The organism is Myroides sp. DW712, assembly GCF_046557355.1.
GTDB lineage: Bacteria > Bacteroidota > Bacteroidia > Flavobacteriales > Flavobacteriaceae > Flavobacterium.
The window spans coordinates 1-57,671 of sequence record NZ_JBKFDO010000005.1 but is presented as its reverse complement, the minus strand read 5'-3'; the positions used below and the strand labels follow the sequence as shown (position 1 = coordinate 57,671).

Sequence of the window (57,671 nt, the reverse complement as noted above, 5' to 3'; positions counted from 1 at the left end):
CTACTTGTACAAGTAGCTTTTTTTTTGGCTTAATTTTTGAATTAGAGGCGTTATACTGGTGTGCATCAAGAATTAGTTGTGATTTTAAAGAGGTTAATTGGCTTGTAATTAGTGTTTTGTGTAAAAAATGTTTTTTTTAAAAAAATAGTTGCATATTAAAATTTTTATTAGAAAACTTTGTACCAGCCCTTAGGGTATATCAAATAAATGAAGAAAACAGTACTACATACTACTACTACTAAAATGAACAGCATAGCTTCTGCTACTGCTGCTGTTTTCTTGTTATCTACATCGCGGGCATTGCGGTCGCGGGCTTAATTTTTAAGCATTCTTTTTCTTTGGGACGATTTTGATCTCCCAAACCCATCAATCAATTTAATTTTTAATGTATTTCAACGAGATTGAAAGCGTAACTCTTGCATGTTAGCAGGTGTCTTTTTGGCTTTGTTGAATCCTAACTTTCTGTTTTTGAGATGAATTCAAATCAGTTTATCGTTATACCAGCGAATGAAACACATCGTGGTTATGCGGAACAAATCTGCAAAGAAATGGCGCTTTCTGCCCAAGCACGTGGTACGGGAATTGCAAGAAGACAGCCTGAATATGTAGCAAACAAAATGGTGGAAGGCAAAGCTGTTATTGCTTTACATCATGACGGTACTTGGGCGGGATTTTGTTATATCGAAACGTGGAGTCATGGCGAATATGTGGCGAACTCTGGCTTGATTGTCAATCCTATCTACCGAAAAGAAGGTTTAGCGAAGGCGATTAAGAAACGCATTTTCGAATTGTCTCGATTCAAATACCCACAAGCGAAAATTTTCGGATTAACCACGGGCTTAGCGGTGATGAAAATTAATTCTGAACTGGGATATGAACCTGTTCCTTATTCTGAACTTACCCAGGATGAATCCTTTTGGAAAGGCTGTGAGAGTTGTATCAACTTCTCTATTTTACAGAGTAAAGAGCGCAAAAATTGCTTGTGTACGTCTATGCTGTGGGATCCGATTGAAAAAGAAAAAGAACTGAGAATCAAAATAGATCAAAAGACAAAAGCCAAAGCGCGATTAAAAGAAATGCAGAAGAAGTATTCTTTACTCAAGCGTTTGCAAATGAAAATTAAACAAACAGTAAAGAAAACACCTCTATTTTTAAATTTTTAAACTGTAACACAATGAATAAAAAAATAGTTTTAGCCTTTAGTGGTGGATTGGATACGAGTTTTTGTGTCATTTACCTTAAAGAAGAATTGGGATATGAAGTACATGCTGTCGCCGTGAATACTGGTGGGTTTTGTGCGGAAGAATTAGCAGAAATTGAAGCAAGGGCCTTTCAGTTAGGAGTTGCTTCTTATACCACCATTGATGAGACACAAGCGTATTATAACGACTGTGTAAAATATCTAATTTTTGGCAATGTATTAAAAAATGCAACATATCCTTTGTCTGTGAGTGCAGAACGCGTGTGCCAAGCAACCGCAATTGCAAATTACGCCAAGAAAATAGGAGCCACAGCGGTTGCTCATGGAAGCACCGGAGCAGGAAATGATCAGGTGCGTTTTGATATGATTTTCAATATCTTACTTCCTGATGTAGCCATTATAACCCCTATTCGCGATTTAAAACTAAGCAGAGAAGAGGAGATTGATTACTTAGCGAAACACGGCGTAGCAATTAATGCAGAAAAAGCAAAATATTCTATTAACAAAGGGTTGTGGGGAACTTCAGTAGGAGGACAAGAAACCTTAACGTCTACTCTATATTTACCCGAAGAAGCTTGGCCAACTCCCATAAGTAAGACTACCCCAGAGGTTGTGGAATTGGTGTTTGAACACGGAGAACCAGTAGCTTTAAATGGTATTTCCATGACTCCTACTGAAGTTATTCAGCGCCTACAAGACCTCGCTCAACCTTTTGGAATAGGAAGAGATATTCACGTGGGAGATACTATTATCGGTATTAAAGGAAGAGTTGGATTTGAAGCGGCTGCTTCCTTGATTTTAGTGAAAGCCCATCATACGCTCGAAAAACATACGTTGACCAAATGGCAGTTGAATTGGAAGGAACAATTGGGCTCTTTTTATGGAAACTATTTGCACGAAGGTCAATTTCACGACCCCGTAATGCGCGATTTAGAAGCTTTTTTAACGAGTACACAGCAAACAGTCAATGGAAAAGTGTGGGTTGAACTTCATCCCTACCGTTTTGTTGTACAAGGGATTGAATCTAAAAATGATTTGATGTCTACTGCATTCGGTAGTTATGGAGAGATGAATACAGCTTGGACAGGAGAAGATGTCAAAGGGTTTTCAAAAATTTTTGGTAATCAAGTGATGATTTGGCACAAAGTAAATCAACAAGAAGATGAGACAAAGTAAAATTAGAGTAGGCATTGTCGGTGGGGCTGGATATACTGGAGGAGAATTACTTCGTCTATTGTTGAATCACCCTGCAGTGGAGTTGGTTTTTGTTCATTCGAAAAGTCAGGCAAATAAACCGATTTATTCGGTACACACGGATTTATTCGGTGATACGGATAAGGTTTTTACTGCTGTATTGACCCCGGATATTGATGTTGTTTTTCTGTGTTTAGGACATGGAGAATCTCAAGTTTTTTTGCAGGCAAATTCGTTTGGAAAAGCGGTAAAAATCATTGATTTAAGTCAGGATTTTAGATTGAAAAAAGAAGAAAATGTATTCGTTTATGGGCTTCCAGAATTAAATAAACCCCAGATTCAAAGGGCCCAATATATTGCGAATCCAGGTTGTTTTGCCACGGCAATTCAGCTGGCTTTATTGCCTTTAGCAGCGCAACAAGTATTGCCTAAATCAATTTATATACAAGCTATTACAGGCTCTACGGGTGCAGGACAAGGATTAGCAACTACCTCTCATTTTAGTTGGAGAGCTAATAATTTGTCTGTTTATAAAGCGTTTACGCATCAGCATCTAGGAGAAATAAGAGAGAGTCTAAATCAATTACAACCTCAAGGACAACTGGCAATAAAGTTCATACCAGAGCGAGGAGATTTTACAAGAGGAATTTTTGTACACGCGATAATGGAATCAACTGCGAGTTTAACCGATTTGCAAATGATGTATGCTTCGTATTATGCTACGCATCCCTTTACTCATTTTAGTAAAGAAGCCATTCATTTAAAACAAGTGGTAAATACCAATAAATGCTTGATTTCAATTGAAAAACATCAAAATGATGTATTGATTACCAGTGCGATTGACAATTTGTTGAAAGGTGCTGCTGGTCAAGCAGTCCAAAATATGAATCTCGTATTCGGTTTAGACGAAAAAATGGGATTAAACCTGAAAGCCTCTGCTTTTTAAACAAGATAAATTATGATGAAATTATATGATGTATATCCTTTAAACCCAATTGAAATAGTTAAAGGACAGGGAAGTTATGTTTGGGATAAAAAGGAGCAAGTTTATTTAGATTTATATGGAGGACACGCAGTGATCTCGATTGGACATACCCATCCTCACTATGTAAGTCGTTTAAAAGCACAGCTCGATCAGATAGGGTTTTACTCCAATTCAATCGAAAATCCTTTGCAACAGCAAGTAGCAACGTTGTTAGGAGAAGTAACAGGCTTAGCAGATTATCAATTGTTTTTGTGCAATTCTGGAGCAGAAGCGAATGAAAATGCATTAAAAATAGCTTCTTTTCACACGGGAAGAAAAAAGGTAATCGCCTTTGAAAAGGCTTTTCACGGCAGAACTTCGTTGGCAGTCGCAGCAACAGCCAATACTAAAATTATCGCACCTATTAATGTGACAGACAACGTTGTTTTCCTGCCTTTTAACGATGAACAGGCACTAGAACAAGCGTTTGTGTCGTATGGAGGGGAAGTGGCGGCTGTGATTATTGAGGGTATTCAAGGAGTTGGCGGAATTCAGGTGGCAACGCCTTCTTTTTTGAAAAAGATTAGTGTGTTAACTAAACAATATGGCGCTATTTTCATTGCAGATGAGATTCAATGTGGATATGGAAGAACGGGATCTTTTTATGCGGTTGATGATGCAGGCATTCAAGCAGATATTTATACGATGGCTAAGGGCATGGGGAATGGATTTCCGATTGGAGCAATTGCATTAGCTCCTGCATTCCAACCTTGGCATGGTCAATTGGGAACAACATTTGGGGGGAATCATCTCGCTTGTGCTGCAGCATTAGCAGTTTTAGAGGTCATACAGCAAGATCAATTGTTACTTCACGCCAAAAGAATAGGAAATTATCTATTGGCAGAATTGAAAAAACTAGATAAAATACAAGAAGTAAGAGGAAAAGGATTGATGATTGGCATTGATCTTGCTCCCGAACTAAAAGATTTACGTCAAGACCTTTTGTTTAAAGATTACATCTTTACTGGACAGGCGAGCCCAAATGTTATTCGTTTGTTACCTGCGTTGACATTGAGTGAAACAGATGCGGATCTATTTTTAGAAAAGTTCAGTAAAAGATTACAACACTATTAAAAACACAAACTCATGAAACAATTTTTTTCTGTACACGATATTCCTTCTTTGTCTGAAGCCATAAAAACGGCTTTGGAGTGTAAGGCAGATCCCTTTAAAAATGAACACTTAGGTAAGCATAAAGTATTGGGCTTGGTTTTTTTAAATCCGAGTTTACGAACGCGAATGAGTACGCAAAAGGCAGCTATGCAATTGGGAATGCAGGTCATGATTATGAATATGACGTCAGAAGGTTGGGCATTGGAGACCAAAGACGGTATCGTGATGGATGGACAGACGGCAGAACACATTCGCGAAGCAGCTGCTGTGATGGGAGAATACTGTGATATTTTAGGGTTGCGTTCTTTTCCAGGGCTACAAGATGCAAAGCAGGATTATAGTGAAGAGCTGTTTCACAAGTTTGCTGAATATTGTGGTAAACCTGTGGTGAGTTTAGAAAGCGCTACAAGACATCCCTTACAAAGCTTTACAGACCTTTTGACTATTATTGAAAAGGGAGATTATCAATTTGATGAGGTAAAAAAACAGTATATCCCCCAGGAAAAGAAACCCAAAGTGGTGTTGACTTGGGCGCCGCATGTGAAGGCATTGCCACAAGCTGTGCCCAATTCTTTTGCAGAATGGATGATTCAAGCAGAAAAAGAAGGATTGCTCGATTTTGTGATTGCGCATCCTGAGGGATATGCTTTGAAAGAAGAGTTTACGCAAGGGGCAACCATAACGACTAATCAACAAGAAGCTTTGGATGGTGCTGATTTTGTATATGTAAAGAATTGGTCTAGTTATGAAAATTACGGACAAATTACATGTACAGACAGTAGTTGGATGTTAACGCTAGAGCACCTAAAAAAAACGAATCAAGCGAAAGTCATGCATTGTTTACCCGTGAGACGCAACTTGGTTCTTGCTGCTGAAGTCTTGGATAGTCCTCATTCGATTGTCATTGAAGAAGCAGGAAATAGAGTGTGGGCCGCCCAAGCGGTTTTACAAGAAATGTTGAAAAATAAATAAACATGCAAAAAGTAACAGTAGTTAAAATTGGAGGAAATATTGTCGATGATGAAAAGGCATTGCACCAATTTTTGGATGATTTCACGCAGATTCCTTCCCCTAAAATTTTGGTTCATGGGGGAGGAAAGGTGGCAACAAAATTGGCGCAGGACTTGGCAATTCCAACTACCCTGGTAGAAGGGAGAAGAATCACCTCTGCAGCAATGCTACCTGTAACTGTTATGGTTTATGCGGGTTTACTCAACAAGCAAATCGTGGGGCAATTGCAAGGAAGAGGTTGTGATGCCTTAGGGGTTTGCGGAGCAGATGCACAGCTAATTACAAGTCATAAACGACCTGTAGAACTCCTAGACTATGGTTTTGTTGGAGATTTTGCTCCTCAAGATGTACACCATACTCGATTGCAACAACTATTAGGTCTCGGACTTTGCCCCGTTTTTTCTGCTATTACTGCAGATCAAGAGGGACAACTGCTAAATACAAATGCAGATACCATTGCTTCTCATCTAGCCGTAGCGTTAGCCCCCTATTATCAGGTATCCTTGGTGTATTGTTTTGAACATTCCGGAGTACTCCGTGATATACAGGATAAAAATTCAGTTATTCCTGCTATTAATTCCTCGAATTTTAATCAATTGAAAGAAGAGGGGGTGATTTCGGATGGGATGCTACCTAAATTAGCGAATGCTTTAGCATCCGTGGAACAACAGGTACATTGCGTTTGCATTAAATCCGCACAGAATCTTTTAAACCCTTTAGCAGGAACGATTATTAGTTAGTAGAACAAGAGAAAAATGAAAAAAGAATTAACCTTAGAAGCGATTAACCTATTAAAAGACTTAATTGCAACTCCTTCTTTTAGTAAAGAAGAAGACCAAACGGCAGAATTAATTGCACAATTTCTCTTGCAACAGGAGGTTTCTATTCACCGTGATTTGCATAATGTATGGGCATTTAATCAATACTATGATCCTAATAAGCCAACGATATTGTTGAATTCACATCATGATACTGTGCGCCCAAATAAAGATTATACGAAAAATCCGTTTATGCCTGAGGTATTTGATGGCAAGCTGTATGGATTAGGTAGTAATGATGCAGGGGGATGTTTAGTGTCTCTACTTGCCACGTTTTTGTACTTCCACAAGCAGGAAAATTTAAACTACAATTTTTGTATGGCTGCAACAGCAGAAGAGGAGATATCGGGAATGGATGGGCTGGAGCGTGTGATTCCACAATTGGGAAAATTGGCTTTCGCTATTGTTGGCGAGCCTACACAGATGCAATTAGCTGTAGCAGAACGCGGTTTGATGGTGTTGGATTGTGTGGCACATGGACGCTCAGGACATGCGGCTCGTAATGAAGGAGAAAATGCAATCGTAAAAGCCATGCAGGATATAGAGTGGTTCACCACTTACCAATTTCCAAAAGTATCAGCAGCATTTGGACCAATTAAAATGAGCGTGACAATGATTCAAGCAGGAACACAACATAATGTAGTACCCGCAACGTGTGAGTTCGTTGTAGATGTTCGCGTGACAGACGCTTATACTAACGAGGAAGTTTTAGCTATTGTTCAAAATCACGTCAATAGTGAAGTGCATGCACGTTCGACACGCTTAAAACCTTCGTCTATTGCGATAGATCATCCCATCGTGCAAGCGGGAATCCAATTAGGACGTAGGACGTATGGGTCACCAACAACAAGTGACCAAGCGCTATTGGATATTCCTTCGTTAAAATGCGGTCCTGGTGATTCCGCTCGATCTCATACAGCAGATGAGTTTATCTACCTCAGCGAAATTGAGGAGGGAATCTCCCTTTATATTGATATGTTGAATGTAATAGTGAAGTAAATGAAGTTATGGCAAAAAAATACGACAGTAGATCAGACCGTTGATACCTTTACTGTCGGACAAGATAGGGTATTGGATATGAACCTTGCACCTTTTGACGTACTGGGCTCTTTAGCACATACGCAAATGTTAGCACACATTGGCCTGTTGACAAATGCAGAATTGAAACTGATTCAGAAGGAGTTGAAAGTAATTTATAAGGAAATCCAACAAGGTGACTTTCAAATTGAAGAGGAAGTAGAAGATATTCACTCTCAAATTGAATTATTGCTCACAAGAAGAATTGGGGAAGCTGGTAAGAAAATTCACGCAGGACGTTCGAGAAATGATCAGGTATTGGTTGACTTAAAATTGTATTTTCGTCATGAAATTGAAGAAATTGTAGCGCAAACAAAAATTGTATTTGAAACCTTTCAACGTTTGAGTAATCAACATAAAGAGGTACTAATGCCTGGGTATACGCATTTGCAAATTGCCATGCCTTCTTCTTTTGGACTTTGGTTTGGCGCTTATGCGGAAAGTTTAGTGGATGATTTGGAGCTGATGCTCGCTGCCTGGAAAATTGTCAACAAAAACCCGCTCGGATCTGCAGCGGGGTATGGGTCATCTTTTCCTTTGGATCGCCAAATGACAACCGATTTACTGGGATTTGAAAGCATGAATTACAATGTGGTGTACGCTCAAATGGGAAGAGGAAAGAGTGAGCGTATTTTAGCACAGGGAATGAGTAGTATTGCCGCAACGTTGAGCAAATGGGCGATGGATTGCTGTTTGTATATGGGGCAAAACTATAACTTCATCTCCTTTCCGGATCATCTTACGACAGGTTCAAGCATTATGCCGCACAAAAAAAATCCAGATGTGTTGGAATTGATTCGAGCGAGAGGAAATAGAATACAAGCACTCCCTAATGAGATTGCTTTGATGACTGCTAATTTACCTGCAGGTTATCACCGAGATTTACAATTGTTGAAAGAGAATCTCTTTCCAGCATTTACTTCTTTGAAAGAATGCCTCGCTATGACGCAGTTAATGCTCGATAATATACAAGTGAATGAGAACATTTTAGCAGATCCAAAATATGATTATTTATTTAGTGTTGAGGTAGTGAATCAATTGGTTTTAAGCGGAAAACCTTTTAGAGAGGCCTATAAAGAAATTGGCTTAGCGATTGAAGCAGAGACCTATCAACCTAAAAAAGAAGTTCAACATACACATCAAGGGAGTATCGGCAATTTGATGAATGATGAAATAAAACAGGCATTTAATGCTGTATATGAAACCTTTGGGTTTGATCAAGTTAAGAATAAACGAGTACGTTTAGTGTTGTGATCGATTGTAAAAAGCTTGAAATTTATTTTTCAAGTTTTTTTGTATTTTTGTGTAAAATTTTAAGATAAGTTAGATGAAAAAAGTATGTTGTATTGTTGTTTTATGTCTAGGGAGCATATTAACTTCATGCTCTAAAAATGATGACAATAAAGATACGGATCCTATTTTTTCTTTGCCGTATATCCCTTTAAAAAGCCTTTCTGAATTTTCAGACAATGAAACGTATTATTATGCTGGTTTTAAAGCAGGTGAAAGAAATGCTAGTATGTTGTCACCTACTTCGACGGCATGTAATAGAGATGAAACATTGCAGTTTTTCTATGATGATTTTGAGGAGATAAAATATATAAAATACTACCGAACAAATAGAAATTGTAGCGGAAAAGAAACGGTCGTATTAAGTAAAAATAAGTTAATTTCCGAAGGCATTCTGTTGACAAAAATAGAGGAACTGATGGGAGATTTTGAACCTTTACCGGGAGATGATGATAAGGGAAATATTGAATTAGAAATCGGATTTCAAGGAGAGTATTTGAGAATAGAAGATCAGATGTCTCATTATAATCGCACAAACCCCACAGATAAAGTATATTTGTATTTTAAAAAGAAGTATTAAATAAAAAAACGGCTAACTTACTTAGCCGTTTTTTTATTAAATATCATCGTAGTTAATGTGAATCTCATCCGAGGTAACAATCGCTTGACACGATAAAATCAGCCCTTCTTCGACTTCATCCTCTGTCAATATGCTGTTGCGTTTCATCGTAGCAGATCCTTTGGTTACTCTACACATACAAGAACTGCAAATTCCCCCTTGGCACGAGTATGGTGCATCAATTCCTGCTTCTAATACACCGTGTAAAAGCGCTTGGTTTTTTGGCATTTCAAAGCTAGATTCTTCATCGTCAACAATCACCGTTACTTTAGTAGTTCCTCCTTGTGTCTCTACTGGATCATTTGCATCCGTATTTGGTGTGAAAATCTCAAATAAGATGTTTTCTTGTGCTATTCCTTCGGCTTGTATGGTTTCACGTACCACATCAATCATGGCCTCAGGACCACATAAGAAATACGTAGCAAAGTGCTTATCTTGATGCGTATTATTCACAACAAAGTTAATCGCTGCTTTATCAATACGCCCAAATAGCGCATCGTTTTCTTTCATTCTTGAATAAACAAAATGAACATAGAATCGCTCTGGATATTGTTCTTGTAGCAAGTGTAATTGCGTATGGAAAATAGTCTCCTCTGCTGTCTTATTGCCATAAACCAACACAAAGGTACTGTTTGGTTCTTCCGTCAAAACGGTTTGTAAGATGGACATCACCGGTGTAATACCGCTACCTGCAGCAAAAGCCGCATAGTTATTTGATGCTTCAACATTAGGTGTAAAAGTGAAACGTCCTTCAGGAACATCTACAGCCAGCTGATCGCCTACTTTCAATGTCTCATTAGCATATTTTGAGAATAGTCCCTGCTCTACTTTTTTTACTACAATTCGAACTTCTCCGCTTTCTGGCGTGGAACAAATCGAATAAGCACGTCTTATTTCTTTGCCGTTATGTTCATGGCTAATAGTAAGATACTGTCCTGCAACAAAGCGATACTCTTGTTGTAAGGCAGCAGGAACGTCCAATACGATTGAGACTGCATTTGGCGTCTCTCTTCGAATCTCTTGCACCGTTAATTTGTTGAATCTTGACATGGTTTACTTTTGTTTAAGTTCGCAAAAATACAAAACCCGTGGAGGAAAAGGAAGTTTTGCTCCCCAGTTTAACTAAAAATATCATACCTAAAATTTATAGGTATTGAAAAAGTATTATATTTGTATACCTAAGAATCTTATATATGGCAAAGCAACAACAATTATATAAAGGAAGCCTAAATACCATTATCATGAAACTATTGGCTGAAAACGGACGAATGTACGGCTATGAAATAACCCAAAAAGTCAAGGAGATAACGGCAGGAGAGATGAGTTTAACAGAAGGAGCTCTTTATCCAGCACTACATAAACTCGAAGCAGATGGTTTCTTAGATGTCGATATGGAGCGTGTAGACGGTCGAGTGCGCAAATATTATAAATTGACAGAAAGTGGTGTAAAAGAAACAGACAGTAAGTTGGAGGAGTTAGAAAATTTCATTCGAAATATGCAACATATTGTCAACCTCAAATTGACCTAAGTAGAAGAATCAATACAAAAAATATGAATATACTATCAACAGAACAACTTCATGCTATTGAAGCGCGATTGTGCTTGAAATATAATTTGAAATACGAAGAAATTCGCAATGAATTGGTCGATCATATCGCTTGTGAGATTGAAGACAAAATGGAACAAGGAGAACAATATGAGGAAGGCTTTACTTTAGTGTTTAGAAAGTGGAATGTGCGATTAATCGCTGATAAAAAAGGAGTATATCAGGGAATTCCTCATTTTATTGTCAATCAACTCAACAAAGAGTATAGAAAGGTGGCACTACAGTCGGGTGTATTAACGGTTGTTTTTACTCTTCTTTTGTTTTTATCGACCCATTATTTTCAGTTGAATAATTTACTGTTGTTGAACTCTCTTTTTTTTGTAAATGCGATTGGAGTGCTGATTATTCAACGCAGTTTACCTAGTTTAGGTGATTATCGCTATGATTTTTTAAAAGCAAAATCAAAAGTTGTTCTACTGAAAAGTAGCTTAGCTTTAGCGGGAATATACTTATTTTATACCGTATGGGATGTAGTTAACTTTACTTTTGGAGTACTATTGATTTTCTACTTTGTTTTTTCCACCTTCCTATTACTTCGATTTAGAGTCTATTGTAACAATCGACAATTTAAAATTGCAAAATAAGTAAGATAAATGAAGACATTAACCCAAAAAAAACTTCAACATATCGACGAGTTTTTAATTGAACATTATCGTTTGTATTACATTGATATTCGTGCAGAGGTAGTTGATCATATAGCTACAGATATTGAGGTAGAACTCCATAAAGGAAAGTGCTATGAGGAGGCTTTTGTTTTGGTTATTGCTAAATGGGATGCACTGCTGAAACCTTCTTCTTTTTTCTTTAGAGGGATTCCGAAGTTTATTGCTCAACGGTGGACTAAAGAACGGTTAAGACGTGGAGCGAAAGCGAGCGGATTAGGTGCTTTAGCCACAGTAGGAATTGGCAGTTTCTTTTATCGTTTTATAGATTTAGATGCCGATATCCTATGGGTGTTGGGAACATTACTGGCTCTTTATATCGGTATTGGAATTTTATATATATGCAATCGTGGTTTAATGAGAGATATTCCGTTGCACACCGCAACAGGTACTTTCTTGAGAGTAGAGTTTAAACAACTTGGATGGGTGCAAAGTATATTCGTTATTATGCCGTTACTCAATCAAATGAAGTTTATTCCGAGAGCGGACGGTGTTTTTGCTTTCTATTTTTTCATTGGATCGGTCATGTTATTTTATATGATACATTGGCGAATCGATTATCAAAAAGAACAACTGTATCAAGTAAAATGGAAGTCTATCTAAACTGTATGAGTATGGAAAAGAAATTGACGTTAGAACAGATTGATGCTTTACATGCCTTTGTACGTAAGCATTATGTGGAATTTTATGATGTAGAGCTAGAACTCGTGGATCATTTAGCGAATGATATCGAAACGCAATGGCAAGAGGCAACTCAACTGTCTTTTGAACAGGTACTGCATATTGCTTTTAAAAAATTTGGCGTTTTTGGGTTTAGTGATGTTGTTGAATTGAAAGTAAACCAGCTTTACATGACCTATATGAAAATGATATTTAGAGAAGTGGGTTCGTTTTTTACGATTCCCAAGATTATTTTCTCCTTAGCCCTCTATTCGTTGTTATTTACCATCGGATATGTTTATCAGGAAACTGGAATTAGAATACTCTATGTTCTGTTTTTTTTTCTAATAGGATTTTATCTCGTAGTGGGCACACTTTGGCAAAAAAAGTTGAGACGTAGACAACGAGAAATGAAAATGAAGTTTTTATTAGAAGATACGGCTACTCAAATTTACGCTGGAGGCGCTGTTTTCTCTATTATTTCTATTTTCATCCAATTGTCAAATTTTACGAGTACTATGACAAACGTAATATTGGTAACAAGTGTCGTGGCGTTACTGCTCCTATTTATGGGATTGTGGTGTTACGTGGCAATATTTATCCTAAAACCTCAATTGGAGCAAGAAATACATCGATTGCCCCAAAAATACCAGATTCATTAGCTTCAGCGACTCCTAACGGTCGCTTTTTTTATGTCCTAAAAAACTGATTAGTAAGGAACTTGTCAAAAAGGTGTAACACAAAAGGAAGAGTGACGTCTTATGGGATATCAACCAAAATAATAGCCTATGAAACAGTTATTCACCTTGTTTTTATGCTTTTTGTCGCTAGCTTCTGTTGCTCAGGTTACAGGGACGATAGTCGATCAAGAAGGAAAAGTCATTAGTTATGCTACGGTCATTCTCGATCAAACACAACAAGGAGCCATCAGTAACGACAAAGGAGCCTATGAAATAAAACCCAAAACACAAGGGGATTTTACCCTTGTTTTTCAATTTTTAGGATATAAAACAGAACGAAAAAAAATAAACTATCAAGGAAAACCGATAGCTGTGGATGTTGTACTACAAGAAGAGGAATTCCAATTGGATGATATTGTCATCAAAGTAGGAAAGAATCCTGCAGACGATATTATTCGCAGAGCCATTGCAAATAAAGCGCAAAATACAAAGGGAATGGCTACGTTTGCTGCCGATTTTTACTCCAAAGGGATGATCAAAAGTTTGAAGATTCCCAAATTTGCAAAAGATAAAGTCTTAATCAACGGCGATAAAGCTGCTGGACTTGATTCGCTTGGACAGGGAATTCTCTATTTATCCGAGACAGTTTCCGAATTAAAATACCAAAAACCCAACCAACTGAAAGAGCACATTATAGCCTCTAAAATTAGCGGAAATAACAATGGTTATAGCTTTAACACGGCCGATGAGTCCTTCTATGATTTTTATGACAATCAACTGAAGGTGGCGGATTTTGATGCGCAATTAATATCTCCAATCGCGAAACAGGCGTTTTCTTTTTATACCTATAGCTTAGAAGCTATCTTTAAGGATAATGGCGTATTGATTAATAAGATTAAAGTTACCCCTAAGGTAAAAAATCAGCCGGTGTTTGCTGGAGATATTTATATTGTAGATACTTCTGCAGCTTTATACGGGGTAGACTTAACGGTAACAGGTGTGAGCTTACAACAACCGTTTATTGATCAAATTACAATCAGTCAGAATTTCTTTTTTAACGAAGGGAATCAAACTTGGGTGAAGCGCTCGCAAACCTTAGATATGTTGATTGCATTGTTAGGGTTTAAAGGGCAAGGAATTTTTTTGAGTGTATTCAATAATTACAATTTTACGCCCCACTTTACCCGAGCAGATTTCGGTAGAGAGGTTTTATCTTTTGCCAAAGATGCCAATAAAAAAGAAGAGGACTTCTGGACGAATCACCGCTTGTATCCGTTAACAACAGAAGAAGTTCACGATTATCAATTCAAAGATAGCATACGAGAACGCAAAGAGTCACCAGCATACAAAGACAGTCTTCGTATAGCCTACAATAAATTTACGCTGACTTCTCCTCTTTTGGGATATAGCTACAAAAGTAAAGAAGAGCGCTTTCGCTTTACTTACGATGGATTGATTAATCTAGAAACCATTGGTTTTAATACCGTTCAAGGGTTTTATATGGGTTCTGGTTTATCTGCCCAATTCTACGGGAAGGACAAGATATCCTATACGAGTGCTAAAGCCTCTTTTGATTATGGATTTGCCTCTGAACGATTCCGTGCTTATGGAAGTCTAAGTCATCGATTGAATGATGTACACCAATCGCGGTTTTATGTAAGAGGAGGAACAAAAATAAAACAGTTTCATCCAGATAATATCAGTGAGCAGTTTAATAGTTTATTCTCCTTACTATTTAGGAAGAATTTCGCTAAGTATTACAACAATGAGGAAGCTTATGTAGGGTATAAAGGGAAATTTATTGATGAGGCGATTTCAATTGGGACAGAAATAGGGTATGAGCAACGAAAACCGTTGTTTAACAATGCCAATGGGGCTTTCTATACTGGAAGTAGAGCGTATACCTCAAACGATCCTACGGCGCCTTTAGATGCCTTGAGTGCTCCTATTGAATTGCATCACCTCTATAAGTTTAGATTAGGAGCAACCCTTAATTTGGGAATGAAATACGTATCTTATCCAAACAGACGTTGGTATATTCCCAATACGGATTATCCAAAAATTAATGTTGGATATGAAAAAGCATTTAGTGGTAATCTAAAGGGGTATAATTATGACTTAGTTACTGCAGGAGTGAAACAAGATATTTCGTTGAGCAATAAAGGAGAGTTTTCGTATCATATCAAAGGAGGGCACTTCTTTCATGGGGATGATATTTCTTATGTGGATCGCAAACACTTTTCTGGAAATCAAACCCATTTGAATATTGAAAATGATCGCATGAGTTCATTTAATTTATTGCCGTATTATAGTTTGAGTACTAATAAATCGTATATGGAGACCCATGTAGAATACAATTTTAAAGGATTTATCATGAATCGTTTGCCTTTGCTAAAATGGACGGGGTGGAATGTTGTAGCGGGGTATCACAATGCGATGGTCTCGGATGCGAAAGCCTACCAAGAGTTTACCGTAGGGTTATCTAATATCGGCTTTGGTAGTATGAAAGGATTCCGCGTAGATTATGTGCGAGCTTATCAAGGAAGTCACTTCTTTAAGGATGGTTTTATGTTTGGCTTTAAAAAAGACTTCTAATCCCACAACACGATGTTGTTTTGATTGGAAGGGCTTCATGTAGCTGCTAATACAGCATAGAAGTTACAGTGAGTTGAATAGTTTGGATTGGAAAGAATTTAGTTTATAACGTGTACAATCCAATAAAAAAAGCCCGGTACATGGTATCGGGCTTTTGTATGTTTAGAAGTTTGATTTAAATTGCTCTAAGAAGCGAACATCGTTCTCGTAGAACATGCGAATATCGCTGATTTGGTATAATAACATGGCAATACGCTCAATTCCCATACCAAAAGCAAATCCACTGTACTCATTTGCATCGATATTACAATTGGTCAATACATTTGGATCAACCATTCCACATCCCATAATTTCTAACCAACCGGTTCCTTTAGTGATGCGGTAATCAATTTCCGTTTTCAATCCCCAGTAAATATCTACTTCAGCACTTGGCTCTGTAAATGGGAAATACGAAGGGCGTAAGCGGATTTTAGACTTGCCAAACATCTCTTTGGTAAAGTACAACAAGGTTTGTTTTAAGTCAGCAAAAGATACGTCTTTATCGATGTATAATCCTTCTACTTGGTGGAAGATACAGTGTGAACGAGAGGAAATGTCTTCATTTCGGAATACACGACCTGGAGAAATCGTACGCAATGGCGGTTTGTGATCCTCCATATAACGTGCCTGTACAGAAGAAGTATGGGTACGCAATAAGTGCTGTGGATTCGACTGCACGAAGAACGAATCTTGCATATCACGTGCTGGGTGATAATCAGGAAAGTTCAAAGCAGAGAAATTATGCCAATCATCTTCAATTTCTGGGCCTTCAGAAATAGTAAAACCAATACTGTTAAAAATATCAACAATTTGATTCTTCACCAACGAAATAGGGTGTCTAGATCCAATAGACATCGGATAACCTGGACGCGTTAAATCGCCATATAATCCTTGTACATTCTTAGACTCTAGTTCTTCTTGGATGGTTTTTACTTTAGTTTCAATGGTGCTTTTTAGCGTATTAATCGCTTGACCAAATTCCTTCTTTTGATCGTTAGGAACGGTTTTAAAATAAGCGAATAATTCGTTTAAAATTCCCTTCTTAGAAAGAAATTTAATCCTAAAAGCTTCTAATTGTTCTTTGTTATCGGTTTGGAAATATTCTGCCTCACCAATGTATTCTTTTATTTTATCTATCATTTTAAGTAAAGTAAAAGGCAAATTTACTGCTTTTCATTTAGACATAAAATTTAAAGCATGCTAAATTTTTATTTATGCGCATTTTAATCAATATATTTTAGTTCTAAGAAATACTGCACGATGGCTTCTTTCATTAAAACACTTTGTTCCCCTGCTCGTAAAGCGGGTAAATGTTCTTTGACAGTATAATGGGGCCAGCCATCGTTGTCATAGTGATCAAATTCATAATATCCGTAGGGTTCAAGGAGGCGGCATATCGCAATATGCATTAAATTAACTTTATCGTCTTTTTTATATCGCTTTTTAATCTTACCTAATTCTTGAACACCAATAAGATAGATGATTGCTTCTAAATCGAGGGTCTCCCCATCACCAAAGCGAGTAGATATTTTTTGAACGACATCTTCCCATCTTTGTTTTAATTGTTCATCTCTTGCCATTTTGTTGTTTGTTTGAAAGAAACAAAGATACAATTTACTTATGACGCAGATTTATAGAAAAAATAATAATTTAGTGGATTATAAAACAAGGATACTATGGTACTCGATATTTTGGTTCTATTGGCTTTGGCTTTTGGTGTATTTAAAGGATTTAAAGATGGTTTTTTTGTCTCTGTTGTAGCGTTTTTATCGCTGCTGATTGGGACGATGGGAGCACTGAAATTCTCTACGGTAGTCAAAGATTTTCTTCAACATAAATGGGGATGGGAATCGAGTTTTTTACCTGTGTTATCCTTTGTAATTGCCTTTATATTGGCCATTTTAGCTGTTCGATTGGCTGCGCAAGTCACAACGAAAATTTTTGAAGCTTCTTTTTTGGGATTCTTTAACCGCATGCTCGGAGCACTTTTTCAAATACTAGTTGTAATACTCATGATGAGTTTGGTGTATGCCGTAGTAGATCAGGTCAATAGTCGCTTTCCGATGATCGGACCAGACACACTAGCCGCTTCTACAAGTTATCAGGTTTATCTCTTTGTTTCAGAACATATCTTTCCAAGCTTGTTTGATATGGTCAAGTATCTATTTGAAAAAAGCGTGGATGTTCTGCAAACACCCACGCCTGAATCTATTTAAATTTCGCGAATCACTTCTTTGCTGATCCAACCGATTTCTTGATTTTCTAAGCGAACCTTGATCCACAGTCCTTTTTCTTCTAAGAGGAATACTTTGGTTCCTTGGTGCAGCTCTCTGAGAGTAGCAGAGGTTGTTCTCGCTTCTTCTTTAAAGGCTGTTTTTGGTGCAAAAATAAGAGCAGAAGCCTTGTCTTTGGCGTAGTTACTTTCAAAAGAAGCTGCATATAAACTACCTAATCCAACAACAAGACTGAGTATCATTCCAACAAATAAAAGTCGTTTAATTGTACTGTGGTGGTTGATAAAATATACGATAAAGCACAATAATAAAGCCACGCTAGCTAGTGTTGCTAGAATCGCCCAACCATCAACCGAAAACGTACCTAAGGATTGATGCAAGATATCTGTTTTGTCATATTCGTGAATGATGGTAATATCGTCTTCCAAATGCTCCTTGGTAAAATTCAAATTGGTTTTTGCCTCTTGCATTTCAGGGGCTAGTTTAAGCGTCTTTTCATAGTAGTAAGCCGCATGAAGATAATCTCCCGTTTTGAAATAGGCATTAGCCAGATTGAAATACAATTCAGGTGAATTGTCATGTGTCTGTGTTAATGTTAAATAGCCGTCAATTGCCTCTTTGAAATGTTCCTTCTGAAACGTTTCGTTCACTTTGTCAAAAGACTTCTGCCAATCAGAATCTTGAGCATAGCTACCTACATTGAATAAGGCAAAAACAAGATAAAAGATTAATTTTTTCATTAGAATTTAAATTGTTTTTCCAATTGATCAATCACATCAATGGCTGTTTCGTAATCGTTGACAATATTCACTTGGTCTGTAGGGGTATAACGCGCCCATTCACAAGCGTTTTTAAGGTTCATAAATGAATCAATCGCGGTTGAATCAATTGCTTTTTCTTGCAAAATTTCCGTGATATTATCATTGCTCATCTCACTGGTTTCTATATTCAGTTTCGCTTTTAAGAAATTGTGCAAACAACGTTCCAACGCTTCGTAGAATCGATCTTTGTCTTTCATGTGTTTCTTTGCCTCACTCAAGTATTTCTTCGCTAATCGATTGTTTCTCTTCAATCGATTTCCTTCTACATCGCTGACTCTTGCTGCTTTTAGACGCATTGCAAGGGCAAATAGAGGCATAGCTCCAATGGGTACAAGCAAGAAGAAATAGAATAAAGGGGTCTTCCAGTAGGTGGATTGTCTTCCCTCTACAAAGGTCAATGTTGTTTTGTTCTTTTGGAAAAACTCCTGGTCGTCCACTTGGTCTGTACCCGCAACTTCCTTATTTGTTGGTAACATCGGTCCGTCTAGTACCTGAATCTTAATGGTATCAGTGGTAATAGTTTTGTATTGCTTTGAAGTCAAATCAAAATAGGAAAATTCCATCGGATCAATATTGTATTCTCCTTGATATTGGGGAATAATGGTATATTTATTGGATCGATTTCCTTGCAGACCTCCTGCAGTTGGGGTCAACTTCTCTGTGTACTGCGGGTCGTAAACCTCTAGAGCAGAATGAGCTACTGGAGTGGGAAGTGTAACCAAGTTGAGGTTTCCTTTTCCAGCAACATTAACGGTTAAATAAAAGGGTTCACCTGCTTTTAAAGCAGTTGTAGAAGGTGTTGCCTTCATGGTAAATTCTCCTACCCCGCCAGAGAAATTGACTGGTCTATCTTTTTGCGGTAACGCTTGTGCATCAATGGTAATGGTCTGGGTACTGAATTCTTTTTCAATTACGCCATATTCAGGGAATCCAAAGAAATCTCGACGCCCAGTGGGAACTTCCACCTGAACGGTCAGCGACAAGGGTTTAATTTGATGTTTTCCTACTTCTTGAGCCATGATTACATCTTGCTTCAATACAATATAATTGTACATTTCCCCTTTGTATTTCCCTTGCTTTAGCTCTGGTCGCTGTGGCATTTCCACATTATAGGTCCAGAACTTATCATAGGTTGGAATTTCGTTCCCTCGATATCCACCCACAGGAGCATTAAAATACAACTTGTATACTAGGGTAACGGGTTCATTGATATAGGGTTTCGCTTTGGATACTTCAGCCACTAAATGAACCTTGTCTAGAGTTCCTTGTTGCATTTGATTAATCTGTTGACGAGGATCTTGTCGCTCAATAGCATCGGTAACGGTAATAGTAATAGGATTGGTGGTATAGGTTTCGCCATCCATAACGATACTCGCTTTTCCAATGGTTATCTTCCCCTTTCTCTTGGGTCTCAATAAGTAAGAAAACGACTTTTTGAAGGATTTTTTTCCATTCATCCAGGCGTAGCTCACTGCACTATTGGGCCCGCCAACAACTGTAAATCCCTCAAAAGTAGGAGAACGAAACTCATCTCCATCGCTATTCATTGTAAATTCGATCTGAATAACGTCATTTAAAGGCACTTGATCCTTGTTTACACTCGCTTCAAAAGTTGCTTGTGCAGCTAAAGATTGTGTAAATAGAACACAAAACAATACAATATACAGGTGTAGTATTTTCATAATTTAAAGCTTACCAATCTTTTTTGCGTTGGGTGGATACCCCTTGTGCTTCGGCTTTTTTATCTCCTTTTTTGTTTTTGTCTATCAATCGCTGTTGTACGGCTTGTTCATCGCGATTTACGGCATCCAAGATACGCTCCATCTGCTCTTTGCTTTGCTGCTGTTGCGGATTTGGTTGCTGTTTTGGATCTTTATTGTCTTTGTCGTTTTTGTCGTCTTTGTTATTCCCTTGATCTTTGTTGTCCTCCTTCTTATCATCTCCCTTGTTATCTTGGTTGTCTTTATTTTGATCCTGATTGTCTTTGTTTTGATCTTGGTTCTGGTCCTGATCCTTGTTTTGATCTTGATTTTGATTATCCTGGTCTTGATTTTGATTATCCTGATCTTGATCGTTTTGTGGGTTTTCTTCGTTTAATTTCTTTGCTACTGCATAGTTGTAACGCGTTTCATCATCTTTTGGATTATTTCGCAAGGCGTTTTTATAGGCCTGTTCTGCGGCTTTGTAATTTTTTTCTGCCATATAAGCATTGCCTAAGTTGTGATAGGCTTGATGCTTGGCTTGCTTTGTTGTAGCTTCTTTAGTCGCTCTACTATAGGCAGAAATCGCCTCTTTATTGTGTTTTTGACGCAGTAAGCTATTCCCTAAATTATAGGTAGGAGTTTCTTTTTTTTCACTTTTTGAGGAAGCGATGCGATAAGCTGCTTCAGATTGGGTGAATTGCTTGTGTTCATAGCTTTCGTTTCCCACGGTTAATGCACGACCTGCCGATTGTGCCCAGCTAGATAACGAAGCAAACAGAAGCAAAGCAAAAGTCAAATATATCTGTTTCATTTTTTTACCAGTATAAGCATTATTCTTTTTCATTGAAGAGATTTAATTTCTTCATCCAACTCGTTTTGCGCTCCAGAATGAATAGATCAAGGCAAAGAAGCAACAAAGCTAAACCTAAAAACCATTGAAATTGCGATTGAAATTCTGCTATTTGTTGGGATTCAAAATCAGTTTTTTCAATTTTGTTGAGCTCATTCGTAATTAGATCTACAATTTCTTGGGTATTTGATCCATAAAAGTACTTTCCACCCGTTGCATCTGCAATGTGTTTTAACGTAGAAGGGTCTAATTTGGTAATGACAATTTCATTATCCCAATCTCTTTTGTACTCTACCCCTTTGGCCGTTTTAATTGGAATAGGACCTCCTTTTTCGGTTCCAACGCCTATCGTGATGATTTTAATGTTCTTCTCTTTGGCGAGTTGAATAGAGGAATCAACGCCTTCACCGTGATCTTCCCCATCCGAAATAAGAATCATTACTTTACTCGTTCTAGGGTTGTCAAAGTAGTTACTCGCCACGTGAATGGCGTCTTCTAAAGCAGTTCCTTGAGAAGAAACCATATCCGTATTCATCGATTGTAAATACATCTTGGCTGCATAGTGATCGGTGGTAATAGGCAACATCGGAAAGGCACTTCCAGCATAACCAACGATTCCCACACGATCAGGGCCGAGACTATTGATGATTTGCGAGGTTAATTGCTTCATCTTTGCTAACCGATCAGGCGCCATATCTTGGGCAAGCATACTCTTGGAAACATCCAGAGTAAAAACAATATCTACCCCTTGTCTTTTTACCGTTACAATACGTGTACCAATCTTTGGATTAACCAACGCGAATATAATACAAACTAAAGCGATTAGATATATACCCGCCTTAATCAGTGGTTTGTTGACTGATTTAGTTGGGGCTAACGCTTGTAATGCTTTTGGTGTCGCAAAGGTTTGTTGCACTTTCTTTTTCCATAGAATATCTCCCACCACTAGCAAGGCAATAACTGCTAGGACGAGTAGTAAAAGAAAATATTTTTTATCATCTAATTCCCACATAATGCTATTAAATAAATCCTCTAAAAAGGGTTTTACTTAGGATAAAATCAAGCGCTAATAAGATAAAAGCAAGAAGAGCGAATAATCTGAATTTCTCCTCCGTATTTACATACTTCTGTTCATCTATTTTTGTCTTTTCTAGCTGATTGATTTCGTCGTATATATTTTTAAGACTTTGCGTATTGGTTGCTCTAAAGTATTGTCCTCCAGTTTCTTTAGCAATGGTTTTCATTAGCTCTTCATCCAGTTCAACTGGGATTTTTTCGTAGCGCAATTCGCCATTGGGTCCAAAACCTACGGGAGATTCTGCCAATCCATTGGTTCCAATACCAATCGTATAAATTTTAATGTTGTATTCTTTGGCTATTTGTGTTGCCATAAGTGGATCAACCGTTCCTGTATTGTTTACCCCATCCGTAAGTAGGATGATGACTTTACTTTTGGCCGGACTCGTCTTAATGCGGTTTATTGCCGTAGTTAATCCTACTCCAATAGCTGTTCCATCACGTAAATCGTCTGAGTATTTAATATCGCGAAGCGAGTTTAAAAGTAGGGTCTTATCGCTAGTTACGGGTGTTTTGGTATAGGCCTCTGCCGCGTAAATAACAATTCCTATGCGATCCGCTACGCGCTGACCAACAAAATCACCTGCTACTTCTTTTAAGGCTTCCAATCGATTGGGTTTTAGATCTCGGGCAAGCATACTCCCCGAAATATCCATAGCCATGACAATATCTATCCCATGAGTCGAGTGTATTTGATGATCAACACTAATCACCTGTGGACGGGCTAGGGCAATGATAAGTAAACCCAATGCCAACGTCTTTAATACAATAGACAGCGGCAATAAACGAACTAAAAAAGAAGAATGCCCCATAAAAGCGTCAATAGCGCTTAGTTTAATCGTTGCTTTTTGTTTCTTTCTGTTTCTATACCAAATGAAGATAACAAGAGGTAATAGCAGAAACAACCAAAAGAATTCAGGATGTAAAAAGGTTGCGTTTCTCATAATTATTGCTCTTGTTTGTATTGCATTGAATCAAAAACTTTTTCTGTAATCTCATCTGCATATTGGTCTTCTGTTGTATGAAATATCCACACTTGATTTAAAATACTTTTGCTCTCATGACTTAAAACACAAGCAAAAGCAATTTTCTGATTTTTTTCTTTTTCTGCTTTAAGAATAAATGAACCTTTTGCTTGTAATCCCGTTAATCCCGAAGCATTTTCGAATTTTTCGTGTGTCAGCTCAATGCCATCTACTTCAAAGTTTTTAATAATCAACTTCAACGAGTGGTCTATAATTTCTTCTTCTGTATATTTAAAGTCCTTTCCAGTTTGTATGGTACTTAGTGTAACAAAAACAGGATCGCCTAATTCACCAGCTTTAAACTGTTGAATATTGTCAATACCATCAATGCCACTATCGCCAACGGTAGGATCATTTTTTCGGATTAAGACTTCTGGTGTACTTACTGTCAAGCCTACACCACTACCATAGGTACTCGTAATCCATTCTTGTTGAAGAAGACGTTTTGACGAGTTGAATGTAAATAAACTCAGGTTTTGTTCTGAAGTGATATTGATGATGTAAACAATACCAATACACAAGATTAAGGCACCAGATACTGCAGCAGGAATACCCAAACGCATTCTCTTTCTCTTTCTTTTGCGTTCTTCTCTCAAGCGGATACGCTCCGTTTGAGTTGCAGCAGAAATAGGGTAAGCCGTGTTTATTTCGTTAATAATCGCCTGTGTTTTAGAGGTGTCAGCAACGATTTCGCTATCTGCAGGTTGTGATTTAGCAAACTTAACTAAGTCTGCGGTATCCAAAATGCGCTTAAATTCTTTGATGATTTTAGGATCAATTCGCACTTCTTTATCGCGCAGCGTATTTTTTAGGACGGATATTGTTTCAAAGGTTGTTAATTCTCGAGCTGAAATCCCAAAGGTGTCTTCAATAAAGGCTCTAGCGATATCCGTCATTTCCGAATAGTACGGTTTGGCATCGCCACGAGTCCAATTTTGTTTTTCTTCCAATTGCTTTAGCTTGGTTACGGCTTTTTCAAAAGGAGTACTGTATTTATCATCTTCAGTTAAATTTTTATCTTGTATTTTTCTGATAAAGAAATAAATAGCGATTCCGATAAGCAAAGCTAAGACAAGAAAAGCAAGGTAGTACCAACTGGTAGAAGGTGCCGCTCCCGCTTTGGAAATAGATTTAATGTCGTATAACGGCGTTTTTAAAGTATCCACGACCACATTTTGTACGTGGATGCGAATGGAATCGGTTTTAAATAATTTAGCATCGATAATAACAGGTAATTCTGGAATCGTAAAACTACCTTCATCAAATTGCGTAAGTTCATAAATTTTGATTAATTCAATAAGATTGTCTTTTTGAATGGTATCAACTGGATGTGAATCTAAAATCTCTAAAGGACCTAAGGTTTCCGATTCGGGGAATAAGACCTTACTTTCTTTAGATGTAATGGCGCGAATACTGTATTGTATGGGTTCCCCTATTTTAATGTTGGTGGTATCTACTTTTGTTTCAAGTGGTAACTGAGCTAACATCAACTGAGAGGATAACAAGAGAATAAGCACGCTTAAAAGATTGTATTTTGTTCTATTCAGTATCATTTTATCTAGCTTTGAAATACCCTAATAATTTTTTTACATAACTCTCATCAACGCGCATGTTGATTACGCCTGCTCCACATTTTTGAAAGGTTTTTTTAAATTGATCTTCTTGCTTTAAAAAGTGGGAGGTATATTGATTTCTCACTTCTTTACTTCCCGTATTAACTAAGATTTCTTGTCCTGTTTCAGCATCATACGCATTGATGATTCCTACATTGGGTAGCTGCTTTTCTCGTTCGTCATAGATGCGAATTCCTGTAATATCGTGCTTTTTGGCCGCTATTTTTAAAGTGCTTTCATACGGAGGCGTGACAAAATCTGACAAGACAAAAACAATGGCCTTTTTCTTGATTACTTTTGATAAGTAGGCAAGAGCAAAACCAACATCGGTTTGTTGACTTTTGGGTTTGAAATCAATCAATTCACGGATGATTCTCAACACATGCATTTTTCCTTTTTTAGGAGGAACAAATAATTCAATTTGGTCAGAAAATAGGATAAGGCCTATCTTGTCGTTGTTTTGCGTGGCAGAAAACGCCAGAGTAGCGGCTATTTCTGTAATGATATCTTGTTTAAAAGCATCCGTTGAACCGAAATTCTCTGAACCACTGACATCGACTAAAAGCATCAAGGTTAGTTCTCTTTCTTCTTCGAAAACTTTGATATAAGGTTCGTTGTAGCGAGCCGTGACGTTCCAGTCAATAGCGCGAACATCATCGCCAAATTGATACGGACGCACTTCCGAAAAAGTCATACCACGCCCTTTAAAGGAAGTATGGTATTCTCCAGAAAAAATATGATCACTTAAACGCTTGGTTTTGATCTCAATTTTTTTGACCTTTTTTAAAATCTCTTTGGTTTCCATTGTAAAAGAATTATTCAAGATAACTATTCCTTAGCGTGTGGAATAATGGTGAAAAATAAAGTTGTTATGCCTAGGAAGAACGTCCTATGGAACCTCTATTTCATTTACAATTTGATTGATGATATCCACAGAAGTAATGCTTTCTGCTTCTGCTTCGTAAGTCACCCCAATACGATGACGCAATACATCGATTACTACTGCACGAACATCTTCTGGGATAACATATCCACGACGTTTGATAAACGCATAACACTTGGCTGCTGTAGCTAAGTTAATACTACCACGTGGTGATGCACCAAAACTGATGAGCGGTTTTAATTTTTCCAATTTAAATTGCTCTGGATATCTCGTGGCAAAAATAATATCAAGGATGTATTTTTCAATTTTCTCATCCATGTACACCTTTTTAACGGCTTCTTGAGCGCGTTTGATTTGATCTAAGGTTACTACAGGGTTGATGGTTTGTTTTTCACCAGCTAAATTCTGGCGAATCACTAAGCGTTCTTCCTCTAATTTAGGATAGTCAATTACCGTTTTCAACATAAAACGGTCCATTTGTGCTTCCGGTAAAGGATAAGTACCTTCTTGTTCCACTGGGTTTTGCGTAGCCATAACCAAGAATGGTTTGTCTAACGCATAGGTGGTATCGCTAATGGTTACTTGCTTTTCTTGCATCGCCTCTAAAAGAGCCGATTGTACTTTTGCTGGTGCACGGTTAATCTCATCAGCTAATATGAAGTTGGCAAAAACGGGTCCTTTACGAATGGAAAAATCATTTTCTTTTACGTTGTAAATCATCGTTCCAATCACGTCTGCTGGCAATAAATCAGGGGTAAATTGGATTCGATTGAAGCTACCGTGTACCGCTTTGGATAAGGTGTTAATCGCGAGTGTTTTTGCTAATCCAGGTACTCCTTCTAATAAGATGTGCCCTTGTCCTAGTAATCCAATTAACAATCGATCAATCATGTGCTTTTGTCCAACAATAGCCTTGTTCATTTCCATTGTTAAGAGATCAATAAAAGCACTTTCTCTTTCTATAAGTTCATTTAATTCTCGAATATCGTAATTTGATCCTGGTGTTTCCATAATAAAAGTTTTGTCTGAAAATAACGCTCATTTAATTATTCATGCAAATTCAAAAAATATTCTCTATTAAGTTGTTAATAGATGGTTAAATCTAAAGTGGTCGCTCAACATTTGGGCATGATTTATGGGTTTCTTTTTATAATTTTAAGAACAAAAAAAAGTTTGCTATGATTAATAAGCGATTACTTATTAAAAATCTACTGGCTCAATATGATGAGAATAGTTTCTATGATAAGAAACGGCAGCTAAATTTACATACCAAATCGGGGAAAGCAAAATTTTTAAAACATATTTGTGCGTTATCGAATTCAAATCCGCAAAATAATTCCTTTATAATCGTAGGGGTGAATGATGAGGATAACGGATTGGTTGGTGTAGATTTTTATGACGATAGCAAAATCCAAAACCTGGTCAATGCGTATTTTGCCAATCCACCTAGTATTACGTATGACAATGTTACGTTTACCGATCTTGCTGACGACAAGGTAATTGGGTTAGTAACTATTGCGCCTAATTCGGATTTAACGACTTTTAAACGTTCAATTGGAGAAGTGCAAGAAGGAACGTATTTTTCTCGTGTTGGAAGTACTTCAGTGCCAAATGGAGAACTGATTTACAACGGAAATAAAACGCATGTTGAAAGCGTTGAAAAAAGTTCACAAAACAATTTAAATCACGTGTTGGAGAGTGTAGTGCGCTATATGACTCAATCATCCAAAGACATTCACGCCAATTATAGTGTGTTTAAAGAGCAGTTTGTTATCTGTTGGGCGGGAAAGAAGCGAAATATTCGCGGTATTCCATTTTACTCTCGGATGGATATTGAATTCGTCAATGAACAAATTAAGCTTTTTTACTCTTCTTTGGATGTAGTCACACTATACTACGATACGGAATCCTTTGTGTTGACGGAGTATTTGAATTTGGGATTGAATGATGGGACGAGTTATTATCCCTTCGAAGAAATTCAACTTACCTTTTATGACAATGGCAGCTATGCGATGGAGAGTAAGATGCTTTTTGAAGCACCCAAGTACAATGAGAATATTTTGGAGCATATTTATAGAAATAGTCTGAAGGTGATTCAAAAATTAAAGACAGGTGAACGATTGACAAATAAGGAAGAACGTGTATTGAGTAAATTGTGTTATAATATGATGTTGTGTTACCTCAATGGTTTTGATCAAGCGAAGGACGAGCTCATTGAGGTTAAAGATTATTTAAAATTTGCCAATGACCCCCAGTTGTTTACAGGCTTTAAGCAAGTTATGCGTATCTTGCGCAAGCTGAAATACGAAACAGAAAGTTATGAGTAGAACATTGGTTATCGGGGATATACATGGGGGATTCAAAGGATTAGAACAACTGTTTAAACGCGCCCAAATAACACCAACAGATCAATTGATTTTTTTAGGGGATTATGTCGATGGATGGAGTGAACCTCATCTCGTGGTCGAATTTTTATTGGCCTTGGAACAAACACACACTTGTGTGTTTTTAAGGGGAAACCACGAGAGTCTCTTGGTAAAGTGGATGTTGACCAAAGAGGAGAACCCACAGTGGTTTAAGAATGGAGGAGATGCTTCCGTATTGGCCTATCGCCAAGTGTCGGAAGAGATGTTTCAGCGTCATTTAGCTTTTTTTCAGCGTTTGCAAAACTATTATATTGATGCTGAAAATCGATTGTTTGTCCATGCGGGGTATACAAATCCACGCGGGATAGAAGCAGAATTTTTTGAAGAATATCTATATTGGGATCGAACGTTGTGGGAAATGGTTATGGCTATGAATCCTGCATTAGACAAGACCCACCCGCTTTATCCAAAACGTTTAAAGTTCCACGAGGAAATCTATATTGGACATACACCTGTGACCAATTTCGGCTTTGATGTACCCGTGAATTTTGCCAATGTTTGGAATATGGATACAGGAGCGGCTTTTTTAGGGAAAATTAGTGTCATGGATATTGATACCAAAGAATACTGGCAAAGTGATGCTATTGCTGATTTATATCCTACAGAAGAGGGAAGAAATCATAAATAATAGTAAAAAATGATATATTTGTATCCAAAGTTTAGAACAAATGAAAAAAATAATCGCAACTGCTTTTTTAATCGGTGGAATACTAGGTGCTAAAGCACAAGCTGTACATGAAGTTAAGATCAATATTCTTAATGCTATTGCAGTACCTTCAATCGAATTAGGTTATGAGCATTTCATTGACCACAACCAATCTATTGGTGTAGATTTACATATTTTAGATCGCTTTTCTTACTATCACGAAAGTAAGAGTAAAGACCAAAAATTTAATACTACAAGTTTAGCTTTAAACTATAAATTTTATTTTGGCGGTAAAAATGGGGCTAATGGAAGTGGATATTCTGTTTCTCCTTTTATTAAGTATCGTTTCGGTAACTTTAAGGAGGATAAGTACAATTCAGAGCTTTTGGTATCTGAGCGTGTAAAAACGGATATGAATAGCTTTATTTTAGGAATTGGATTTGGACACAAATGGACGATGGGAGATTCTTTCGCTATTGAACCGTTTGTCAATGTAGCAAGAAACTTTGACTCAGAAGTAAATGATCGTTTCTCGGCTATTGAATTCAATGCAGGAGTGATGATTGGTTATCGCTTTTAATACGAAAAGATATAAAAACAAAAAAGACGTCTCGAAGACGTCTTTTTTTATGGGTTTCTTTGATTAAAAATCAAATTTAATACCTTGAGCTAATGGAAGTTCACTTCCGTAGTTGATGGTGTTGGTTTGTCTTCTCATGTAAGCTTTCCAAGCATCAGATCCAGACTCACGTCCTCCACCTGTTTCTTTTTCACCACCAAATGCACCACCGATTTCTGCACCTGAAGTACCGATATTCACGTTTGCAATTCCACAATCAGATCCTGCATGTGAAAGGAATAATTCCATCTCGCGCATATTGTTTGTGAAGATTGACGAAGATAATCCTTGTGGAACTCCATTCTGCATGTCGATAGCCTCTTGGATTGTACTGTATTTCATCACGTATAAAATTGGAGCAAATGTTTCTGCTTGAACGATGTCAAACTCATTTTTCGCTTCAATAATACATGGTTTAACGTAGCATCCACTTTCGTATCCAGCACCTTCTATTACACCACCTTCAACGATGATTTTTCCACCTTCTTTTTTCGCTTGTTCGATTGCGTTTAAGTAATCTTGAACGGCTCCTTTGTCGATTAGTGGTCCAACGTGGTTATTGGCATCTAAAGGGTTTCCTATTTTTAATTGTGCGTAAGCACTTTGTAAGACTTGGATTGTTTTATCGTAAACACTTTCGTGGATAATTAAACGACGAGTTGATGTACAACGCTGTCCTGCCGTACCAACTGCTCCAAATACCGCTCCAACTAATACCATATTGATATCCGCGTGTTCTGAAACGATGATAGCGTTGTTTCCTCCTAATTCTAAGATGGTGTTTCCGAAACGCTCAGCAACCGTTTTAGATACGTGACGACCAATACGTGTTGATCCTGTGAACGATACTAATGGAATACGGTGATCATTGTTCATTAAGTCTCCACATTCGTTTCCAACTACTAAGTTACAAACTCCTTCTTGGATTCCGTTTGCTTTGAATACTTTCGCAATAATGTTTTGACAAGCTACTGCACATAATGGTGTTTTCGAACTTGGTTTCCAAACACATACGTCTCCACAAACCCATGAAATCATGGTGTTCCAACTCCATACCGCTACAGGGAAGTTGAAAGCAGAAATGATACCTACAATTCCGATTGGGTGCCATTGCTCATACATTCTGTGCATTGGGCGCTCAGAGTGCATAGTTAAACCGTATAATTGACGAGATAATCCTACAGCGAAGTCACAGATGTCAATCATCTCTTGAACCTCACCTAAACCTTCTTGTAAACTTTTACCCATTTCATAAGAAACAAGTTTTCCAAGGTGTTCTTTATTGTTGCGTAATTCTTCTCCGATTTGACGAACAATCTCTCCTCTTTTTGGTGCCGGTACTAATTTCCAAGATTTGAAAGCTTCCGCTGCTGTTTGCATTACTTTTTCGTAATCTTCCGCAGTTGTTGCTTTTACTTTTCCTATTAATTCACCAGTTACCGGTGAGTATGATTCGATAATTCTTCCGTTAGAAAATGAGTTTAAACCTGTTGAAGTTCCATTGTTTACTTCTTCAAGCCCTAAATGCTTCATCGCATCCAAAATTCCAAATTGGTCATTTGTTGTTGCCATTATTCTTCTTTTATAGTTTATAAGATAGTTCTTCGCTAAGATATAAAAAATAATTTTAGCCAAGAGGTGTTAATAAAAACACTTCATTTTGCTATATTATTAAAGTGTTGTCAATTATTTGGAATAAAAGCAACATTTATTTTGTGCTAATTGTAAAAATATAAGTAGGTTGATAGCTTACATCTATGAATTCTTTGAAAGAAAAAAATACAGTGCTTTTTGTTGTGTCTGATTCGATGGATGCCCTTAAGGTAAAGTGTCCATGACACAGTTACAATGTGTACACGTTCGCAGTTTCTTATCGCCATAAAAGTGAGTAAAATGCGGTAAGAAATCCGTTTCTATATCGGTTAGTTCAAAGTAAACTTCGTATAATTTTTCGTTGCAATTTTCACAATACCAAATCAATCCATCTTTTGCATGAGGGTCTTTGCGCTTGGTTTCTACTACTAAACCTACAGAATTTTCAGTTCGAATAGGTGAATGAGGCATCTTTGCAGGAAGGAGATAAATATCTCCGGGGTTTAATGTAATGCGTTTTCGTTCGCCTTCTTCTTGAATATCAATATAGATAGTTCCTTCCAACTGGAAGAAAAACTCTTCGTTTTCGTTGTAGTGAAAATCCTTTCGGTTATTAGGGCCACCGACAACCATAATAATATAATCTTTCGAATCGATAAACAGATTCTTATTAGATACGGGCGGTTTGAGTAGATCTTTGTTTTCACTGACCCACTGCAAGAGATTAAAGGCTACGGCATTACTCATAGGATAAAAATGCGTTTAGTTACTTCTGCTCAACCAATTTTGAGGGTTGTCAATATTGGAGTTTTGCGAAAGTAAGAATTTTAAAACAGTTTTTCCACTGCTGTTGGTGTTAATTGTTCCAATGGTTTGCTTTAACGTTACTTTGTCTCCTTTTTGTACCGTAACATCGCGTAGGTTCTGATATACGGTGATATAGTCTCCATGTTGGATTAACACAGCTTTATTTCCTCCAGATAGTACTTGTACTTGTAGAACTTCTCCTTCAAAAATGGCTCTGGCTTTGGCATTTGCTTCGGTGGTAATTTCTACGCCACTATTGTGAATGGTTAGATGTGTTTGTACCGGGTGCGGTTGGTCTCCATAGGCAAGTGAAATATATCCTTTTTCAACAGGCCACGGTAGTTTTCCGCGGTTGGATTTAAAATTGTCAGCAACCAATTTTCCTTCTGGTGTCAACTCAAATGTCGCTGCAGCAGAAGAAGTAGCTGTAGATTTTGTCGTTGTTTTACCTGCTTTCGCTGCTGCTTCTCTTGCTTTTCTATTGGCTTCTTCAATAGCCTCACGAATTAATTGCTGTATCTTGCGATCAATGGCTCTAGTTTCGTCTTGTTTTTTCTTGATTTGCTCGTTGAACTTCTTCTGATCTTTCTTTACAATTGACACTAAGTCTTGTTGTGCGGCTAAGTCTTGTTTTAAGTTTTTTTCGTTCGCTTCTTGTTCTGCTAACAGTTTGCGTTGTTTTTCTTTTTCAATCTCTAGTTTAGCTAGGGCTTCATTTAACAACACTGTTTTTTCTTTGAGTTCTTCTCCTTGTTGCTTTCTAAAGTCGGCATATTGCTTTAAATATTGCACGCGTTTATAGGCCTGAAAGAAATTTTCAGAAGAAAGTATAAACATCATTTTACTTTGGTTGGATCGACTCTTGTAGGCGGTTACAATCGTTTTAGCATAATCTTGTTTGAGCTGTTCCAACTCTTTCGCTAAGGCATTTGCCTCTTTCTGGTTTTTAGCGATAGTATTGTTGGTGATGTTGATTTGTTTGCGCACATTGCTGATTAACTGCTTGTTTAAGGTTACTTTGCGGTTGAGTTCATCAATCTCTGCTAAGATATTGCGCTCTTTGGTTTGCTCCTTGTGAAGTAGTTGTTGCACCGATTTTATCTCAATGATAATCTGTTGCTTTCTGCGTTCTAACTGTTCTTGTGTTTCTTTTTGCTGGGCACACAAAGGCAATGCCAGTAAAATGAACCATATCGTGCAGTATGTTTTTTTCATAGCGATGTACTTCTTAAGCCCTACAATATTACGGATTTTTTATAAATTAATCATTTTGTACCCTTTGGGTACACTGTAATTAAGATGTAAATCTTCGTTAAAGGAAACTTTTCGGTAACGAAGATCTAGATTTAGCGTCTTTTCTCCCTCCTCCGCTAGGATCTGTAATTCCGTAGGGACAATGAAATTTTTTATTTTTTGATAACCAGGATACGAAATTGTTACTTTTCGATTCGAATCGCGTTCTTCAATTGATTCTCTTTTTAATAAATTATTTTCATCCTCAAAGAAATAGGTGGATTGTAATTCTTCCTGTTCTGTTGCACTTACTTTGTATAAGCCTTCTTCAATGGTGGCTACAAATTCTTTGTTGTTTTCACTGTCTAATACTTGTCCCAATAGGATGTTTTGCAGGCGATTGAAATTGATATCCGTACCAACAAATTGAGTTAATACATCAAAGCCACCTTGGAATGCAGTTTCGTTTAATTTATTGTAGTATTGTAATTTTTCGGGGGTAATCAACGCTTTAAAAATAGGAATATCTGCATAGCGAATATTACATTGGATTTGTTTGTCTTTCTCAATTAATATCTCAACTCCTACTTTTCGATTTTCGAACTCGTCTTTATATTGTGCGGTTCCGTGCAGGGCAACCGTCTTGAATTGTTGTGCGTTTTTAGCGTGGTTATTTAAAATGACCAACGCTGTTTTTGATTTTGTCGCATTTGATTCTTTTAGTAGAAATCCTTCATTTCCTTTTTTACAACTGATTAATACCAAGCTTGTAAGGCAGAGGAACACAATCTTCTTCATATTTTTTAGCTAACTAGTTTAGTTTATCGAAGATAGATAAAAAAAATCCGTTTTAAAGAAATTTAAAACGGATTTAATAGTATTAGTCTAAAACAGAATAATCTCCGATACTGATATTCGTGTGATTTCCGTTGTATTTGGCGTGATTTCCAATCATGGCATTGTCCAAGTTGGCATGAGCAATAAAAGCATGGGTTTGGATCAAACTATTTTTAATAGTTGCATTTTCTACGATAGAATGATCACCTAAAGATACGTTTGGACCAATAGTTGCATTTCTTAATACTACTTGGTCTCCGATATAACAAGGAGGAATAATCGTACTATTTTCTAATTGTACAGAAGTGGAAACGTAGTTTGCTTTTTCTGCTTCTAAGAAGTTTAGCATGCGATTGTTGGTATCTACTGTCACGTCTTTGTTACCACAGTCCATCCATTCATCTACGGTGCCTGGTACAAAGCGCATGCCTTTTTGTTTCATATTTTCTAAAGCGTCTGTCAATTGATATTCACCTCCTTTAATGATATTGTTGTCCAGTAAGAACTCCAATTCTTTGCGTAGTGTTTCTCCACTTTTGAAAAAGTAGATGCCAATAATTGCCAAATCAGAAACAAAGGTAGATGGTTTTTCAACGAAATCGACAATTTCATTTTTGTCATTCAGTTGAACCACACCAAATGCACTAGGATCTTCTACTTGTTTCACCCAGATTACGCTGTCTGCGGTTTTGTCTAAATTAAAATCGGCGCGAAATAAGGTATCGGCATAAGCAACAACGATAGGGCCTTGCATACTTTCTTTCGCACATAAGATCGCGTGAGCAGTTCCCAAAGCCTCATTTTGATAGCAAATGGTTCCTTTTGCGCCTAATTTTTCAGCAATTGCAATGAGGTCTTTTTCGGTTTGTTTACCAAAACTCTCGTGAATAATAAAGGCAATTTCTTCAATTTTGTCATTTAAAACCTTGGCAATATCCTCAACCAATCGGTGTACAATTGGTTTGCCAGCAATTGGAATTAAAGGTTTGGGTGTAGTAAGAGTATGCGGGCGTAAACGCGATCCACGTCCAGCCATAGGTACAATGATTCTCATTTTTTAGCTTGATTTTTTTTGATTTATTATTTCGTTCCTGTACTTCCGAAACCTCCTGTTCCTCTTTCCGTTTCAGAGAGTACGGCAGCATCTTCCCATTGGATTTGTTCGTATTTTGCTAGTACCATTTGAGCAATTCGTTCACCATTTTCAATGACAAAAGGCTCTTTCGATAGGTTTACTAAAATAATGCCAATTTCTCCTCTATAGTCTGCATCAATGGTGCCTGGCGAATTTAATAATGTAATTCCCTTTTTGGCAGCCAATCCACTTCGTGGTCGAATTTGAGCCTCATAACCTTCTGGAAGTTCAATAAATAATCCTGTTGGAACAAGGGCTCTTTCTAAACTTTGTAACGTGATGGGTTCAGTCAGATTTGCTCGTAAGTCCATCCCCGCAGATTGCGATGTTTCGTAATGAGGTAAGGCGTGTTGCGATTTATTTATAATTTTTACAGCTGTCATAGTCAAACAAGTTTTAATACAAGCACAAATATAGCGGTTTGTTCGGATAATTAGATAGCGATAATTTAGTTTTCCATTGAGGAAAACAAGATTTCGAATGTTGGTGAACATCGAAATGAAATCGAACAAACGAAAAGCGGGCCATTTTAATTTCGTACTTTCGTTTTTATTTACCTATGGAAGAAAACCGAACAGTATTTACCTTACACGTGATTTTAAATCGAGTACAGCACGTTTTTGAAGAACGAATGCAGGGTAAATTCTTTTGGATTAAAGTTGAAGTACTCAAGGTAAATATCGATCGAAAAGGACACTACTACTTAGAGCTAGTTGAACAAGTCGAAGATGTGGTTTTGGCCAAATGTAGAGCGACAATATGGGCAAGAAATGTGGAGCGTTGTGTGTTGGATGAAGAGGGCGATTTACGTAAAGTAATCAAAGAAGGAGAAGAGATACTATGTTATTGTGAAGTGGTTTTTCATCCAGTTTATGTTTTTTCGCTCAATATTATTCACGTGGATTATGCTTTTAGTTTAGGGGAAATCGAGCGAAAAAAACAACAGGCACTTTTGCTTTTACAAAAGAAAGGGTTGATTGGGCGTAACAAGGGACAAAAACAACCATTAGTAATCCAAAAAATTGCCGTGATTGCTTCTGTGGGCACTTCGGGTTATGAAGATTTTGTTCAACATTTGAAAAATAACCCCTATGGATTTGCTTTTATTTTGGATTGCTATGATACCCCTGTGCAGGGAGAAGGAGCCGTTGCCCAACTAGTGCATCAATTCGAAGTGGTAGCTCAAAAGGCGTATGATGCGGTTGTACTCATACGAGGAGGAGGTTCTAAATTTGATTTAGATGTGTTCAATCAGGTTGCATTAGCGGAGCAAATAGCAAAAATGCCCGTGGTTGTTTTTACTGGAATCGGACATGAAACTGATATGACGGTGGCGGATTATGTTGCTCATACTTATTTTAAGACCCCAAGTGCAGTAGCGGCTTATTTGATTGAATTAGCCTTTCAATTTGATGGATTCCTCACGCATAGCCAAAGCATACTCCAAGAAAGCATGCGTCAATTCATGGGCGAGCACAAGGGAAAACTAGATCAACATTTAGAACGTTTGCAAGTGTTGAGTAAGCTTTTAGTTCAGGTGCATAGAGGAAATCTAATGCATCAGATGACAGCACTTCGATATGAAATTAAATCTTTTGTGGAACAAGCTACGAATGATTTGCGTTTTATAAAGCAAGGGATTCATTCAACTAGTAAAGTAACCGTAAAAAAACATAAAAATGACCTGTTGGATCGGTCTACATTTTTATCGCTCTATGGAAAACAAAGTTTGGCCTTGGCCAGCCAAAAAATCGGACTAGTAGAAGAGATGTTGCTATTCCGTCTACGACACCAATTGACCAAAGAAAGAGTACAACTAACACAGATAGGAGAGATTTTATCTGTTTACGGCATAGAAAATATTTTAAAAAAAGGGTTTGCTGTGATTCGTTATCAAGGTAAAGTCCTCGATGAACATACGGTGTTGAACGAAGGAGATGAACTAGAATTGACCATTTACAACAAGACTTATCAAATTAAATTAGCCAGTATAAAAGAAATAGAACAATGGAAAAACTTACGTACGAAGCAGCAGCAGCAGAATTAAATCAAATTTTAACTGCGTTGAAAAATGAGGAAATAACGGTAGATGAACTAGCAGAAAAGGTAGAGCGCGCTTCCCAGTTAATTCTTTTTTGCAAGAAAAAACTGACTACTACCGAAGAAAAAATTGAAAAGATAATCGATAAATTAGAACAATAGCTAGATTCCCTTTAATCTAGCTATTGTTCTATCTTATTGTTATTGATGGGGTGATTTGGATAATTCATTACTATTGGCGATGAATTGTCTCACATCATCAGAGGAAGGCAATTCGAATACTTCGAGGTGGAAGTAATCAATGGTGGCCAAGACATGGTCAAAGATATCTGCCATTACGTTTTCATAAAAAGCCCAAACGGTACTATTGGTAAACATATAGAGTTCAATAGGTAATCCATGTTCTGTGGGTTGCAAATGACGCACCATGAGGTGAAATTCTTGGTGTATGTTTTGATTTTGTTGTGCATAGCGCAATACATAGGCTCTAAATAGTCCAATATTGGTCATACGACGTCCATTGACGGGCATGGATTGATCTGCATTTGTATTGATATTATAGGCATCAATTTCTTGTTGCCTTTCTTCAATATAGGGTTTTAGTAGTTGTATTTTCTTCAGTTTATTAATTTCATGGGCATCTAAAAAGCGAATAGATGACATCTTAATATTGATGCTTCGCTTGATTCGTCTTCCTCCTGAGTTTTGCATCCCACGATAGTTCTTGAATGAATCACTAATCAGTAGATAGGTGGGGATGGTGGTGATGGTTTTGTCAAAGTTCTGCACCTTAACCGTACTCAAGTTGATTTCCAATACGGTACCATCTGCACCAAATTTTGCCATTTCAATCCAATCTCCCACGCGTACCATATCGTTCGTAGAAACCTGAATACTCGCGACAAATCCCATAATGGTATCTTTAAAAACCAACATTAGAATAGCAGAAGCTGCTCCTAAGGATACTAAAAATTTTACAGGATCTTGTCCTGTAAGGATAGAAAAGATAATAATAGCTGAAAAGAAGTAGAGAATGATACTTGCTACTTGGGAATAACTATCAATAGGCTTGTCGGCTAAACTAGGTTTCGTTTTGGCATAGTCTCTTGTTGTGCGTATAATCGAACGCAAGAGTAGCGTAATAACCACAATGAATAACAGGTTTGTTAACGACAATACGAAGTTAATAACATTGGGAAAACCGATAAAGAAAATTGGAAATAAAATACGGGCTAAAGCGACAGGAATAAAGTGCGTAATGTTGTGGAGCACTTTATTGTCAATGATGATATCATCTAGCTTTGTTTTACTTAAGGTTGCGTATTTTCGAGCAATAACAATGAATATATTCTTTAAAATATAATCTAAGGTAAACATGACAAGGGTAAACGCTAAAAGAAGTGCAACCGTAGTGACAATATGAGTTTCGTGTTCTTTCAAATGAAGAAAACCTAGGAAATCAAAAAACCATTTGTAGATGACATTTAACTCGCTAAAATTAATGATATCATTGATGTTTTTTTGATTAAGAGCGATAAGGGACATTGTCGTTTATTGTTTTTTGGTTATGAAAAAAGGAATATAAACAATATAAATCGTTTTTTGTGTTAAGGAAAAGACAAATAAGGGGATAAAAATAAGAGTTCATAAAAAAAGCGCTATTAGTTGAGAGTATAGCGCTTTTATTCGAATTGTATATCATTTACAATTGATTCAACATATCATTGATTTTGTCTAAGTTCGGAGTAAGAATCACTTCAATACGCCTGTTCTTTGCTTTGCCATCGTTGGTGCTATTGCTTAGTAGTGGAGCATATTCACTTCGACCTGCAGCAGTGAGATTCTTTTTGTCAATAGCAGCATTCTCTGTTAAAATAGCGACAATGGCTAAAGCGCGTTTGGTGGATAAATCCCAGTTGTTTTGTACACCTTCTCCTAAATTGCCCAATACTTTATCATTGTCAGTATGTCCTTCAATTAGGACTGAGATATCTGGGTTGGTTGCTAGTACCTTCCCTAATTCCACTACGGCATTTCGTCCTTCTTCATTGACAGACCAACTTCCGGATTTGAAGAGGAGTTTATTTTCCATGGATACATACACTTTTCCATTCTTTTGTTCTATGGTTAATCCTCTTCCTTCAAAGGCATTCAACGCCTGAGAAAGGTTGTCTTTTAATGCCTTCATCTGTTTGTCATTGGCTGCTAAAATATCTTCCAATTCCTGAACGCGTTTTGATTTTAAATCGAGTTCTGCTTTGGCTTTGGCTAGTCGAGCAGCTTCTGCTTGTAGTGATTCTTCACTGTGCTTCTCAAGATTTGTGTACGAATGTTGTAGGTCTTGTAATCGATTTTGAGCAGCAGAAATCTCGGCATTTAGATTTTGTCTTTCTTGCTGTAAGTCTTTCAGCTGTTGAGCCAATTGTTTTTTTGCTTGTTCTAATTCGCTCATGGAGCTGTTTAGTGTGGCTAATTCGTCCGCAAGACGTTGATTATCGTCTAAGGTCATTTGATAATCTTGGTCTAGTTCATTATAGAGTCTTCTTGTCACACAGGAAGACAGTAAAGTAAGGGTGAGTAAACTGATGGACAGTTTTTTTATCATGAGTGACGTTTTTTTGGTGATTATGCTTTTATATTTACGACAATAGGACAGTGATCGGAGTGCTTTACTTCTTGTAAAATGGAAGCGCCTAACACGCGATCTTTCATTGGTTCTGCGACCATATTGTAGTCAATCCTCCATCCTTTATTGTTATTTCTGGCATTTGCACGATAGGTCCACCAGCTGTATTGGTGTGGTTCACTGTTAAACATACGGAAACTATCAAGAAAACCATGCTCGACAAATTTGTCAACCCACGCCCGTTCTTCTGGTAAAAATCCAGAAACTTTGGCATTGCGAATTGGATCGTGAATATCAATGGCTTTGTGACAAATATTGTAGTCTCCACAAATGATTAAGTTGGGAATTTCCTTTTTTAGGTTGGAAATATAGGTAAAAAAATCATCCATATACTGGTATTTGAAATCCAAGCGATCGATGTTTGAGGCAGAGGGCAAGTACAAAGACATGACAGAGAAGGTATCAAAATCTACGCGTAGGTTCCTTCCTTCAAAATCCATGTAGTCAATTCCTGTTCCATAGGTAATGTGGTTGGGTTTTTCCTTGCAAAAGATGGCTACACCACTATAGCCTGCTTTCTGAGCCGAAAAGTAGTATTGATACGGATAGCCTGCTAATGTAATTTCATCCGTCGGAACTTGATCTTCTTTGGCTTTGGTTTCCTGTAAGCAAATGATGTCAGCGTTTTCTTCCTGCATCCATTCTAAGAGCCCTTTTTTAATTGCTGCTCGAATCCCATTTACATTATAGGAGATGATTTTTTTCATTTTGCTTGTGTTTTTGTATGAAAATCAAAAATAGAAAAAATAAACATGCTGAGCCTTCAAAAGGAAAAGCAAGATGCATTTTTAATTTTTAATTAGCATTCTTTGACTGTTGAAATGGAAACAGGGAAGCTTGTTACTTGTCTAATTGTAGTTTTTCTGTAGACGGCGTTAAAAAAGATAAAAAATTGAAAAAGAGAATGCAGGGAGATTAAAGCAGAATAAATAATTATTACAGCATATATCTTTTTTTTAATCAGTTATTTAGCTCAATATCTTTAACAATGCTTGAGATATGCAGTCAAGGTTGATAAAATAAAATAGATTACCTAAAGATTTTAGTATATTTGTCTTACTTAAATTTTCAAATTGATGGGGTTAGTAACAGCGAAGGAAGTAGCGAAAGCGATTAACGTGGACAAGTATGGTATCTTGGGTACTTTTACGGGGTGGTTGCTTATGAAAACGCTTAAGGTTACCACATTAAATAAGATTTACGACAGAAATAAGCATTTAGAAGAGTTAGAATTCTTAAATGCAATATTGGAAGAGTTCCAAATTGAATTTCAGATCGATCCAGAAGAATTAAAACGATTGCCTAAAAAGGGACCTTATATTACAATTTCAAACCATCCTTTGGGCGGAATTGATGGGATTTTATTACTGAAATTGATGTTAGAGCATGATCCTAAATTTAAGATTATTGCCAATTTTTTATTACATCGCATTGAGCCGTTGAAACCGTATATTATGCCGGTTAACCCTTTTGAGAATAATAAAGATGTAAAATCAAGTGTATTAGGACTGAAGGAAACGCTAAGACATTTAAGTGATGGCAAACCTCTAGGGATTTTTCCAGCGGGAGAAGTGTCGACCTATAAGGATGATCGTTTGGTTGTGGATAAACCATGGGAAGAGGGCGCAATTAAGCTAATTAAAAAAGCAAATGTACCCGTTGTACCTATTTATTTTCATGCGAAGAATAGCAAGTTGTTTTACTTTTTATCGCAGATTAACCCAACATTGCGTACCGCAAAGTTACCTTCGGAGTTGTTAACGCAAAAAGATCGTGTAATAAAAATACGAATTGGGCGACCAATATCTGTTGAAGAGCAAAATGAACATTATGATTTAAGCGATTATGGTAATTTTTTGCGCTTTAAAACCTATTTGTTATCTAATGCGTATAAAGATGAGGACTCCCGTAAATGGATTAAAGTTTCGTCTTTTAATTTTAAATTTCCAAAGATGGTAAAGGACATTGTCCCTCCACAGCCCCTTGATAGAATCAAACAAGAAATCGAAGTTTTACGAGAGAAAGACTTCCGATTGCTGCAAAGCAAAAATTACGAAGTTTTTTTGTGTAAGGCAGATTTGATTCCTACGATATTATTAGAACTTGGTCGATTGAGAGAGGTTACCTTCCGTGAAGTTGGAGAAGGAACGAATAATGAATTAGATCTAGATCAATACGATCAGTATTATCACCATATGTTCTTATGGGATAGTGAAGCGGAGCAAATCTGCGGGGCTTATCGCATGGGATTAGGATCAGAGATATATAAAAAATACGGGATTAATGGATTTTACTTGAATGAATTGTTTCGTTTTGAATCGGAATTGTATCCGATGATGGCGCAATCAATAGAAATGGGACGAGCATTTATTGTTAAAGAATACCAACAAAAACCCATGCCGTTGTTTTTACTCTGGAAGGGTATTGTACATACCACCTTGCGTTTCCCTGAACATCAATACTTAATTGGCGGGGTAAGCATTAGCAATCAATTCTCTGATTTCTCTAAATCTTTGATGATTGAATTCATGCGTTCGCATTACTTTGATCCTTTTATTGCCCAATACGTTACTCCTAAAATGGAGTATAAGGTCAACTTAAAGGATGCAGATAAAGATTTGATTTTTAATGAAACGGAATCAGATTTAAATAAGTTTGATAAGATTATTGAAGATGTGGAACCTGCAAAACTGCGTGTACCCGTATTAATCAAGAAGTACATCAAACAAAATGCAAAAGTGATTGCTTTTAATGTTGATCCTTTATTCAACAACGCAATCGATGGTTTGATGTATATCAAAATTGCCGATTTGCCCGAAAGTACAGTGAAACCAGTTATGGAAGAGTTTGAAGCTGAACTCGAACGAAAAATACAAGAAGAAGCAAATAAATACAACTAGAAAAAACATACAAAAAAGGGGTCTATCTAATCATGAGGGTACTGAAAAAGTTCCTTTTGACAAAATAAGCTCTTAATAAGAGGTAAACTATATAGCGAATTGCTTTTATAGTTTACCTCTTTCTATTTATCTTTATTTTTTAAACTAATTCTGTTCCCTATGTTAGCTTCTCAGCAGTCTTTGCCCCTCAGTTCATACTCCGGTTTATATGATCTTATCATTCCAAAAGATAATATCTTACGCAAGATTAATGATTTAATAGACTTCTTTTCGTACATGATGAGCTTATTACTAAGTATTGCTTAGATAATGGTCGCACAGCTGAGTCTCCTATAAAACTTTTTAAGTATCTACTTTTAAAAAGCATTTATGACATCTCGGATGTTGCCGTTGTAGAACGTTCTCGGTTTGATATGTCATTTAAATACTTTTTAGGCATGGCTCCTGAGGAAGATGTCATCAATGCTAGTACCTTAACTAAGTTTAGAAAACTAAGGTTATCGGATAGTGATTTATTAAAACTACTTATAGGGGAAACAGTTCGCTTAGCTATTAGCAAAGAAATTATAAAATCCAAAGCAATTATAGTAGATGCTACTCACAGTGCTAGTAGATCTAATCCCTTCTCAGCTATAGAAGCTTTAAAGATGCGCAGTAGACAATTACGTAAAGTTTTATATGATATCGATGAGAAGATCAAGAAAAGCTTGCCAAATAAAAATGAGAATAGTGATTTAGAAGATGAGTTGGTTTATAGTAAAGCACTCATAGAGTTCTTAAAAAATAGTGGCTTACTTGGTTACCCAAAAGTAATGGAAAAATTTGAAATGCTTGTAGAGACTCTTGAAGATATTCAAGAGCGTTATACTTTATCTAAAGATAGAGATGCTCGTACAGGACATAAATCATCCGATACAAAGTTCTTCGGTTTTAAAACTCACATTGCCATGAGTAAAGAGCGTATTATTACTAGTGCTATAGTTACTTCAGGAGAAAAAGCAGATGGCCCGTTGTTGCAAAATTTAATCGAAGAAAGTATTGATAATGGCATGCCCGTAGATACAGTAATAGGAGATAGAGCGTACTCTGGTAAGGATAATTTACAATACGCTAAAAGCAATAATATTAAGATAGTAGCTAGCTAAACTAAGTAGTATAATAAGCGAAGGAACAAGAAAAAAAGAGGATAATTTTGATTACAATAAAGATGCGGATATGTATGTGTGTCCTGCAGGTCATCTAGCTATTAGAAAAGCCAGACAAGGAAAAAAGAACATTGGAGAGAATCAGGCAATAACCTATTACTTTGATATAGAAAAATGCAAAGTATGTCCTTTTAAACAGGGCTGTTATAAACCAGGAGCTAAAGCAAAAACATATTCCCTAACATTAAAAAGTAATACCCATTTAGAACAATTAGAATTCCAAAATTCCGAAGAATTTAAACAAGAAGCCAAGCATCGATATAAGATAGAGGCTAAAAATAGTGAGTTGAAAAATGCACGTGGATATGCAAGAGCAGACTCCTACGGACTTTCTTGTATGCAAATGCAAGGAGCTATTACCATTTTTACAGTAAATATTAAAAGAATACTCAAATTAATGGACAAATAGGAATATAAAAGACCTGCTTTGTAAAAAGTAACTAAAAATCTTAATATAGTTTGTTTTAAGAAAATTATTATTTGCCGATAAAATAAATAACGCTTGAAAAAGGAGTCTTTAAATACCTTTACAAGCGTTATTTTTTTGTTGTAAAAAGATCCAGTTTGTATGATCTGGCTACTTTTTCAGTACCCTCTCTAATCATAGGTCTCTTTTTTTTATGCGCATCTAGGATAAAAATAGTTGTACTTTTTAGTGTACTTGCTCATATGGGGGTATTATGCCATTCTATTTGTTTAAATTAGGGGTAATTGTCTTTTTTTAATAAGTTGTTTAGTTTTATTTATGTTAATGTTTTTTTAATTCAAAAAAACGTATATTTTTACAAGGTCAAAATAAATAGAGAAACAATGTTGAAAAAAATTAAGTATACGCTAGTTTGTGCTGTTCTGGCCATGGGAGCTTTAGCATGTAGTTCGGATGATAATTTAGATAATCTTCCTATTGATACAAGTGGCGAGTATAAAGTCATTGTTTCAGTTACCACAGATGCAAGTATTAAAGAAGTTGAGGTTACTAAAACCAAGGGAAAAGAAATTGCAAAGGAGTTGAACAAAGAGTTCGATGGCAATAGAGAGTGGTCGAAATTGTATAAAAAAGCAAATGACGAAGTTGTCGAAGTATTGGCAACAGGAGATAGTGATGCGGCTGATGCTAAAATTGTAATTAAAATTATGAAAGGTTCTTCTGTTATTAAAGAAGAAGTATCTAAAGGATTGGAACTCAAAGTAAAGGTTATATTTTAAAAACCAAGGAAAAGAATATTTTCTGCGGTGTATTTTGTGTTTTGAATGTTACTTGTTTTTAATTTACGCTACTTTTTGCACTTAATTATGGTTTTGTGAATAAAAAGTGCGCTAATTTTTGTATAATTCAAAAAAACATATACTTTTGAGTTGTTAAATAAAAGTAAAATATGTTTGTAAAAGTTAAATTATTTTTGGTGTGCGCTTTAGTTGCACTAGGTGCTTCTGCTTGTAGCTCTGATGATAGTACTACTTCATCAACTAAGAAAGGAACTGGCTATAGAGTTTCAAATGAGGATTATGTGGTTGAGGTAAAGGGAACTAAAAACGTTGACTTACAGCGTATAGAAGTGTCACTTATTGAAGGCAAAGATATTACTACATTTGTGAAAGATAGCTTTGGTGGAAAACGAGAATGGACAAAAGAGTTTAAAAAGACAGTAAAGCAAAAAATTACTGTTGCTGTTAATGCTGAAGGACCTGAAGAAGAGGTCTCTGTTGTTACCATTCGGGTAAAAAAGGATAAAAATATTATTAAAGATATTGAATTTAAGGGAGAGAAAATTTACGGAGAGGTTGTTTTTTAATTCAAAATTCGCTGTATAATAGCGTCGGAGAATAAGGAATAGAGATGGGCTATAGATTATAGCCTATGTTCTGTGGTTTAATCGCCTGTTTTTTTAACAGTCTAGTATTTAAAATGTTTAGTTAAACTTTTGAATAAGACAAAAAAAAGTCTATTTTTGAATTGTTAAATAAAAGTAAAAATGATGTTCAGAAAAGTTAAGTTTATAGTAATCGCTGCATTTATTGCTTTAGGATTATCAGCTTGTAGTTCAGATGATGGAAACCCAGTTCTTAAATTAGATAAGAATGTGTATAACGTGTTAATCGAAATTACGGAAGATGTTGATATGGATGAGATCGTTTCTTTTTACTACGATGGTGTTCATGTACAAGAAGAAAAGATTTATGAAAAACCGATTCCTGTTGTCATAGATGAAGATGAAGAAGGGGAGCAAGAGGAAGAGGAAGAAGATAAAATAACAGAATGGACGAGATCTTATACATTAACTGCTGTTGAACACGTGAGTATTGAAGCCTTCGGTAAAAGTACTAGTTCAGGTGCGAAGTTGAGTATCGTTGTAACAGATAAAAATGATTTTGTTGTTCAAGAGAAAAAAGTAGAAGGTAAGGACTTATATGTAGCTGTTAAGTTTTAGTAAATTAATCTAACCATATTAATAGTAGACCAAATGTTGGGAAAAATCAAATTTATAGTACTAGCTTTATTGCTAACTAGCATGTCTAGTTGTAGTTCAGATAATGATTATAAACCAGAGATACTTCCCGAAGGGAAAGAATATTTGGTTACTGTTACTGTTTCAGAAGATGCTTCAATTCACAAAGTAATGGCTGTGATTTATGAAGGAGAAGCTGCAAAGAATGAAGTAATAAGCGATTTAAATGAGACTACATGGTCCAAAATATATCGCAAAGCCGATACGGAAAATTTTAGTTTTACAACGCAAGGCTTAGGCCAAACAGACGCTTCAAAGATTGAAATTGAAGTTACTTTAGAAGGTAAGGTTGTTGGAGAAGCTGTTGCATTAGGAAAATCGTTAACCGCCACTGTAGTGATTCATGCTGAAAATGAACCTAAAAAAGATAAAATAAAAAAAGGCACCTTGTAAGGCGCCTTTTTTTATGCTATATCGTCTTTTACGACTTGTTTTTTGATTTTATCAATAATTATCTGAGCTAATTTTTCTTTGCTTTCAAAAGTCCAACCTGCAATATGAGGGGAGAGTACTACTTTTTCGGACTGAATTAGGTATTGCATTGGTTCAGGTAAGGCTTCACCCGCAAACATATGTTCAAAAGAAGATTTTTCATATTCTAAGACATCTAATGCGGCACCTCGTATTTTGCCACTTGCTAAAGCTGCAACTAGATCAGCTGTTTGAACGGATTTTCCTCTTGCTGTATTGATTAACCAGAAGGGCTTGGTCATTTGCTCAATAAAATGCTGGTCGATCAGGTGAATAGTTTCGGGTGTTTGCGGAATATGTAAACTGACAATATCGGCTCGTTCTTGTAATTCAGCTAAAGAAACTTGTTTCGCATAAGCATTGGTTAAGTTATCTTTAATATCGTGAAAAATGACTTCGCAATCAAAGCCTTGTAGACGTTTGGCGAATGCGTTTCCCATATGTCCATATCCAATGATTCCCACTGTTTTTCCTTCTATTTCATAGCCTCTATTGCCTTCGCGAATCCAAATGCCTTGTCGAACTTCTTGATCAACTAGATTCAATTTGTTGAATAAGGACAATAACATTCCTAATGCATGTTCTCCAACCGCTGTTTGATTGCCTTCAGGTGCGGCGATTAAGGCAATGCCCTGTGCAGTTGCAAAGTCACAATCAATATTTTCTAAGCCTGCTCCAACGCGTCCAATGAACTTGAGCTGAGTAGCCGCTGCTAAAAAAGAAGAGTCGAGTTTAAATCGACTGCGAATGATGATGCCTTCATATTCGTGAATCGTTTTTAGAATTTCTTCTTTACTAGAGGTGTAATCTTCGATATTGGTATATCCCATTTGGGCTAATTGCTCCAGCATCAAGGGATGGTTGCTGTCTAGATGTAATACTTTTTTTACTGCCATCATATTAAATTTAGAAACCGAGAATCACTTTGGCAATAGAGAAGTAAATCAAAATACCAAAAATATCATTACTAGTTGTTATAAAAGGACCTGTGGCCAAGGCCGGATCAACTCCGTATTTATTCAGTAAAATAGGTACAAACGTACCAATTAAGCTAGCGATAATAATAACACTAATTAGCGCAATGGATACAGTTATGCCGATAATATAATCTACTCCCAATAAAACGTGACTACCAATCATTAGTAGAATAGCTAGCAAAAATCCATTTAATAGGCTCAAGGATACCTCTTTGCCTAAACGTTTCCAGATGGAGCCTGAAATGGTGTTGTTAGCCAACCCTTGTACAATGATAGCAGAGGATTGAACCCCTACATTTCCAGCCATTGCCGCAATAAGAGGGGTAAAGAAGAACAGAACGCCAAATTTTTCCATGGCATCCTCAAAGCTACGGGATACATTCACAGCAACAAAACCACCAATCATGGCTAAAATTAACCAGGGCAAACGAGCCTTAGTCAAGGTTAAGATACTGTCGTTGGTATCTACGTCTTGTGAAATACCAGCGGCTAATTGATAATCTTTATCTGCTTCTTCTTTGATGACATCGACAATATCGTCAATGGTGATTCGACCTACCAATCGCCCCATTTCATCTACGACAGGAATGGCTTCTAAATCGTATTTTTGCATGATACGCGCTACTTCTGTATCCTCTGTGTCTACTTTTACATAGTCCACTTTGGGGATATAAACGTCACTAATATGCGTGGTCGTAGAAGAGGTAAGTAAATCTTTAAGCGATAGACGTCCTTTTAATCGGCCTTCATCATCAACCACATAAATGGAATGTACGCGAGATACATGTTCCGCCTGTTTGCGCATTTCCTTTACACAGGTGAGAATTGACCAGTTTTCATTAACAGAAACAAATTCTTTGGCCATTAATCCTCCTGCGGTGTCCTCATCATAGCGCAATAACTCTACAATGTCCTTGGCGTGCTCTAAATCCTCCAGCTCTAAAAGAACTTCTTCTTTTCGTTTTTCGGATAATTCGGCGATGATATCCGCTGCATCATCGGTATCTAATTCGTCTAGCTCTTCCGCAATCTCTTTAGGAGAAAGACTTTTTAAAATCTTTTCTCGTAAATCTTCATCTAAATTTAGTAATATCTCTGCAGTAACTTCACTATCTAATATATCGAAGATATAAATGGCTTCTTCCGTGTGAAGCTCATTCATAATCTCTGCAATATCCACGGCGTGAATATCCTCGAGAAACGCTAATAGTTCAGCTTCCTTACCGCTAGCGATAAGTTCTTCGATTTGTAAGATAGCTTCATCACTGATTTTGAACTCCATGTACTTCTATTTTTTTTGTAAGATCAATAAATTCTTCCACACCTAATTGTTCTGGACGCAGGTTAAAAATCGTCTCTTCTCGAATGTCATCGGGTAAACCAAAGCTTTTTAAACTATTTCTCAACGTCTTTCGTCTTTGATTGAAGGCTGTTTTTACCACAGTAAAGAATAGTTTTTCATTGCAAGGCAAGCTGTAATTTTCCCTTCGTCTCATGCGCATCACGCCTGATTTTACCTTCGGTGGTGGGTTAAATACGTGCTCTGAAACGGTAAATAAATACTCCGTCTCGTAAAAAGCTTGAGTAAGTACGGATAGAATGCCATAGGTTTTACTTCCCTTTTTTTCACAGATACGCTCTGCTACTTCCTTTTGGAACATCCCTGAAAATTCAGGAATAAAATCGCGAAGCTCGAGTACGCGAAATACAATTTGCGTGGAGATATTATACGGAAAGTTTCCGATAACAGCAAACGGTTCTTGGTTGAAGGCTTGTACGATATTAAACTTTAGAAAATCTTGGGCAAAAATATGACCGTGTAATTTGGAGTAATACTGGTGTAAGTAGTCTACCGATTCCGTGTCAATTTCGACTACAAAGGTTTCAATAGGTTTATCCAAAACGTATTTGGTTAATACGCCCATTCCAGGACCAATCTCTAATACTTTTTTATAACCTTCTAAGGTTAGCGTATCAGCGATTCGCTTGGCTACACTTTCATCCGTTAAAAAGTGCTGCCCGAGGTGTTTTTTTGCTCTAACTTTATCCATTCCTGTTTCGTTTAGTATTCGCTTATAAGCGCAAGTTCTGTTTTGAAAGTAAGCATTTTATCGCCAAATTTTTTTCGCGATTCCATTTCAAAGTAGTCGTGCTCTTCGTTGTAAAACTGTTGTAAAAGCGCTGCATTAGCCGTTTCAAATTGAATAGAATAGGTGATTCCCCCCATCTCTTCGTCTACTAGGACTTTAACCATTCGAGCTTTATCAAACTTTTTGGTGTTTAAAATACCAGGGATGTAGAATTCATTGGTCCAAGCCATCCAGGCATCATGTACACTTTCGTGTATGTTTATTGTGATATTGTAAATAATCATAGGTTCTAATTTGGATTGTGCAAAGATAAAAAAAGCACCAAATGTCTTTTTAGGATTTGGTGCTTTTCATATACTTATACGTGTAGTGTAAAATTAATCAATAATATCAAATCCTGTGTACGGTCGTAAGACCTCAGGTATCACAATTCCTTCAGGTGTTTGATAATTTTCTAAAATACCAGCTAATACACGAGGTAAAGCTAGTGAACTACCATTTAAGGTATGTGCTAGTTGACTTTTTCCTGTTTTATCTTTAAAACGCAATTTCAAGCGATTCGCTTGAAATGTCTCAAAGTTAGAAACTGAACTAATTTCCAACCAACGGTCTTGTGCTGTTGAAAATACTTCAAAATCATACGTTAAAGCAGAAGTAAATCCCATATCTCCTCCACATAATCTCAAAATGCGATACGGTAATTTTAATTCGTGTAATAATTCTTGTACATGCTCTACCATGCCGTCTAAAGCTTCATAAGAACGATCGGGATGCTCAATGCGTACAATTTCCACTTTGTCAAATTGATGTAAGCGGTTTAATCCTCTTACGTGTGCACCATAAGACCCAGCTTCTCTACGGAAACAAGGCGTATAACCCGTACAAAGAATTGGAAAATCACTCTCTTGCAAGAGAACATCTCTAAACATATTGGTGATTGGCACCTCTGCCGTTGGGATTAAGTACAAATCATCTACTCCGATGTGGTACATTTGCCCTTCTTTATCCGGTAATTGACCCGTTCCAAAACCAGAAGCTTCATTGATTACGTGTGGCACTTGGTATTCTTTGTAACCAGCGGCTGTATTTTTGTCTAAGAAATACGAAATTAAGGCACGTTGTAAACGAGCCCCTTTTCCTTTATATACTGGAAACCCTGCTCCTGTAATTTTGTTTCCTAGCTCAAAATCGATTAAATCGTATTTTTTTGCCAATTCCCAGTGTGGTAAAGCTCCTTCATGTAACGTTGGAATTTCCCCGTGTTGATGCACCGTAATATTGTCATCTGCATCTTTTCCTGCAGGAACAATATCCGTTGGTACGTTTGGAAGGGTATATAATTTCTCTGTAAGCTCAGCAGAAACTTGATTTAACTGTTCGGTTAACTCTTTGCTTTGCTCGCGTAAATTTGATGTCTTTTCTTTGATGAGTTCGGCTTTCGCTTTTTCTCCACTCTTCATTAACTCGCCAATGCTTTTGGATAGCTTGTTGGATTCTGCTAAGACATTGTCTAATTCAACTTGTGTTGCTCTTCTTTTTTCATCCAAAGCAAGCACTTCGCTTAGCACTTCCGTAACATCAAGATTTCTTTTGGCCAAGCCTTTAATCACTTGTTCTTGATTCTCTCTAATAAAAGCTATCTGTAACATAGTATAAAAAATAATTTAAGTAACAAAGTTAGAAAATACTTTTTTATTATTGCCCTTTTTGTTGTATTTCATTGTGATTCTTCGATATAAAAAACGATTGTATCAACTAGGAAAACACTTTCCTTGTTTTTCTGGAACAATTTTCCTTTAAATATGTCAGACATCGCCAGTTTTACCTGTTTAAATTTTTGAATAAGAATGCGCTTACTGCGTTAAATTTGTTGAATAAATGAGAAAGGAAATAAGCGATAGACTGCCAAATAATAATAGTTTGATAAAAATAGTAGTTAGTTCAACTAAAATTTTATTTTTGCTTATTATTCAGATCTGAAACGAAATTAGTACAATGGAAATATTGATTAAAATTTCTCAATTTTTATTGAGTTTATCCTTTTTGATTATTCTACACGAGCTTGGACACTTTATACCAGCTAAATTATTTAAAACCCGTGTAGAAAAATTCTACCTCTTCTTTGATGTAAAGTTCTCTTTGTTTAAGAAAAAAATTGGCGATACGGTATACGGTATTGGTTGGTTGCCTTTAGGAGGATATGTGAAAATATCGGGTATGGTGGATGAGAGTATGGATACAGAACAATTAAAAAGTGAGCCTCAACCTTGGGAATTTCGTTCCAAACCAGCCTGGCAGCGTTTAATTATTATGTTAGGTGGAGTTACGGTAAACTTTATCTTGGCTTTTGTAATTTATATCGGGATGACTTATGCGTATGGTGATTTGTATATCTCGAATAAAGACATGGATCATGGAGTTTGGGTACAATCGCCTATTTTACAAGAGGCGGGAATGAAAAATGGAGATAAAATCATAGCTGTTGATGGGAAAGAAATCGAACGTTTTAATGATGTAGGCTATGAAGTTATGATGGGGCATCAGGTAGAAATTGAACGCAATGGAGTGCGAGAACAAATTGATTTACCTGTTAATCTATTAGGCCAATTGAGTGATGGAGCTAAAAAAGAAGGTTGGATTTCCCTGCGTATTCCTTTTATTATTGTTGGTTTTTCTGAAGATGTAAAAGATACAAATGCTACAGAAGTATTTCAAGCGAAAGATATTATTAAAAGCATTAATGGTATGGAAACCCCCTTTATTGATCAAGTACGACCAGCAATTGTGGGATTGAAAGGACAAACGGTACCAGTGGTAGTGGATCGCGATGGAAAAGAAGTTACGGTACAGCTACAGATTAATGGAGAGGGAGTAGCAGGTATTGCACCAGCACCGGGGTTATCAATAGAAACCATCAAGCAAATGGGCTTGTATAACATTAGTCAAGTAAAATATTCCTTAGGAGAATCGTTTTCTGTGGGTATTACCAAAGGAACAGAAAAAATAGGCGGCTATTTTCAACAGTTGAAAAAAATAGTAAAACCTGAAACGGGAGCTTATAAAGGAGTAGGTGGATTTAAAGCAATCTACGATATCTTCCCTTCGGTTTGGAGTTGGGAGTATTTCTGGAATATTACAGCTTTGTTGTCTATTATGCTAGGAGTAATGAACTTGTTGCCAATTCCTGCTTTAGATGGAGGGCATGTAATGTTCTTGCTCTATGAAATGATTACGGGAAGAAAACCAAGCGATAAGTTTTTAGAAAACGCCCAAATGGTTGGATTCTTTATTCTAATCGGATTGTTATTATTTGCTAATGGGAACGATATTTACAAGGCGATTTTCAAGTAAATAAAAAATAAAGCGAATGTATTTGCAGAAATAAAAAATGATGTTATATTTGCACTGCATTTAAGGTAAAGATACCTTCCTCCTTAGCTCAGTTGGTTAGAGCATCTGACTGTTAATCAGAGGGTCCTTGGTTCGAGCCCAAGAGGGGGAGCAAAAAAAGCCTGACAAGAAATTGTCAGGCTTTTTTGTTTCTAGATTTTATGACGTATTAGAAACATAAAAAAACCTGCCGTAGGCAGGTTTTTATTTGGATGAGACATTAGTCTATAATAGCAAAATCTTTTGTTGTATTTGCGTGAGCATCTTGTACGTTTAAAACGTTGCCATCTTTGTCTCTAATTACAACAATAGCTCTTAAGTTGCCTACTTCAGCATCTTTATATGTAGTGGAGAAGCGTTCAGCAATAAAGATATTTCCTTTTTTCGATTGAGAAGAAGGAATTTTAATTCCCGTAATTGCAGGTGTAGCTGCTTTTAATACTGCATGATGACGGTAGTTAGGTCCAATTCCTGCTTGGGAGTGTAATATGTCGTCCTCAACGATGTAATAATCCATACTTAAGTTCTCGAAATCTTCAGAAAATGCAATTTCAGCTTCTGCAAATCCTGAAGTTGCTGCTAGTCCAGAGTTAATCTTGATTCCTATTGGAGAAGTTTTTTGAACTAGTTTCATAGGTTTGTCTTGTTCATCTGATGTATTCCATTTATTCTTATCCCATACCAATTGTCCATTGATGATAATATAAGGAGCCCAACGACTACCTATATCACCAGTTAATTTCTCGTTGTAATAATCAAATAGAGGGTGTACAAAACTTGTAATTGTAAATTTATCGTACCCTGGAATACTGATGTGAATCCCAACAACTACTAGACTCGAATAATCTACTGAATGACCATTTCCGTTGTAAGTATGATTCTCTAATTTTTCAAGGGCTCGGATGGCAAGTGAACAGGGGCCACATTGTACACCTGTGAAATCTTCAATTAACACGCGGTGTTGATATTTTAAATCTCCAATTTCAACCTCTGGAACTTCGTCTTTAAATACTTTAATTGATACAGTATTACTGTCTTTAAATCCTGTTTTTTTTGCTGTTACCGCATAGGTACCTTCTGTAGTGAAGGTATATGGATTTTCTGTTATGGCTACGCCATCAACATAAAGCTCTGCATCTGCTAAAGTGTTTCCATCTCCAGTGACTTTGAATAGTACCGCTGTGTTCTCTAATATTCTTGTTTCTCCTTCTGCTTGTAAGATTAACGGTTTTTCTTCTTGTTCTTTTTCGCCATCACCTTTCTTTTTACCACCATCGTCACTACTACAGCTGGAAACCGTAATTAGTAATAGGAAGGCAGCTCCTAACACTTTCGTAAAAGTGGCTAATTTGTTCTGTTTCATAAAATAATTTGTTAAAGTTGTTTGTGTAAAAATATATATAAATTTCGGTTAATTAAAAGTTAAATGTATGTTTTTTTTCCTATTTTTGGAGCTTACAACTAAAACTAAAAAATTATGAAAGTGTTTTATGCATTTATTCTACTGTTTGTTTTCTCTGTTGCTACAGCGCAAAAAAGCGATTTACCTGCAGTAACGTTAGCTGATTTAGATGGGAAAAAGATTGAATTTTCTTCTTTGGCTAATGAAGATAAACCAGTTATTGTGAGTTTTTGGGCTACTTGGTGCGGGCCTTGCCTAAAGGAATTAGCAGCTATTCACGATGTCTATAGTGATTGGCAAGAAGAAACAGGCGTAAAATTAATTGCAGTATCTATTGACGATGCTAAATCAGTGAAGCGAGTAAAGCCTTTGGTTAATGGAAAAGGCTGGGAATATACGGTGTTACTAGATACAAATCATGATTTGAAAAGAGCAATGAATGTGGCTAATGTGCCGTTTACCGCTGTGGTTTATAAAGGTAAAATTGTATATAAACACACGAGCTATACCCCTGGGGTTGAAAAGGAATTAATTAAGCAGGTTAAAGCCGCAATGAAATAAAAGATGAAAAAGATATTTTTTACACTATGTGGATTACTCCTTTTTGTGGGTGCTAAGGCACAGGTACGTGTTGGTTTTGAAAATAATTCACAATGGTATGTGGATGATAAGAAGATAAAGATTGATGAATTAGAAGCTAAGGATCGTTTTCGTTCAAATTCATATCTAAAAGCAGATTACGATTGGAAGAATTGGAGTTTTGGTGCGCAAATTGAAGGATATGAACCGAAAGCAATCTTAAATTATTCCCCTGAATATAAGGGATTTGATATTGGGGCTATCTATGCTAGGTACAATAATAGAGAATTAGGGTTGGATGTAACTGCTGGTCATTTTTATGATCAGTTTGGCAGTGGATTGCTATTTCGCGCTTGGGAAGACCGACAAATTGGAATTAACAATGCTATTTTTGGACTCAATGTTAAATACACAATTTTAGATCATATTAATCTTACCGTATTAGGAGGTAAGCAACGCATCGGAATGGGGTTTGATTTGTCAGATTCGTATGTTTTCGGAGGAAATGCTGAAATTGATGTTGCGGAATTTTTGAAATTTGAAGAACTTGGGCTTCGTGCAGGTATTAGTTACCTCGGAAAAGTCGAAAAGGATAAAAAGTACCCCGTAGAAATCGAAAAGAATTTGAGAAAAATGCAAAATGCATTCTCAGGCCGTTTAGGTTTTGATTATAAAAATTTTTATGGTGAAGTTGAATATGTGTTTAAGGAGAAAGATGTATTAGTAGATGGAGGTATTAATGAGAATGTTGAACAAGCAGGAAATGCCTTGTTGTTCAATGGAGGATATTCTACTAAGGGTACTAGCTTTAGCTTCAATTTGAGAAGATTGGAAAACATGGCATTTTATTCGGATAGAGAGTTGACAGCTAACGTTTATACTAGAGGTGTATTGAATTATGTACCCGCTTTGACCAAACAATATGATTATTCTTTACAGAATATTTATGTGTATCAAGCCCAATACTTATTAAGTGCTTTTGATACTCAAGAGAAAATTGGAGAAATTGGCGGTCAATTCGACTTTTATCACAGTTTTGAAAAAGGATCAACATTTGGTGGAAAATACGGAACGAATGTGGTAATCAATGGGTCATATTGGGCTGGATTAAAACCTGATCCGAGAGTATACGAGGATGATAGTGAAAAAGTTAAAACAGGATTTCTAGATTTTGGAGATAAATACTATCATGATTTTGGTATTGAAGTTCGTAAAAAATGGAGTAATAATTGGTCCTCTATTTTTATGTACTTAAATCAGTATTACAACCAACGTGCATTAGAAAGCTTGTTTGAATCAGTAAAAACGAATATTGTAAGTGCTGAGGCTACTTATCAATTTATGGGAGATAAGTCTGTGCGTTTAGAGGCGCAACATTTATGGACGAAGGAAGATAAGAAAAACTGGATGGCTGGAACATTAGAATTTGCCTATAATTCTAATTGGTCCGTTTTTGTAAGTGATATGTACAATTATGGAAATGATATCGAAAAAGAAGATGAAGATGGAAATATTACCAAAGACCGTATTCATTATTATAATGTAGGGGCTAGCTTTACAAAAGGAACTACACGTATTTCTGCTAGCTATGGTAGGCAGCGTGGCGGTTTATTATGCGTAGGCGGTATTTGTCGCTATGTATCAGAAGCTGCAGGATTGACCTTCGGAATTACAACATCATTTTAAAATTTTAGGATTTTAGAATTATTATTTTGTTTTTGTATAGAGAGGAGCGCGAAAGTGCTCCTTTTTTTGTTGTTTGGCTTTTGTTGTTCGCGCGGTTTGCTCTTAGTTGGTATTTGTCTAAGTAAAATTATTTCTTCCTTATATATAGGTAGGGGCACATTGCCATGTGCCCGTACGAGCGCATGGCTATGTTCGCTTTGCTTGGATCTATTTTTAAAAGATGATGTTCTTATATAGGAGGGCTCCTTGCGGGATATCTTTTTTAAAAGATAATTTTCTATTAAGGGTGCACATTGCCATGTGCCCGTACAGATAAAAGGGAAGTATAGGCCATTTTTTTGATTGGCGTATGGGCACATGGCCGATGGGCCCTTTGTTTAGATGTATCTATTATAAAGGAATAACCAACAAAAAAGCAAAAAAACAAAAGAGCCATTCTCGCCAATCCTCACCCAACCTCACCAATTTCTCCAATTTCTCCAAAAAAAACTTTCCACCCTAAGACGCATCATAATAACGAGTTGCGGTTTTAATCAAAAATACTTTGTAAAAAAGGTTTAAAATAATTTGGAAGTGGCTAAAAAGGTACTACTTTTGCATCCGCATTAAACAAGCAGACGTTCATAGAAAAGCAGAAGAAAAAGAC

General features: G+C 36.7%; 54 protein-coding genes, 1 tRNA gene and 1 pseudogene. 30 read left to right on the top strand and 26 right to left on the bottom strand.

The features are described from left to right. Positions 1–473: 473 nt before the first annotated feature. The 9 genes from ACLJX0_RS05545 (at position 474) to ACLJX0_RS05505 (ending at position 9,308) form a co-directional block, all read left to right on the top strand. On the top strand, positions 474–1,163 hold the full coding sequence (locus tag ACLJX0_RS05545) for a GNAT family N-acetyltransferase (protein WP_410879084.1): 690 nt from the start codon (positions 474–476) through the stop codon (positions 1,161–1,163). An 11-nt stretch (positions 1,164–1,174) separates the two neighbouring features. Beyond that, complete coding sequence (argG, locus tag ACLJX0_RS05540) at positions 1,175–2,377, top strand: argininosuccinate synthase (RefSeq protein WP_410879083.1); 1,203 nt, start codon at positions 1,175–1,177, stop codon at positions 2,375–2,377. Beyond that, positions 2,364–3,341 carry an N-acetyl-gamma-glutamyl-phosphate reductase gene (gene argC, locus ACLJX0_RS05535; RefSeq protein ID WP_410879082.1) on the top strand — a complete coding sequence of 326 codons (978 nt, stop codon included), beginning with the start codon at positions 2,364–2,366 and terminating at the stop codon, positions 3,339–3,341. Before argG ends, argC begins: the two co-directional genes overlap by 14 nt. 12 nt (positions 3,342–3,353) lie before the next feature. Next, positions 3,354–4,493, top strand: coding sequence for an aspartate aminotransferase family protein (locus tag ACLJX0_RS05530; protein ID WP_410879081.1), 1,140 nt, complete (start codon positions 3,354–3,356; stop codon positions 4,491–4,493). 12 nt (positions 4,494–4,505) lie between these two features. After that, positions 4,506–5,504, top strand: coding sequence for an acetylornithine carbamoyltransferase (locus ACLJX0_RS05525; RefSeq protein WP_410879080.1), 999 nt, complete (start codon positions 4,506–4,508; stop codon positions 5,502–5,504). A 2-nt stretch (positions 5,505–5,506) separates the two neighbouring features. Next, positions 5,507–6,283 (top strand): acetylglutamate kinase, encoded by a 777-nt coding sequence (gene argB / locus ACLJX0_RS05520; protein WP_410879079.1) that lies wholly within the window; start codon positions 5,507–5,509, stop codon positions 6,281–6,283. Positions 6,284–6,298: 15 nt separating this feature from the next. Next, the gene (locus tag ACLJX0_RS05515) at positions 6,299–7,360 is read left to right on the top strand and encodes a M20 family metallo-hydrolase (protein ID WP_410879078.1); all 1,062 of its coding nucleotides are present in this window, start codon (positions 6,299–6,301) and stop codon (positions 7,358–7,360) included. Beyond that, on the top strand, positions 7,361–8,692 hold the full coding sequence (argH, locus tag ACLJX0_RS05510; RefSeq protein WP_410879077.1) for an argininosuccinate lyase: 1,332 nt from the start codon (positions 7,361–7,363) through the stop codon (positions 8,690–8,692). It begins immediately after the preceding gene. Positions 8,693–8,765: 73 nt separating this feature from the next. Continuing rightward, positions 8,766–9,308: a hypothetical protein gene (locus tag ACLJX0_RS05505; protein WP_410879076.1), complete on the top strand. Its 543-nt coding sequence runs from the start codon at positions 8,766–8,768 to the stop codon at positions 9,306–9,308. A 36-nt stretch (positions 9,309–9,344) separates the two neighbouring features. Here the strand turns inward: ACLJX0_RS05505 and ACLJX0_RS05500 are convergent, their stop codons facing one another. Then, the gene (locus tag ACLJX0_RS05500) at positions 9,345–10,397 is read right to left on the bottom strand and encodes a 2Fe-2S iron-sulfur cluster-binding protein (protein ID WP_410879075.1); all 1,053 of its coding nucleotides are present in this window, start codon (positions 10,395–10,397) and stop codon (positions 9,345–9,347) included. Positions 10,398–10,540: 143 nt separating this feature from the next. On the opposite strand from ACLJX0_RS05500, the gene ACLJX0_RS05495 reads away from it, so the two are divergent. The 5 genes from ACLJX0_RS05495 to ACLJX0_RS05475 all read left to right on the top strand — a co-directional run bounded on the left by ACLJX0_RS05495 (position 10,541) and on the right by ACLJX0_RS05475 (position 15,551). After that, a complete protein-coding gene (locus ACLJX0_RS05495) occupies positions 10,541–10,876 on the top strand; it encodes a PadR family transcriptional regulator (protein WP_410879074.1) in 336 nt (111 codons plus the stop codon). Positions 10,877–10,899: 23 nt separating this feature from the next. Continuing rightward, the gene (locus tag ACLJX0_RS05490) at positions 10,900–11,538 is read left to right on the top strand and encodes a hypothetical protein (protein ID WP_410879073.1); all 639 of its coding nucleotides are present in this window, start codon (positions 10,900–10,902) and stop codon (positions 11,536–11,538) included. A gap of 9 nt (positions 11,539–11,547) precedes the next feature. After that, entirely contained in the window at positions 11,548–12,219 is a 672-nt protein-coding gene (locus tag ACLJX0_RS05485; RefSeq protein ID WP_410879072.1) for a hypothetical protein, read from the top strand. An 11-nt stretch (positions 12,220–12,230) separates the two neighbouring features. Beyond that, positions 12,231–12,938, top strand: a complete 708-nt coding sequence (locus ACLJX0_RS05480; protein ID WP_410879071.1) for a hypothetical protein — start codon at positions 12,231–12,233, stop codon at positions 12,936–12,938. 126 nt (positions 12,939–13,064) lie between these two features. Continuing rightward, entirely contained in the window at positions 13,065–15,551 is a 2,487-nt protein-coding gene (locus tag ACLJX0_RS05475) for a DUF5686 and carboxypeptidase regulatory-like domain-containing protein (protein WP_410879070.1), read from the top strand. A 162-nt stretch (positions 15,552–15,713) separates the two neighbouring features. Here the strand turns inward: ACLJX0_RS05475 and pheS are convergent, their stop codons facing one another. After that, positions 15,714–16,730, bottom strand: a complete 1,017-nt coding sequence (gene pheS, locus ACLJX0_RS05470) for a phenylalanine--tRNA ligase subunit alpha (protein ID WP_410879069.1) — start codon at positions 16,728–16,730, stop codon at positions 15,714–15,716. An 83-nt stretch (positions 16,731–16,813) separates the two neighbouring features. Continuing rightward, on the bottom strand, positions 16,814–17,170 hold the full coding sequence (locus ACLJX0_RS05465) for a hypothetical protein (RefSeq protein ID WP_410879068.1): 357 nt from the start codon (positions 17,168–17,170) through the stop codon (positions 16,814–16,816). A gap of 96 nt (positions 17,171–17,266) precedes the next feature. Here ACLJX0_RS05465 and ACLJX0_RS05460 point away from each other — a divergent pair, with 96 nt between their 5' ends. After that, on the top strand, positions 17,267–17,806 hold the full coding sequence (locus ACLJX0_RS05460; protein ID WP_410879067.1) for a CvpA family protein: 540 nt from the start codon (positions 17,267–17,269) through the stop codon (positions 17,804–17,806). Here the strand turns inward: ACLJX0_RS05460 and ACLJX0_RS05455 are convergent. The 8 genes from ACLJX0_RS05455 to ACLJX0_RS05420 form a co-directional block, all read right to left on the bottom strand. Next, positions 17,803–18,564: a tetratricopeptide repeat protein gene (locus tag ACLJX0_RS05455; RefSeq protein ID WP_410879066.1), complete on the bottom strand. Its 762-nt coding sequence runs from the start codon at positions 18,562–18,564 to the stop codon at positions 17,803–17,805. The genes ACLJX0_RS05460 and ACLJX0_RS05455 overlap by 4 nt on opposite strands. Continuing rightward, complete coding sequence (locus ACLJX0_RS05450; RefSeq protein ID WP_410879065.1) at positions 18,564–20,327, bottom strand: BatD family protein; 1,764 nt, start codon at positions 20,325–20,327, stop codon at positions 18,564–18,566. Before ACLJX0_RS05450 ends, ACLJX0_RS05455 begins: the two co-directional genes overlap by 1 nt. A 10-nt stretch (positions 20,328–20,337) precedes the next feature. Then, a complete protein-coding gene (locus ACLJX0_RS05445; protein WP_410879064.1) occupies positions 20,338–21,159 on the bottom strand; it encodes a tetratricopeptide repeat protein in 822 nt (273 codons plus the stop codon). Positions 21,160–21,178: 19 nt separating this feature from the next. Next, positions 21,179–22,210, bottom strand: a complete 1,032-nt coding sequence (locus ACLJX0_RS05440; protein ID WP_410879063.1) for a VWA domain-containing protein — start codon at positions 22,208–22,210, stop codon at positions 21,179–21,181. 7 nt (positions 22,211–22,217) lie between these two features. Continuing rightward, on the bottom strand, positions 22,218–23,219 hold the full coding sequence (locus tag ACLJX0_RS05435) for a VWA domain-containing protein (protein ID WP_410879062.1): 1,002 nt from the start codon (positions 23,217–23,219) through the stop codon (positions 22,218–22,220). Between the two features lie 2 nt (positions 23,220–23,221). Next, positions 23,222–24,853 carry a BatD family protein gene (locus ACLJX0_RS05430; protein WP_410879061.1) on the bottom strand — a complete coding sequence of 544 codons (1,632 nt, stop codon included), beginning with the start codon at positions 24,851–24,853 and terminating at the stop codon, positions 23,222–23,224. Position 24,854: 1 nt separating this feature from the next. Further along, positions 24,855–25,718, bottom strand: a complete 864-nt coding sequence (locus ACLJX0_RS05425; protein ID WP_410879060.1) for a DUF58 domain-containing protein — start codon at positions 25,716–25,718, stop codon at positions 24,855–24,857. Positions 25,719–25,802: 84 nt separating this feature from the next. Beyond that, complete coding sequence (locus ACLJX0_RS05420) at positions 25,803–26,807, bottom strand: AAA family ATPase (protein ID WP_410879059.1); 1,005 nt, start codon at positions 26,805–26,807, stop codon at positions 25,803–25,805. A 167-nt stretch (positions 26,808–26,974) separates the two neighbouring features. On the opposite strand from ACLJX0_RS05420, the gene ACLJX0_RS05415 reads away from it, so the two are divergent. From ACLJX0_RS05415 to ACLJX0_RS05405, 3 genes are read left to right on the top strand one after another with little or no spacing between them, the layout of a single operon-like run. Next, entirely contained in the window at positions 26,975–28,123 is a 1,149-nt protein-coding gene (locus tag ACLJX0_RS05415; RefSeq protein WP_410879058.1) for a DUF5929 domain-containing protein, read from the top strand. Continuing rightward, on the top strand, positions 28,116–28,850 hold the full coding sequence (locus ACLJX0_RS05410) for a metallophosphoesterase family protein (RefSeq protein WP_410879057.1): 735 nt from the start codon (positions 28,116–28,118) through the stop codon (positions 28,848–28,850). The genes ACLJX0_RS05415 and ACLJX0_RS05410 overlap by 8 nt, the downstream gene beginning before the upstream one ends. Positions 28,851–28,890: 40 nt before the next feature. Then, the gene (locus tag ACLJX0_RS05405; RefSeq protein ID WP_410879056.1) at positions 28,891–29,448 is read left to right on the top strand and encodes a DUF3575 domain-containing protein; all 558 of its coding nucleotides are present in this window, start codon (positions 28,891–28,893) and stop codon (positions 29,446–29,448) included. Positions 29,449–29,511: 63 nt separating this feature from the next. Here the strand turns inward: ACLJX0_RS05405 and ACLJX0_RS05400 are convergent, their stop codons facing one another. The 6 genes from ACLJX0_RS05400 to dut form a co-directional block, all read right to left on the bottom strand. Continuing rightward, positions 29,512–31,059 carry an aldehyde dehydrogenase family protein gene (locus ACLJX0_RS05400; protein WP_410879055.1) on the bottom strand — a complete coding sequence of 516 codons (1,548 nt, stop codon included), beginning with the start codon at positions 31,057–31,059 and terminating at the stop codon, positions 29,512–29,514. Between the two features lie 246 nt (positions 31,060–31,305). Next, positions 31,306–31,827 carry a 3-hydroxyanthranilate 3,4-dioxygenase gene (locus ACLJX0_RS05395; RefSeq protein ID WP_410879054.1) on the bottom strand — a complete coding sequence of 174 codons (522 nt, stop codon included), beginning with the start codon at positions 31,825–31,827 and terminating at the stop codon, positions 31,306–31,308. Positions 31,828–31,842: 15 nt separating this feature from the next. Then, a complete protein-coding gene (locus ACLJX0_RS05390) occupies positions 31,843–33,102 on the bottom strand; it encodes a murein hydrolase activator EnvC family protein (RefSeq protein WP_410879053.1) in 1,260 nt (419 codons plus the stop codon). Between the two features lie 39 nt (positions 33,103–33,141). Further along, complete coding sequence (locus ACLJX0_RS05385) at positions 33,142–33,918, bottom strand: DUF4292 domain-containing protein (RefSeq protein WP_410879052.1); 777 nt, start codon at positions 33,916–33,918, stop codon at positions 33,142–33,144. 82 nt (positions 33,919–34,000) lie between these two features. Further along, positions 34,001–35,011 (bottom strand): sugar phosphate nucleotidyltransferase, encoded by a 1,011-nt coding sequence (locus ACLJX0_RS05380; protein ID WP_410879051.1) that lies wholly within the window; start codon positions 35,009–35,011, stop codon positions 34,001–34,003. Between the two features lie 26 nt (positions 35,012–35,037). Beyond that, complete coding sequence (dut, locus tag ACLJX0_RS05375; protein ID WP_410879050.1) at positions 35,038–35,475, bottom strand: dUTP diphosphatase; 438 nt, start codon at positions 35,473–35,475, stop codon at positions 35,038–35,040. 176 nt (positions 35,476–35,651) lie between these two features. Between dut and xseA the strand changes: the two genes are divergently transcribed. Further along, positions 35,652–37,139, top strand: coding sequence for an exodeoxyribonuclease VII large subunit (gene xseA / locus ACLJX0_RS05370; RefSeq protein ID WP_410879049.1), 1,488 nt, complete (start codon positions 35,652–35,654; stop codon positions 37,137–37,139). Then, positions 37,100–37,294, top strand: coding sequence for an exodeoxyribonuclease VII small subunit (gene xseB, locus ACLJX0_RS05365; RefSeq protein WP_410879048.1), 195 nt, complete (start codon positions 37,100–37,102; stop codon positions 37,292–37,294). Before xseA ends, xseB begins: the two co-directional genes overlap by 40 nt. Before the next feature lie 39 nt (positions 37,295–37,333). Here xseB and ACLJX0_RS05360 read toward each other — a convergent pair whose 3' ends face one another. The 3 genes from ACLJX0_RS05360 to ACLJX0_RS05350 form a co-directional block, all read right to left on the bottom strand. After that, a complete protein-coding gene (locus ACLJX0_RS05360; protein ID WP_410879047.1) occupies positions 37,334–38,677 on the bottom strand; it encodes a mechanosensitive ion channel family protein in 1,344 nt (447 codons plus the stop codon). Positions 38,678–38,834: 157 nt separating this feature from the next. Further along, positions 38,835–39,737 carry an OmpA family protein gene (locus ACLJX0_RS05355; RefSeq protein WP_410879046.1) on the bottom strand — a complete coding sequence of 301 codons (903 nt, stop codon included), beginning with the start codon at positions 39,735–39,737 and terminating at the stop codon, positions 38,835–38,837. A 20-nt stretch (positions 39,738–39,757) separates the two neighbouring features. Then, positions 39,758–40,525, bottom strand: coding sequence for an exodeoxyribonuclease III (locus tag ACLJX0_RS05350; RefSeq protein ID WP_410879045.1), 768 nt, complete (start codon positions 40,523–40,525; stop codon positions 39,758–39,760). A gap of 369 nt (positions 40,526–40,894) precedes the next feature. Between ACLJX0_RS05350 and ACLJX0_RS05345 the strand changes: the two genes are divergently transcribed. The 6 genes and pseudogenes from ACLJX0_RS05345 (at position 40,895) to ACLJX0_RS05320 (ending at position 46,823) form a co-directional block, all read left to right on the top strand. Continuing rightward, on the top strand, positions 40,895–42,718 hold the full coding sequence (locus ACLJX0_RS05345; RefSeq protein WP_410879044.1) for a GNAT family N-acyltransferase: 1,824 nt from the start codon (positions 40,895–40,897) through the stop codon (positions 42,716–42,718). 159 nt (positions 42,719–42,877) lie between these two features. Beyond that, positions 42,878–44,332 (top strand): annotated as a pseudogene (locus tag ACLJX0_RS05340) (IS1182 family transposase). A 401-nt stretch (positions 44,333–44,733) separates the two neighbouring features. Further along, positions 44,734–45,129, top strand: a complete 396-nt coding sequence (locus ACLJX0_RS05335) for a hypothetical protein (protein WP_410879043.1) — start codon at positions 44,734–44,736, stop codon at positions 45,127–45,129. 170 nt (positions 45,130–45,299) lie between these two features. Continuing rightward, positions 45,300–45,716: a hypothetical protein gene (locus ACLJX0_RS05330; RefSeq protein WP_410879042.1), complete on the top strand. Its 417-nt coding sequence runs from the start codon at positions 45,300–45,302 to the stop codon at positions 45,714–45,716. Between the two features lie 180 nt (positions 45,717–45,896). Next, positions 45,897–46,352: a hypothetical protein gene (locus ACLJX0_RS05325; RefSeq protein ID WP_410879041.1), complete on the top strand. Its 456-nt coding sequence runs from the start codon at positions 45,897–45,899 to the stop codon at positions 46,350–46,352. A gap of 33 nt (positions 46,353–46,385) precedes the next feature. Continuing rightward, on the top strand, positions 46,386–46,823 hold the full coding sequence (locus ACLJX0_RS05320) for a hypothetical protein (RefSeq protein WP_410879040.1): 438 nt from the start codon (positions 46,386–46,388) through the stop codon (positions 46,821–46,823). A gap of 11 nt (positions 46,824–46,834) precedes the next feature. Here ACLJX0_RS05320 and ACLJX0_RS05315 read toward each other — a convergent pair whose 3' ends face one another. The 5 genes from ACLJX0_RS05315 to serS all read right to left on the bottom strand — a co-directional run bounded on the left by ACLJX0_RS05315 (position 46,835) and on the right by serS (position 51,617). Continuing rightward, positions 46,835–47,797 carry a 2-hydroxyacid dehydrogenase gene (locus ACLJX0_RS05315; protein WP_410879239.1) on the bottom strand — a complete coding sequence of 321 codons (963 nt, stop codon included), beginning with the start codon at positions 47,795–47,797 and terminating at the stop codon, positions 46,835–46,837. Positions 47,798–47,807: 10 nt separating this feature from the next. Then, positions 47,808–49,160 carry a magnesium transporter gene (mgtE, locus tag ACLJX0_RS05310; RefSeq protein WP_410879039.1) on the bottom strand — a complete coding sequence of 451 codons (1,353 nt, stop codon included), beginning with the start codon at positions 49,158–49,160 and terminating at the stop codon, positions 47,808–47,810. Then, complete coding sequence (gene rsmA, locus ACLJX0_RS05305) at positions 49,141–49,929, bottom strand: 16S rRNA (adenine(1518)-N(6)/adenine(1519)-N(6))-dimethyltransferase RsmA (RefSeq protein WP_410879038.1); 789 nt, start codon at positions 49,927–49,929, stop codon at positions 49,141–49,143. Before rsmA ends, mgtE begins: the two co-directional genes overlap by 20 nt. 11 nt (positions 49,930–49,940) lie before the next feature. Continuing rightward, positions 49,941–50,252 carry a DUF4286 family protein gene (locus tag ACLJX0_RS05300; protein ID WP_410879037.1) on the bottom strand — a complete coding sequence of 104 codons (312 nt, stop codon included), beginning with the start codon at positions 50,250–50,252 and terminating at the stop codon, positions 49,941–49,943. A gap of 93 nt (positions 50,253–50,345) precedes the next feature. Next, positions 50,346–51,617, bottom strand: coding sequence for a serine--tRNA ligase (gene serS / locus ACLJX0_RS05295; RefSeq protein ID WP_410879036.1), 1,272 nt, complete (start codon positions 51,615–51,617; stop codon positions 50,346–50,348). A gap of 346 nt (positions 51,618–51,963) precedes the next feature. Here serS and rseP point away from each other — a divergent pair, with 346 nt between their 5' ends. Together rseP and ACLJX0_RS05285 are read left to right on the top strand one after the other, a co-directional pair. Then, positions 51,964–53,319, top strand: a complete 1,356-nt coding sequence (rseP, locus tag ACLJX0_RS05290; RefSeq protein WP_410879035.1) for an RIP metalloprotease RseP — start codon at positions 51,964–51,966, stop codon at positions 53,317–53,319. 77 nt (positions 53,320–53,396) lie between these two features. Next, positions 53,397–53,470 (top strand) — tRNA-Asn (locus tag ACLJX0_RS05285). Positions 53,471–53,578: 108 nt separating this feature from the next. Here ACLJX0_RS05285 and ACLJX0_RS05280 read toward each other — a convergent pair. Beyond that, complete coding sequence (locus tag ACLJX0_RS05280) at positions 53,579–54,721, bottom strand: Omp28-related outer membrane protein (protein ID WP_410879034.1); 1,143 nt, start codon at positions 54,719–54,721, stop codon at positions 53,579–53,581. A gap of 114 nt (positions 54,722–54,835) precedes the next feature. On the opposite strand from ACLJX0_RS05280, the gene ACLJX0_RS05275 reads away from it, so the two are divergent. Together ACLJX0_RS05275 and ACLJX0_RS05270 are read left to right on the top strand one after the other, a co-directional pair. Then, on the top strand, positions 54,836–55,321 hold the full coding sequence (locus ACLJX0_RS05275; RefSeq protein ID WP_410879033.1) for a TlpA family protein disulfide reductase: 486 nt from the start codon (positions 54,836–54,838) through the stop codon (positions 55,319–55,321). Between the two features lie 3 nt (positions 55,322–55,324). Continuing rightward, positions 55,325–57,025: a DUF6029 family protein gene (locus ACLJX0_RS05270; protein WP_410879032.1), complete on the top strand. Its 1,701-nt coding sequence runs from the start codon at positions 55,325–55,327 to the stop codon at positions 57,023–57,025. Positions 57,026–57,671 lie beyond the last annotated feature (646 nt).

Coding starts and splice junctions, on each gene's coding strand:
- ACLJX0_RS05545 (WP_410879084.1), top strand. CDS start 474: ATGAATTCAAATCAGTTTATCGTTATACCAGCGAATGAAACACATCGT.
- argG (WP_410879083.1), top strand. CDS start 1,175: ATGAATAAAAAAATAGTTTTAGCCTTTAGTGGTGGATTGGATACGAGT.
- argC (WP_410879082.1), top strand. CDS start 2,364: ATGAGACAAAGTAAAATTAGAGTAGGCATTGTCGGTGGGGCTGGATAT.
- ACLJX0_RS05530 (WP_410879081.1), top strand. CDS start 3,354: ATGATGAAATTATATGATGTATATCCTTTAAACCCAATTGAAATAGTT.
- ACLJX0_RS05525 (WP_410879080.1), top strand. CDS start 4,506: ATGAAACAATTTTTTTCTGTACACGATATTCCTTCTTTGTCTGAAGCC.
- argB (WP_410879079.1), top strand. CDS start 5,507: ATGCAAAAAGTAACAGTAGTTAAAATTGGAGGAAATATTGTCGATGAT.
- ACLJX0_RS05515 (WP_410879078.1), top strand. CDS start 6,299: ATGAAAAAAGAATTAACCTTAGAAGCGATTAACCTATTAAAAGACTTA.
- argH (WP_410879077.1), top strand. CDS start 7,361: ATGAAGTTATGGCAAAAAAATACGACAGTAGATCAGACCGTTGATACC.
- ACLJX0_RS05505 (WP_410879076.1), top strand. CDS start 8,766: ATGAAAAAAGTATGTTGTATTGTTGTTTTATGTCTAGGGAGCATATTA.
- ACLJX0_RS05500 (WP_410879075.1), bottom strand. CDS start 10,397: ATGTCAAGATTCAACAAATTAACGGTGCAAGAGATTCGAAGAGAGACG.
- ACLJX0_RS05495 (WP_410879074.1), top strand. CDS start 10,541: ATGGCAAAGCAACAACAATTATATAAAGGAAGCCTAAATACCATTATC.
- ACLJX0_RS05490 (WP_410879073.1), top strand. CDS start 10,900: ATGAATATACTATCAACAGAACAACTTCATGCTATTGAAGCGCGATTG.
- ACLJX0_RS05485 (WP_410879072.1), top strand. CDS start 11,548: ATGAAGACATTAACCCAAAAAAAACTTCAACATATCGACGAGTTTTTA.
- ACLJX0_RS05480 (WP_410879071.1), top strand. CDS start 12,231: ATGGAAAAGAAATTGACGTTAGAACAGATTGATGCTTTACATGCCTTT.
- ACLJX0_RS05475 (WP_410879070.1), top strand. CDS start 13,065: ATGAAACAGTTATTCACCTTGTTTTTATGCTTTTTGTCGCTAGCTTCT.
- pheS (WP_410879069.1), bottom strand. CDS start 16,730: ATGATAGATAAAATAAAAGAATACATTGGTGAGGCAGAATATTTCCAA.
- ACLJX0_RS05465 (WP_410879068.1), bottom strand. CDS start 17,170: ATGGCAAGAGATGAACAATTAAAACAAAGATGGGAAGATGTCGTTCAA.
- ACLJX0_RS05460 (WP_410879067.1), top strand. CDS start 17,267: ATGGTACTCGATATTTTGGTTCTATTGGCTTTGGCTTTTGGTGTATTT.
- ACLJX0_RS05455 (WP_410879066.1), bottom strand. CDS start 18,564: ATGAAAAAATTAATCTTTTATCTTGTTTTTGCCTTATTCAATGTAGGT.
- ACLJX0_RS05450 (WP_410879065.1), bottom strand. CDS start 20,327: ATGAAAATACTACACCTGTATATTGTATTGTTTTGTGTTCTATTTACA.
- ACLJX0_RS05445 (WP_410879064.1), bottom strand. CDS start 21,159: ATGAAACAGATATATTTGACTTTTGCTTTGCTTCTGTTTGCTTCGTTA.
- ACLJX0_RS05440 (WP_410879063.1), bottom strand. CDS start 22,210: ATGTGGGAATTAGATGATAAAAAATATTTTCTTTTACTACTCGTCCTA.
- ACLJX0_RS05435 (WP_410879062.1), bottom strand. CDS start 23,219: ATGAGAAACGCAACCTTTTTACATCCTGAATTCTTTTGGTTGTTTCTG.
- ACLJX0_RS05430 (WP_410879061.1), bottom strand. CDS start 24,853: ATGATACTGAATAGAACAAAATACAATCTTTTAAGCGTGCTTATTCTC.
- ACLJX0_RS05425 (WP_410879060.1), bottom strand. CDS start 25,718: ATGGAAACCAAAGAGATTTTAAAAAAGGTCAAAAAAATTGAGATCAAA.
- ACLJX0_RS05420 (WP_410879059.1), bottom strand. CDS start 26,807: ATGGAAACACCAGGATCAAATTACGATATTCGAGAATTAAATGAACTT.
- ACLJX0_RS05415 (WP_410879058.1), top strand. CDS start 26,975: ATGATTAATAAGCGATTACTTATTAAAAATCTACTGGCTCAATATGAT.
- ACLJX0_RS05410 (WP_410879057.1), top strand. CDS start 28,116: ATGAGTAGAACATTGGTTATCGGGGATATACATGGGGGATTCAAAGGA.
- ACLJX0_RS05405 (WP_410879056.1), top strand. CDS start 28,891: ATGAAAAAAATAATCGCAACTGCTTTTTTAATCGGTGGAATACTAGGT.
- ACLJX0_RS05400 (WP_410879055.1), bottom strand. CDS start 31,059: ATGGCAACAACAAATGACCAATTTGGAATTTTGGATGCGATGAAGCAT.
- ACLJX0_RS05395 (WP_410879054.1), bottom strand. CDS start 31,827: ATGAGTAATGCCGTAGCCTTTAATCTCTTGCAGTGGGTCAGTGAAAAC.
- ACLJX0_RS05390 (WP_410879053.1), bottom strand. CDS start 33,102: ATGAAAAAAACATACTGCACGATATGGTTCATTTTACTGGCATTGCCT.
- ACLJX0_RS05385 (WP_410879052.1), bottom strand. CDS start 33,918: ATGAAGAAGATTGTGTTCCTCTGCCTTACAAGCTTGGTATTAATCAGT.
- ACLJX0_RS05380 (WP_410879051.1), bottom strand. CDS start 35,011: ATGAGAATCATTGTACCTATGGCTGGACGTGGATCGCGTTTACGCCCG.
- dut (WP_410879050.1), bottom strand. CDS start 35,475: ATGACAGCTGTAAAAATTATAAATAAATCGCAACACGCCTTACCTCAT.
- xseA (WP_410879049.1), top strand. CDS start 35,652: ATGGAAGAAAACCGAACAGTATTTACCTTACACGTGATTTTAAATCGA.
- xseB (WP_410879048.1), top strand. CDS start 37,100: ATGGAAAAACTTACGTACGAAGCAGCAGCAGCAGAATTAAATCAAATT.
- ACLJX0_RS05360 (WP_410879047.1), bottom strand. CDS start 38,677: ATGTCCCTTATCGCTCTTAATCAAAAAAACATCAATGATATCATTAAT.
- ACLJX0_RS05355 (WP_410879046.1), bottom strand. CDS start 39,737: ATGATAAAAAAACTGTCCATCAGTTTACTCACCCTTACTTTACTGTCT.
- ACLJX0_RS05350 (WP_410879045.1), bottom strand. CDS start 40,525: ATGAAAAAAATCATCTCCTATAATGTAAATGGGATTCGAGCAGCAATT.
- ACLJX0_RS05345 (WP_410879044.1), top strand. CDS start 40,895: ATGGGGTTAGTAACAGCGAAGGAAGTAGCGAAAGCGATTAACGTGGAC.
- ACLJX0_RS05335 (WP_410879043.1), top strand. CDS start 44,734: ATGTTGAAAAAAATTAAGTATACGCTAGTTTGTGCTGTTCTGGCCATG.
- ACLJX0_RS05330 (WP_410879042.1), top strand. CDS start 45,300: ATGTTTGTAAAAGTTAAATTATTTTTGGTGTGCGCTTTAGTTGCACTA.
- ACLJX0_RS05325 (WP_410879041.1), top strand. CDS start 45,897: ATGATGTTCAGAAAAGTTAAGTTTATAGTAATCGCTGCATTTATTGCT.
- ACLJX0_RS05320 (WP_410879040.1), top strand. CDS start 46,386: ATGTTGGGAAAAATCAAATTTATAGTACTAGCTTTATTGCTAACTAGC.
- ACLJX0_RS05315 (WP_410879239.1), bottom strand. CDS start 47,797: ATGGCAGTAAAAAAAGTATTACATCTAGACAGCAACCATCCCTTGATG.
- mgtE (WP_410879039.1), bottom strand. CDS start 49,160: ATGGAGTTCAAAATCAGTGATGAAGCTATCTTACAAATCGAAGAACTT.
- rsmA (WP_410879038.1), bottom strand. CDS start 49,929: ATGGATAAAGTTAGAGCAAAAAAACACCTCGGGCAGCACTTTTTAACG.
- ACLJX0_RS05300 (WP_410879037.1), bottom strand. CDS start 50,252: ATGATTATTTACAATATCACAATAAACATACACGAAAGTGTACATGAT.
- serS (WP_410879036.1), bottom strand. CDS start 51,617: ATGTTACAGATAGCTTTTATTAGAGAGAATCAAGAACAAGTGATTAAA.
- rseP (WP_410879035.1), top strand. CDS start 51,964: ATGGAAATATTGATTAAAATTTCTCAATTTTTATTGAGTTTATCCTTT.
- ACLJX0_RS05280 (WP_410879034.1), bottom strand. CDS start 54,721: ATGAAACAGAACAAATTAGCCACTTTTACGAAAGTGTTAGGAGCTGCC.
- ACLJX0_RS05275 (WP_410879033.1), top strand. CDS start 54,836: ATGAAAGTGTTTTATGCATTTATTCTACTGTTTGTTTTCTCTGTTGCT.
- ACLJX0_RS05270 (WP_410879032.1), top strand. CDS start 55,325: ATGAAAAAGATATTTTTTACACTATGTGGATTACTCCTTTTTGTGGGT.